Source organism: Prochlorococcus marinus str. MIT 9107 (assembly GCF_000759855.1).
Taxonomy (GTDB): domain Bacteria; phylum Cyanobacteriota; class Cyanobacteriia; order PCC-6307; family Cyanobiaceae; genus Prochlorococcus_A; species Prochlorococcus_A marinus_N.
Genome location: NZ_JNAI01000005.1, coordinates 1 through 57671, shown reverse-complemented (window position 1 = coordinate 57671; position 57671 = coordinate 1). Strand labels below are relative to the sequence as shown.

Below are 57671 nucleotides of genomic sequence, written 5' to 3'. Positions count from 1 at the left end.
CTGGCTGGATTTCATAAAGATTTCATAAAAAAAGGGATCATTGTGAATGATCCCTTAAATAATTAATTAACGAGTGTATAGTTAATAATCAAAGTCACCTCCCATACCTGGGGCTCCTGCAGGAGCAGATGAATCTTTTTTCTCAGGTAAATCTGCAACTATGCATTCAGTTGTCAGAACCATACCTGCTATTGAAGCTGCATTTTGTAATCCTGAACGAGTAACTTTTGCAGGATCCACTATACCAGCAGAGGACATATCAACATACTCTCCTGTAGCAGCGTTAAATCCATCATTAAATGGCTTGGATTTTACATTTTCTGCAATCACAGCACCGTTAGAACCTGCATTTTCTGCAATTCTCATAAGAGGAGCAGTCAATGAAGCTTCAACAATATTAGCTCCAATTAATTCCTCTCCCACTAAATTTTTATCAGCCCAATCTTTTAAGATAGGAGATAAATGAGCAAGAGTTGTTCCTCCTCCAGGTACAATCCCTTCTTCAACAGCCGCTTTCGTAGCGTTAATAGCATCCTCAAGACGAAGTTTTTTATCTTTCATTTCAGTTTCAGTTGCAGCTCCAACCTTAATCACTGCAACTCCTCCAGCTAATTTTGCTAGACGTTCTTGAAGCTTTTCTTTATCGTATGAGGAATCTGTTTCATCCATTTGCTTCTTAATTTGATCACATCTACCATTCACAGCTTGCTCATTACCTTCAGCTACTATAGTAGTAGTCTCTTTATTGATAGTTATTCTTCTACCAGTTCCAAGCATATCTAAGGTAGCATTCTCTAATTTCAAGCCTGCATCCTCTGTAATGAGTTGACCATTAGTTAAAACAGCCATATCTTCAAGCATAGCTTTTCTTCTATCACCAAATCCCGGCGCTTTTACTGCAGCAACATTTAAAACACCTCTTAGTCTATTAACAACGAGAGTGGCTAAAGCCTCTTTTTCTATATCTTCTGCGATAATGACTAGTGGCTTACCAGTTTTGGCTATTTGTTCTAGAACAGGAACTAAATCTTGTACTAAGGCAATTTTTTTATCAGTCAGAAGAATATATGGTTCGTCCAAAACAGCTTCCATTCTCTCTGTGTCTGTTGCGAAGTAAGGTGAAATGTAGCCTTTGTCAAAACGCATCCCCTCAGTAACTTCTAATTCAGTAGTCATTGATTTTCCTTCTTCTAAGGAAATGACACCTTCTTTACCAACTTTATCCATTGCATTAGCAATCATTTGACCTACCTCTTCGTCATTTCCAGCGGCAATAGTTCCACATTGCGCGATAGCATTGCTATCACTAATAGGTTTAGAATTCTCTTGAATTTTACCCACTAGAAATTCAGTGGCTTTATCAATTCCTTTTTTTAAGGTGATTGCATTAGCTCCTGCAGCAACGTTTCTCAAGCCTGCTTTGACCATTGCGTGAGCTAAAACAGTAGCAGTTGTAGTTCCATCTCCAGCGGCATCATTAGTTTTTGACGCGGCTTGTCTGATTAATGCAACCCCTGTGTTTTCAATGTGGTCCTCTAATTCAATCTCTTTAGCGATTGTGACACCGTCATTAATAATTTGTGGAGCACCAAATTTCTTCTCTAATACAACGTTTCTTCCTTTTGGTCCAAGCGTTACCGCAACAGACTCAGCAAGGATATCGATTCCTCTCTCGAGCGCTCTACGAGCTTGCTCATTGTAAATAATTCTTTTAGCCATGTTTAGGCAGCAATTTAATAATAAGTTTTAATAATTTTTGAAACAAATATTTTAGCTTACTACAGCTAAAATATCTTTTTCTGAGAGTAAGACATATTCATCTCCTCCCAATTTAATGTCTGTTCCAGCATATTTGCTGTACAAGACTTTATCGCCAATACTCACTTCTGGAGTTTGTCGAGAACCATCGTCATTAAGTTTCCCAGGACCTACCTGAGCAACTTCTCCTACCTGTGGTTTTTCTTTAGCTGTATCAGGCAAAAGTATGCCCCCAGCAGTTTTTTCCTCAGATGCGGAAACTTTAATAAATATTCTATCTCCCAGTGGTTTTACTGTAGAGACTGTAAGTGAAACAGCTGCCATAGATTAATGGAGGATCATGATTGAGACGCTTTGCGCCATAAATGTGGAAAGAGAAATTCTCATTCCGTATCTTCATCAAGATAATCCGCGAAGCAGCAATTCAACCATACTTTAACTGTGCGGGTGGCCGAACCCATTTAACGAATATACCCATGAGGTGGTATTATTTTCGGATTATGAGCTGTTTAAAATCAGCTAATCATCACCAAATTAATAAAAAATGGTAGCAACTCCATCAACTTCTTCACAAACAAAAGGCGTAGTACGTCAGGTAATTGGACCAGTTCTAGATGTAGAATTCCCAGCCGGAAAATTGCCTAAAATATTAAATGCTTTAAGAATTGAAGCAAAAAATCCTGCTGGACAAGAAATAGCGCTCACTGCAGAGGTTCAACAGCTGCTTGGTGATCATAGAGTAAGAGCAGTTGCAATGAGTGGCACAGACGGTCTTGTAAGAGGTATGGAGGCAGTCGATACAGGAGCTCCAATATCTGTGCCTGTGGGAGAAGCAACTTTAGGAAGAATATTTAATGTTTTAGGAGAACCAGTAGATGAACAAGGTCCAGTAAATACCAAAGATACTTCACCAATTCATAGATCTGCTCCAAAATTAACTGACCTAGAAACTAAGCCAAAAGTTTTTGAAACCGGAATAAAAGTTATCGACCTTTTAGCTCCCTACAGACAAGGTGGGAAAGTAGGATTATTTGGAGGAGCGGGTGTAGGAAAAACCGTTCTTATTCAAGAGTTAATTAATAACATTGCGAAAGAACATGGTGGCGTTTCTGTTTTCGGAGGTGTTGGAGAAAGGACAAGAGAAGGTAACGATTTATATGAAGAATTTAAAGAATCAGGCGTTATTAATGCAGATGATTTAACTCAATCAAAAGTCGCCCTATGCTTTGGACAGATGAATGAGCCACCAGGTGCAAGAATGAGAGTAGGCTTATCAGCACTTACAATGGCCGAACATTTTAGAGATGTAAATAAACAAGACGTACTACTTTTTGTTGATAACATTTTTAGATTTGTTCAAGCTGGCTCTGAAGTATCAGCTTTACTAGGAAGAATGCCTTCAGCCGTCGGATATCAACCAACGCTTGGAACTGATGTTGGTGAATTGCAAGAGAGAATCACATCTACTTTAGAAGGATCAATAACATCTATCCAGGCTGTTTATGTACCTGCTGATGACCTAACTGACCCTGCTCCAGCGACAACCTTTGCCCATTTAGACGCAACTACTGTGCTTGCAAGAGCTCTTGCGGCTAAGGGGATTTATCCAGCTGTTGATCCATTAGATTCAACAAGCACTATGCTTCAACCATCAGTTGTTGGAGATGAGCATTACAAAACCGCCAGAGCTGTTCAATCAACTTTGCAAAGATACAAAGAACTACAAGATATTATTGCAATTCTTGGTTTAGATGAGCTTTCTGAAGAGGATAGATTAACGGTAGACAGGGCTAGAAAAATTGAAAAGTTCCTTTCCCAACCTTTCTTTGTAGCAGAAATATTTACCGGAATGTCTGGTAAATACGTAAAATTAGAAGATACCATAGCTGGTTTCAACATGATTTTGTCTGGGGAATTGGATGATTTACCAGAACAGGCATTTTACTTAGTGGGTAATATTGATGAAGTCAAAGCAAAGGCTGAAAAAATAAAGTCAGAAAAATAAATATCTAAATATTTATATATTTAACCTTCAATAATTTTAAATTAATGTCAATTTCTCTTAAGGTTTTAGCTCCTAATAAAAATGTTTATCAAGGTGAAGCTGAAGAAGTAATCCTTCCTAGTACTACTGGTCAACTGGGCGTACTTCCTGGACATATTTCTTTAGTTACGGCTATAGATATAGGTGTTTTAAGGCTAAGAATGAATTCTCAATGGAAATCAATAGCTTTAATGGGAGGCTTCGCTGAAATTGAATCAGATGAAGTCATAGTTTTAGTAAATAATGCAGAAATTGGATCAGAAATTAATGTTCAAAATGCTGAACAAGATCTTAAACAAGCAAAATTAGCAATTAGTAAATTCTCTGACAATGAAAAAAATCCAGAGAAAATTAAAGCCTTGAAAGAGATTTCGAAGGCAGAAGCTAGGATTCAAGCTGCAAAGAACTAATTTTTAAGCAGTTCCACAAAAAGTTACTTCGGGAAATTTTAATTTGGCTTCTTCTAATTTTTTTGTTTTTCCTTCTTCTTGCCAATAATTTATTACTTCTGTAGCTTTATTCAATATTTCAACTCTTTCATTATCTGTAATCCATCCTTTATTTTCTAGTTCACTTTTTAATTTTTCCCAAGCATCATCTCTTGGCCAAAAATAATAAGCTGTGAGAGGACTTGGGCCTCCACCTACTATTTGATCAACTGCTAAAGCTACATTATCAGGTAACCACAACACTTTAATGATGAACCTCCCTTCGTCAGGTTTGGGGGTGTAACCAGTAGGTACTCCATCTTCATCGATTGTAGCTGCTGCTAATACAGCTGAAGCACCCATCATGCCTGAATTAGGAGAAGAATTTTTAGATTTTGGCAAATCAGTGTTTTTTTCTTTTTTTTCTTTTTTTTCTGTTGAATTTTGATTTAACTTATCAGATGAAGTCATTCACTGTATTTATGTTTAATAAATAATTTATCAGTTTATGGTCACATTTTGATTGATTTTTTCAAAATCTCTTGATTTTAGTTATTGATGATTACTTAAAAGGATTTTCATCTATCATTGGGAACTTTATAAAAATCATAAATAGTAGCTTCCAATGAATCCCAAAGATCTTTAGGAATATCATTTTCTTCAGCAAACATTCCAAGCTGACTAGCCAAACCTCTAGCCTGAGAGAGTTTCGAATCATATGAATCTGATTTATCCATTTTAAAACTTTAAACTTTATAAAAATAAATCTATTAACTAGATAAGTCAAATTTTAAAATTCCAAATCAGAAATTTCTTTAAGTGCAGCAATACTTAAAACTTCAGGTTTTTTATCATTGACCAAAACATCATCCTCAATTCTGATCCCAATTCCTTTCCATTTCTTATCAATGGTCGGTTGTCCCTCAGGGACTGGGATCCTGTCACTTATATAAATACCAGGTTCAACCGTAAGAATCATTCCATTCTGTAATGGGACTTCATAATCTCCCATTCTGTATGCTCCAACATCATGAACATCTAAACCGAGCCAATGTCCAGTTCTATGCATGTAAAGATGTTTATATGATTGATTCTCTATTATCTGCTCAGTACTGCCCGATAATAAACCAATTTCTTTTAATCCTTCTATTAAAATTGTTAAAGCGACATTGTGAACAGTACTAGAATTTGAACCGGTTATGGCACTTTTAATTGCAGTTTTCTGAGCACTCAATACAATTTTATAGATAGCTTTTTGCTCGCAAGAAAATTTTCCGCTTATTGGAATAGTTCTTGTTATGTCTCCGTTGTAATAGTCAGTTAATGAGCAGCCAGCATCTACCAACAATAAATCTCCCTTGTTCAAAGGTGAGTTATTTGAAGTGTAATGCAGAATACATGCATTATCTCCTGAAGCAACAATAGAATTATAAGCAGGACCTCTCGCCCCTTTTTCCAAAAAGAATCCCTCTAGAACGCCCTGAATTTGTCTTTCATTTTTCTTAGATGATATAGATTCTCTAACTAATTCATGAGCTTCTGCTGAAATTTGTATGGCCTTTCTCATTCTATTAATTTCAAATTCACTTTTTATTAATCTCATCTCATTTAAATAAATTTCTGGAGATTTGATACAATTTCCACCAATCCCCAATCTTGAGCGATTTTCAAGTTGTTGTGAAAATATCTCTAAAACCATTTTCTCAATTAAGGGATACTTACCAATTGAAAATACAAGTTCATCAGAACCATTTATATATCCTGGGAGTAAATCTCTTAGTTCATTTATTGAGTGAGCCTTGTCAGCCTTAAATTCTTTTTCAGCCCCTTCCAAACCCCATCTAAAGCCATGCCAAACTTCGCTAATAATTTCTTTAGGAGCAACAAACAAAATAAATCTCTCCCCCTTTGGCTTGTGAGATAAAAAAAGAGCGATTGCATCCGGCTCATCAAAACCAGTTAAATACCAAAAATTACTATCTTGTCTAAAAGGATATTCGCAATCTGCATGATGTTTTACAAGATTAGCCCCTGGGATAATAGCCGCTTTCCCATCAAGTTTATCTAAGAAAATTTCTCTTCTTTCCTCAAAAACTTTATTGTTAGGTTTAAACATGAATTGTGTATTGGCGTGTTTTTAAAAAAAATGGAAGAATAAATTAAAACAGATTTAGTATCTAATCTATCTTAATGGAACCAAGTATTTACGTTTTAATTTTACTTATACTTATTATTTTAATTGGGTCAGCATGTTGCTCGGGAGTAGAAGCTGCTTTTTTAGCTGTAAATTCAATAAGGATTTTAGAAATAGCATCAAGACAAAAGCCTAAAAGTTCTGCGAATCAACTTCTTAAACTTAGGAAACATCTAGGAAGGACATTAACTGTAATTACAATTACTAATAACGGATTTAACATAATTGGAAGCCTTATATTAGGAGTATACGGAGCATTGGTAATTAATAATAGTTATGGCTTAACCCTATTTTCAATTTCTTTTTATATACTGGTGGTTTTAGTCGGAGAAGTACTTCCCAAAGCTCTAGGTACAAGATTTTCGGTGCAAATCGCCTTAATATCCGTTCCAATCCTACGACTATTAAATACTTTAATGAGGCCATTTTTAATATTAATAGAGCAAATATTTCCAGTTATTACTGCAGAGAATGAAATTTCAACTGATGAAGAAGAAATTAGACAAATGGCAAAAATTGGAAGTCAGAAAGGTTTTATTGAAGCTGATGAGGCAGCAATGATATTTAAAGTTTTTCAATTAAATGATTTAAAAGCTAAAGATTTAATGATTCCCAGGGTATCAGCACCTTGTCTTGATGGATCTTCCAATCTTGAGGAAATTTCAAAACTTATAATTTCAGATAACTCTCCATGGTGGGTAATTTTGGGAGATAAAGTTGACAAAATACAAGGAGTGGTTAAACGAGAGAATATGTTAAGAGAATTAATTAACGGTGCAAATAAAAAATTACTATCAGAAATTTGCGAACCTGTAGATTACATTCCCGAAATGATTAAGGCGGATCAATTATTAACAAGATTTGACAATAATCATAAAGGAGTGAAAGTAGTAGTAGATGAATTTGGGGGATTCGTGGGAATTATTGGTGCAGAAGCTGTGTTATCTGTTTTAGCTGGTTGGTGGAAAAAATAAATTATGAAAGAATTAAAAATTAATAAAAATTATTTACTTTTAAAAAATTGGTGGGAGAGAATAGATCTTACTAACTATGAAAAAAGTTTTTTTAATAGTGAAATAATTTCCTTTAATCAACAACTTTTTAGACTTAAAGAAAAAAAAATAAGAATTGGCGTATATGGCAAATCAGGAGTAGGTAAATCATCTGTTTTAAATACGTTATTTAAAAAACACATATTTAAAACAGATATTATTAACGGATCTACAAAAAAAATACAAGCAGAAGAGTGGGCTCTTAAAAATCAAACGCTTAAAAGTATAGAGTTACTAGATTCGCCAGGCTTTGACTTCTGCAATATTAAATTCCCTGATAAAATCCATTCTCACATAAACCATTCGGATCTTATTTTATTTATTGTTGCAGGAGATATAAATAGAAATGAAGTAAGCGAAATTAGCTCCTTTATTAAAAATGGAAAAAAAATTATTATAGTTTTAAACAAAATCGATCTTTTTAAAAAAAATGAATTAAAAGAAATAACTGAAAATATAAAATTTAAGCTTCCAAAAGATTTAAATATTCCAATAATTATTAATCATGAAAACAATCTTAATGACTACTTAACAAAAATAATAAATCAATATGGAGAGATTTTATTAACATTAAACTCTCTTCAATTAGCCGATAAATTGTTTATACAGTTGAAAAAACAAAGATTAAAACGAAGGCAGAAATTAGCTCAATCAACTATTGGTAAGTTTTCGACAATAAAGGCATCGGCAGTGGCTCTTAATCCTTTTATTTTATTTGATATAACTGGTAGTTTTGCACTAGATACTGCATTAATTAGCGAATTAAGTAAAATTTATGGCTTAAATTTGAAGGGTGAATCTACAAGAAAAATATTCAAAAATATATCGATTAATAACTTATTTTTGGGAGTAACTCAAATTGGCATCAATACATCTTTTAACCTTATTAGGAAATTAATTTTATTAACAGCACCTTTCACTAATGGACTGTCATTATTACCATATGGACCTATTGCCATTATTCAAGCAGCAATCGCAGTTCATTCTACAAAAATCCTTGGGAAATTAGCTGCTAAAGAAATATTTATAAGAAGCAAAGTATCTTATATAGAGCCATTCACTATGATCAAAAATATAACTTTTCAAGAACCAGAGATTTTTAACCACATAAATTTTTACTTATCAAATAGGAATTTAAATAATAATTTTATGAGTTTTCTACCTTAAAATTTAAAATGAAAAAAACAGTTGCTTTATTTGGTACTAGTGCAGATCCACCTACCATTGGTCATAAAAAAATACTTGAAGAATTATCCAAAATTTATGCATTTACCATTAGTTATGTGAGCAACAACCCCAACAAAAAGCACAAAGAAGATATCTCAATACGCAGCCATTTGTTAAAAACTTTAATAGAAGATTTAGATAATCCCAAAATTTTATTTAATCAAAGTGTTAGTAGCCAATGGGCAATAGAGTCAATCAAAAATTGCAAAAAAATTTATGAATTTAATAATTTAGATTTTGTTATAGGGAGTGATTTAATTAATGATATTTTCTGTTGGAAGAATTTTGATAAAATTAATAAGGAGGTAAGTTTTTTTATACTAAAAAGAGAGGGATATCCTATTGAATCGAGTACTCTTAAAATGTTAGAGACTTGTAAAGTAAAATTTAAAATTTCAAATATAAAAATCCCAAACATTTCAAGTTCTAAGTTAAGGTTAAATTTTAATTATTCTAATTTACCCACTTCATTAATAGATATTGTAAAGAAGAATAATTTATATATTTCCTCTAAATTAGTTGAATGAAGTTTTTACTCGCTCAAATTAATCCTGTTGTTGGAGATTTAGGGGGCAATGCAAAAAAAATACTTGATATTGCTTCGAAAGCTAGCTCAGTTTCCGCTGATTTTGTTATTACGCCAGAATTGTCATTATGGGGATATCCAGCAAATGACTTATTACTTAAAAAAAATTTAATCAAAAATCAATATCAAATTCTTGACCAATTAGCCCTAGATATTAATAAAAAATATGGGAACTTGAGTATCGCAGTTGGGATAGCTGAGATAATAAATGATTCTTTTTTTCCAAATCTTTATAATTCTATTGCGTTGCTTGAGGGGGGTGAATGGAAAATAATTGCTCGTAAAATTATTCTTCCCACTTATGAAGTATTTGATGAGAAAAGATACTTTAGATCAGAAGAAAAAGTTTCCGTATTGATAAAAAAAATTAAAAATAAAACTTGGCGACTTGGTTTTTCTATATGTGAAGATTTATGGGTCAATGAAGATATAGAAGGTAGAGGGATTCATAAAAAAAATCCTATTATTGATTTAAAGAAAAAAAAAGTTGATATTTTAATTAATTTATCTGCATCCCCATATACCTTCAAAAAGTCAGAGCTAAGGTTCAAAGTTTCCAGTTTTGCTGCTCAATATCTTCAAGTACCACTGATATATGTAAACCAGATTGGTGCGAATGATAATTTAATTTTTGATGGAAATAGTTTTATTCTTGATAAGAATGGATCTAAAATTAAGCAATTAAAATCTTTTTCAGAAGATCTCTCCAGCTGGAAAATTGAGCAAACAAAACCTGAAAAAATTAAATCTGAAAACTCTGAGATGTCATCAATTTTTGATGCATTAGTACTTGGTGTAAAAGATTATGCAAAGAAATGTGGATTTAAAACAGCTTTAATTGGATTAAGTGGTGGCATTGATTCAGCACTAGTTTCAGCAATTGCAACAGCTGCACTTGGAAGTGATAATATTTATTGCATTTCAATGCCTTCTAAATGGAGCTCATCGCATTCAAAGAGTGATGCAAAAGATTTAGCAAGAAGATTAAAGATAAATTTCAACAGCATTCCAATTGAAAACTTGATGAATTCTTTTGAAGAATCTTTTATAAAATCAATAGATTTTGAAATGGCTGAAATAACAAACCAAAATATTCAATCAAGGATTAGAGGAACGCTTCTAATGGCTTTAGCAAATCAAGAAAAGCATTTATTACTTTCAACAGGTAATAAATCGGAACTAGCTGTAGGATATTGCACACTTTATGGTGATATGAATGGAGGATTATCTGTAATTGGTGATTTATATAAAAGTAATGTTTTTAAATTATGCAATTGGCTTGATAGTAAAGATTCAATTAATCATAGAAAATCATATATGTTAGATATTAATGTAAATATAATTGGTGAAAATATACGTACAAAAGCTCCAAGTGCAGAATTGGGGCCTGATCAATTAGATACTGATTCTCTCCCACCTTATTCCATTTTAGATAATATTCTTAGAGGAATTATTGAAGAGAAAAAAGATTTAAAACAACTTGAAGAAGATGGTTTTAAAAAAGAATTAATTTTAAAAATAATCTCACTCATAAAAAAAGCAGAATTCAAAAGAAAGCAGGCTCCACCTATCCTAAAACTAAGCAATCAATCATTAGGAAGTGACTGGAGAGTTCCCATAGCAATATCTTATTAATCGCTATAAGAACATTTTTGGATTTTTTTTAAAGGCCGTTTAATTGAATTAAGGTTAATACCTTTTTTGATAGCAAGAATTATACCTGCAGCTTCTAAATAATTATTAACTTCAAAAAGATTAGGATAATCATAAAATTCATTAGTCACTTTTAATGTATTTTTATTTTTTACAGAGATGATATTTAAACCTTTTTCAATGCCTGCTAGTACTGCTTCTCCGCCTAGCGCTCCATTAGGAACGACAATAGATTCAATTTGATTAGGATGTAATGAGATAATTTCATTTACATTAGGCAATTCAACAATGTCAGGTGCATTGCTTAAACCAATCAGTACTGATGGTAAAAAGGTGTATCCTATTTCTTCTGCAGCTGCACGAGGATCTAATTTTTCATTCAACTCAATGGGATTTAACGCTGGTGCGTGAGCACAGGGAACCTTTAAGAATTTGCTTATTAAATGACTTATAACTGCTTCGACTCCAGAGATAGGATCAACCCCTTTTCCTTCTCGATAAATATTTGTTTCTATAGAATCTGAATCATCAGGAAATTTTGCCACAATTGCTATTGCCGTAACTCCTTTTTCTATTAAATATTTTCCAGCGTCTATTAGAGTATCAGGATTTTCAATTGTGCCGCCACTCATTTTTGACGAATCAGAATCAATAACTATATTTAATTGCTTTTTGGTAACCACATAAGAATGAACATTAATCCCTAGAGTAGAGACACATGCATCAGCAACTTGTAAATGTCTTACTAATATTTCATTTTCAATTGCTGAATCAAAAATTATCCCAATTTTCTGTTGCTTTACCCTCTTTAAAGCAATTTCTCCTTTAGCAAGTCTGTCTAAACTATAACCCTCAACATAAAAAATATTTTTATCTTTTTCAGAAAGAGTACCACCATTCATAACATTTGGATGAGTAATTAAACATCCACTTGCCGATGCTAATAATTTAGCGGTAGGAAGTGCATCACCAGCAAAACCTCCTACCTCGCAACCAATACCAGTTGGAACAATGAATATTGTTGGTGAAATTTCCATTAATAAAAATATCTCAAGTTATATTCTTTAATTAGCTAAGACAACTTTAATTTTAAGTTTTTTTGTTCCAAAAGAGTCAATAGAATTTTGAATATCAACAATTGACCATCGAATTACATCACCTTTTTTTTCTAAATTTGCAATGATAAATTCCCTTAAATTTTTTAATTTTATTGAAACTGGCCAATCTAAATAATAATCAACTGAACTTAATTTCATTTTTGATATTTACCAAATTGATCATTATATAAATCATCTTCGACTTCTTTACCAATAACAATATTCAAATCTGAATTAGGATATGCCACACAAAAAAGTGCAAAGCCCTTTTCCCTCAAATCATCATTTAATCCCATAGCATCTTCTTGATCTACAGATCCTTCCAATATCATGGATGCACAATCTGTACAAACCCCTGAACAACAACTACTTGGTAAATCTATTCCATTCATTGTTGCCGCTGAAATAATATCTTGCTCTTCAGAACATAAAAAACTCAAAGTTTTTTGCTCAAATTGAACTTTTATATTGTATTCAGGCATATCCTAAATCTTATTGCTAAGCTGCTGAACCTCCTACAACTTCTAATATTTCTTGAGTAATAGCTGCTTGTCTGGCTTTGTTATAGGTTAGATTCAAGCTACTTGCTAATTCTTTAGCATTATCACTCGCATTATTCATAGCAGTCATCCTGCAAGCAAGTTCTGAAGCTGCCGACTCTTGAAGAGCTCTTAATACTTGATTCTGTAAATACAATGGTAATAACGAATCTAGTAGTTGATCAGGACTTTGTTCAAAAACAATATCTGACGGTAACTTGTCTGAATCACTTTTTTCAATATTTGATTTTTCAACGAGCAATTTACTATCTTTTGTAGTTAACCTAAAAATTTCATCATTTTCATCTGCGATACCTTGAGGGTCTAGTGGCAACAATGTTTGAACTACAGGAGCACAATTGACTAAAGTAATGAATTTCGTATATATAATTTCTACCCTATCAGAATTTTCCGAAAGAAATTCAGCTAAGACTTCACTAGTTATCCCCTCAGAATCTGTTGCAGTTGGTACCTGTTCCAGCTCTTTAAATGTGCTTTTAATTGTGTATCTATCTTTCCTATTTTGGAAATAACCTATTGCCTTTTTACCAACTAAAATCAAATTTGGTTCATAACCTTGTTTAATCAGCTCTGCATACCTAATTTCCACCTTCTTGATTATATTTGTATTGTATCCTCCACATAATCCTCTATCAGCAGTTATGCATACCAAAGAAATTGTTTTTACATCTCTTTTTGATAGAAGAGGAGAATCTACAGCTTCAAACTGAACTCTAGATTGAATATTTTCTAAAACCCGAGCAAGTTTATCTGCAAAAGGCCTACTCTTAAGAACTTGATCTTGTGCCCTCCTAACTTTTGCAGCTGCGACTAATCTCATAGCTTCTGTTATTTTTCGTGTATTTTTAACAGAAACTATTCGATCTCTAATTTCTTTAAGATTTGCCATTATATTCCCTTAAATAAATTTAAACTGTGGAAAGTATTGAAGATTTAACTTCATTAATCACCTCTTTGAGTGTCGCTTCTAAGCCATCATTCAATTTCTTTTCTTTAAGAATCTCCTCAATAAATTCTGCTTTGTTTAACTTAAGATATTCTCTTAGTTCAGCAGCAAATTTAGTTACATCTTCCACTGGAACTTCATCAATAAGACCCTTAACACCTGCATAAACTACAGCAACTTGTTCTGCAAGATTTAATGGGGAGAATTGTGCTTGTTTTAGTAACTCTCTTAATCTTTTCCCTCTTTCAAGTTGTTGTTGAGTAGCCTCATCAAGATCAGAAGCGAATTGAGAGAATGCTGCTAATTCATCAAATTGAGCTAATTCTAATTTAAGAGTTCCAGCAATTTTCTTAATGGCCTTTGTTTGAGCAGCTCCTCCTACGCGGCTAACAGAAATACCAACATTAATAGCTGGTCTTAATCCTGAGTTAAATAAATCTGCACTCAAGAATATTTGTCCATCTGTAATTGAAATAACATTAGTTGGAATGTAAGCCGAAACATCCCCAGCCTGAGTTTCAATAATTGGTAGAGCTGTCATTGAACCACCGCCCATATCATCAGATAATTTTGCTGCCCTTTCAAGTAATCTGCTATGACAATAAAAAACATCTCCAGGATAAGCTTCTCTTCCTGGTGGTCTTCTCAAAAGGAGAGACATCTGTCTATAAGCCTGAGCTTGTTTTGTTAAATCATCATAAATAACTAGTGTTGCTTTGCCTTGGTACATAAAGTGCTCAGCAATTGCGGCACCAGTATATGGTGCTAAGTATTGTAGAGCTGCGGCTTCAGAGGCTCCTGCACTAACAACAATCGTGTAATCAAGAGCTCCTTTTTCTCTTAAAACCTCAACCACATTTGCTACGGATGCTGACTTCTGACCAATAGCTACGTAAACACAAACTACGTCTTGACCTTTTTGGTTGATTATCGTATCAATAGCAATTGCAGATTTTCCAGTTTGTCTATCACCAATAATTAATTCTCTTTGGCCTCTTCCTACAGGAATCATTGCATCAATAGATGTGATTCCTGTTTGCATTGGTTCGTACACTGATCTTCTCTTAATTATTCCAGGAGCCATTTCTTCGATCAATCTAGTATCACTTGTTGGAATTTCCCCTTTCCCATCTATTGGTTGTCCGAGAGGGTTAACAACTCTCCCCTGCATTGCTTCTCCAACAGGAACAGATGCAATTTTACCTGTAGACTTAACGTTACTTCCCTCTTGGACACCAAGTGCCTCGCCCATTAAAACGGCTCCAACATTATCATCTTCAAGATTTAAAGCTATACCTTCGGTACCATCCTCAAATTCCAATAACTCACCAGCCATGACCTGATCTAAGCCATATATTCTTGCAATGCCATCACCGATTTGCAGAACAGTTCCTACATTGCTAACACTTACAGATTGGTCATAATCAGTTATTTGTTGTTTTAAGATTGAACTGATTTCATCAGGGCGTATAGATACCATGGATTTAAGAATTTAAGGTTGATTTAAAAGTTACTTGGAAAGTGACAAACCAAGTTTTCGAATTTGTGAGGCAAGGGAAGCATCAATTACTTTTGATCCTACACTGGCGACGAAACCACCAATAAGAGATGGGTCAATTTTAGTTACAAGTTCTAATTTTTCAGTTCCTGCTATATTGATGATCTTTTGGGTAATTAAACCTTTCTGTTCATCAGTAAGCTCGACTGCTGAAGTAACAGTTGCCAAAGCAATATTACTATTTTCTCGATAAATCTCTAAAAACCTTTCAAGAATAGAAGTAAGAATTCCAATTCTTTGCCTATCGGCCAATAATTTTAAGAAATTCAGTAAAGAAGAATTTACCTTATTTGAAAAAATTTCAATAATGATTTTCTTCTTAGCATCTATCTCTAAAACAGGAGAGGAAAGTGCCTTCTCCAATTCAGGGGAATCATTTAATAATTCTAAAAGTTGTTTAACCTCAGAAACAATCTCTTCAGTTTGCGAATTTTCATTCACAACTTGAAGTAATGCCTCTGCATATGGTGTAGTAACTGAATTTAAAAGTGGCATTAGTTCACCTCAATATTGTTAATTGATTGAGTGACCAAATTTTCTTGTGTTGTTTTATCAAGCCTATTTGGGAGAGAATCTAAAGCTTTCTTAATTGCTAATTCAACAGCTTCTTTTCTAAGTTGAGAAATTGCTCTGGATGCTTCAGAGCTCTCATCGGAGATTGCACTTTGTTTAATTCGTGCCATCTCTTCTATTGCTTTTTTCTCACTTTCCATTCTGATTGATTCAGATCTTTTGAGTGAATCTGCTTTTATTTGAGAAGCTTTTTCTTCTGCTGAAGATAAGTCTTTCTTTGCCTTCTCTAAAGCTTGAGTAGCTTTAAGCAGTCGATCTTCAGCATCTTTTAATTCAAGAAGGATTCCTTCTCTCCTTTTTTGAAGCATTTTACCTAGAAAACTAGGCAAAAATTTATAAAGGCCAAAAATCACTACGGCCCAATTAAAGATATTAGTTTCGAATAAATTGAGATTTAATCCAAAACCTTCTGTAGCTAAAAGAAGTAAATTCATTTTTCTAGAATCAATCTATTAACAATAAGTTTGCTTAAATCATCAGCCTGTTTAGAAAGTTTATCGCGGGCTGCAGATGTCTGACTTTCAATTTCTAGCCTTGCTTTTTCTTTTGAAGTATTTGCTTCATTATTAGCAAGTTCTAGTGCTTCTTTATAAAGCTTGTCAGATTCATTTTCGGCTTCGCTCACAATTCTTTGGGCTTCAGAACGAGCACTTTGAAGCTGACTTAATAAATCAGCTTCTAATTTTTCAACTTCTGAAAGTTTCTTTTTGGCCTCAATAATATTATTACTGACATATTTCTCTCTTTTTTCAACAACATTGCCTATAGGCTTAAAAAAGATTGAATTCAATATATAAGTAAGAGCAACTACTTGGATTGCCATTAGCGGCAAAGTGGCATTTATATCAAATAATCCACCTTCAGTAGTACCAAAAAAATTAAAGGCCAACATTATGATTCAGTTGAAATTAAAAAATTAAATTATATATTGCTAATAAGAGTTAAAAGCAATATTAACTTTTAGGAAAAAGGATTCGCAAAAAGTAATACTAAAGCCACAACTAATCCATAGATTGTTAATGACTCCATGAAAGCGAATGATAAAAGTAGAGTTCCTCTAATTTTACCTTCAGCTTCAGGCTGACGAGCTATACCCTCAACAGCCCCTTGAGCTGCGCTACCTTGTCCAACGCCAGGGCCAATAGCACCTAGTCCAACTGCTAATCCAGCAGCCACAACAGATGCAGCGGAAGTAATGGAATCCATAATTTTGAAATAAAGAGCTTAATGCTTGTGATAAATCTTTTGTCATAAACGCTTGGACATCCTTTCTTAAAGAATGGGCCTGATTTTTCAGACCTACGCGATTAGTTAGATATTTTGCCAGATTATAGGCCCTTTGTAAAAGAGTCTGAATGTATTAAAAATAAGCTAATGATGTTCCTCAACCGCTTCTCCGATATAATAAGCAGCCAATGTGGCAAATATTAGTGCTTGAATTGCGCTGGTGAACAACCCTAAGAACATTACAGGTATTGGTAAAACCAGAGGAACTAGAAAAACTAATACAGCAACTACAAGTTCATCAGCCAAAATATTTCCAAACAGCCTAAAAGATAAAGATAAAGGTTTAGTAAAATCTTCTAAAATTTTGAAAGGTAGCATTATTGGAGTCGGGTGAACATAATATTCAAAATACCTCCATCCTTTATTGCTTAAACCAGCATAAAAATAGGATAATGAAACTAACAATGCTAATGCAATAGTTGTATTTAGATCGGCTGTTGGAGCTCCCAATTCTCCACTTGGCAACTTGATTAACTTCCAAGGAATTAATGCACCTCCCCAATTACTGATAAAGATAAATAAGAATAAAGTCCCAATAAAAGGCATCCAATCTCTATATACTTTTTCTCCAATTTGCGTTCTTGCAAGATCTCTTATGTAGTCCCAAAGGAACTCAAGTAAGTTTTGTAATCCTTTCGGATCATTTTCCATCTTTTTAGTTCCTAAGGAAATAAAAACTAATAATGCGCCCAACAGAATCCAAGATGTCAAAAATACCTGCCCATGAAGTCTGATATTTCCGATTTGCCAATAAAGATGTTGACCAACTTCTAATGCTGCAAAATTTGTTAGCAAGGAATTAAAGAACATTTGATTTGAATAAAAAATTTACTTAAGAACGTGAAAAATAGAGAATGAGTGAAGGCTTATAAATAAAAAAACCTATCATTGCAGGAAAAACATCCAAAGATCCTAGCTTGCTTGCGAAAATAAATAGGCAAACTGGAACCAATAGTTGCAATTTTGATACACCTGATGATTCTTTACCTAGTTTTCCCACACTTTTAGCAAGCAAACGTAAGTAAAAAATACCCGCAATTGCACCTATAAAAATACTAAAACCAAAAGTAAATCCGAGAAAAATTCCAGTTATTGCTGCTATGAAAATAGAGACAATAAAAGTAATTCCAAAAATTGTTAATTGCAATTTTGTATATTCATCATTTTTAAAAAGCAAATTATCCAATTGACTAGCAAAGTCTGATTTACTCTCTTTGATGATCGAATTATCGAGGGATTGTGGAATTTGAACATTCTCATTAGAAGGATGTTCAATTTTTTTTCTATTTGAGTCCACTGATGTGAACATAGTTTAGAAACCCCCTCTGAATGGTTTGAAGTAAGTATATAAACTCAGGGAATCTATCATGAAGAGGGGCCATTTAGCTAGGGTTTTTTTTATAAAAGGTTAATTCTTAAGATTTGTTATGAATCTATAAACCATTTTTTTTGTTTTAATCTTTATAAATAAATTTTATGAATAGTAATATTTGTAATTAATTTACACTTTCAAAACTTAATAAAAGACTTGGCAAATTATCAATTTAACGGCTCAATGGTACATATAGAGCTAAAAAATTGGAGATAATTCAAGAAAGAAAATATAAAAGAAAACAAGTCGCCAGTATTTATCGTAAAAAGAATCAAAGCAATTTAAAAGAATCTATATTGCCCTTACCCTGGATGATATGGCCTTATGAAGCAAAAATCCTCATAATCCTTATTGGAATTTGGTCAATATTAGGAATATTTATTTTAGGATCATCGAGTTGGTGGTTTGCTAGCAGAGAAATGGGAAATTGGGCTTACTTTTTAAACAAACAAATTATTTGGACATTTCCAGGCATTGGTTTATTTTATTTCGTTCTTAATACAAACATCAGAAATCTTTTGAAATTTTCAAGGATTATTTTTTATGTTTTATTCTTCTTAATTTTCCTAACAAATATTACTGGAATTACGGTAAACGGATCTTCAAGATGGCTAGTAATAGGCAATTTACTGTTACAACCATCTGAATTAATTAAACCTTTTCTAATTCTTGAGTCTTCTAGCCTCTTCGCTCATTGGAATCTGATTAAGAATGATAAAAAATTATTTTCAATAATCTCCTTTGGTTTATTAATTTTATTAATACTTCAACAGCCTAATTTAAGTACTGCATCATTAACAGGAATTCTTATTTGGGTTATGGGTTTATGTGGAGGTGTCAAACTTATTTCTCTTAGCTCATTTGCCTCATTAGGATTCATTACTGGATGTATTAGTATCATCAGAAACGAATATCAAAGACTTAGAGTTACTTCATTTATTAATCCTTGGAAAGATCAGCAGGAGAGTGGATTTCAATTGATTCAGAGTTTATTAGCCATAGGTTCAGGTGGTCTATTCGGACAAGGGTTTGGGCTCTCTATACAAAAATTACAATACTTGCCATTTATGTACACAGATTTCATTTTTGCCATTTTTGCGGAAGAATTTGGTTTATTAGGATGTACTTTATTCTTGGGATTTTTAGCAGTTTTCTCTTATATAACTCTAAGAATTGCTATTAAATGCAGAAATAACTATACGAAATTGGTTGCAATTGGATGTGGCGTACTATTGATAGGCCAATCAATTATGCATATTGCTGTAGCTACAGGTTCAATGCCTACTACAGGCTTACCATTACCTTTTATTAGTTACGGTGGTAATTCATTAATTGCATCTTTTTTTATTGCAGGAATGTTATTGAGATGTTCATTAGAATCAACTGGATTCATAGGTATGATTAGTACACGAAAGGCGCTTAATTAGTTAGAATTTAAAAGATTTAATATAAGCTATCGAATCATTTAATTTAATCATTTCAGAATTATCTCAAAAGGGTAATTTACTCATGCAGAGTGGTCTTAATAATCCTGGCCCATTTACTATATTTTTGGTCTTCAGCGCAGGATTCTTAACCAGTCTTGGACCATGCTCTCTATCACTACTTCCAGTCACAATTGCTTATATAGGAGGAACAGAGAAAAAAAAGTTTAAACTTATTAGTTTTTCAGGAGGGATTGTTTTTTCTCTGGTTACATTAGGAGCTGCTAGTGGATTCCTAGGGAAAATATACGGGCAAATACCTTCTTATTACACCACGGTGGTTGCCTTGATAGCAATAATTATGGGTTTAAATTTACTTGGGATTCTAAAGTTTCAGTTCCCGAATGGACCTGATTTAAAAAAATTTGAAGATAAAATACCACCCTTTCTAGCACCTTTTGCAATAGGAACTACTTTTGGAATAGCCTCTTCACCTTGCATTACTCCAGTTTTAGCAACTCTTTTGGCTTGGGTATCGCAAGCTGAAAACCCGACAATTTCTATAATTTTTTTATTCTTCTTTGGAATAGGCCAAGTCACTCCATTAATCTTTGCAGGAGCTACAGCCGAAAACTTAAAAAAATTTTTAGAGCTTAGAAAATTTAGTCAACTAATTCCTACTTTAAGTGGAATATTTTTAGTTTCCCTAGGATTATTAAATTTATTCTCAAATTGGATTTAAATGATTATTTTTAAGAATCTAATTTTAAAAATATCAAGTTTGAGATTCGCCATATCATTGATAATCTTCATAGCCATTTCAAGTGGTATAGGAACTTTCATACCTCAAGGTAACAATAATAAATTCTATATTGATATCTTCGATGATGCTCCAATTTTTGGATTTTTAAATGGAGAAAAAGTCTTAAGACTTCAATTGGATCATATATATACAAGCTTTTGGTTTTTATTTGCATTAATTCTTCTTTGCATTTCTCTCGCAGCTTGTAGTTTCAGGAGGCAGATTCCTTCCTTAAAAGCTTCATTAAAATGGATTGAATACAAGACCGAAAAAAAAATTAGCAAACTACAATTAATTTCGAGTCACCAAATCAATGAAGAGAAAGACCACATATCAAAAGCTGATTTATTACTTAAAAAAAAAGGATGGAAAACATACAAATTTAAAAGTCATATATCTGCAAGGAGAGGTTTAATTGGAAAAATTGGTCCTTTAATTGTACATATTGGATTAATAGTCTTACTTGTAGGTTCAGCATATGGGAGTTTTACAAGTCACTCAAAAGAACAATATTTATTGCCTGGAGAAAGCTTGAATCTTATTAATGAGGGGACAAACTCAAAAGCCAATCTCAGATTAATAGATTTTTCAATACAAAGAGAAAGTGATGGAATTCCAAAGCAGTTTATTTCAAAGTTAGATTTTTTTTCTAAAGATTTAAACTTAAATGAAATAAAAATTGCCAAAGTCAATCATCCAATAAGATTTAAAGGATTAACTATTTATCAAGCTGATTGGGCTTTATCGAATGTAGTTTTAGAAATAGATAATATCCTTTATCAATTACAATTAAAAGAGATTCCTGAGATAGGCAGTCAAGTTTGGGGGGTTTTAATTGAATTAGGTTCGGAGACTAAAAAAAAGTACCTTTTAACCATAAATAATGAAAATGGTCCACTTAAAATTTCCAATATTGAAAATTTTGCCGAGAATTTTCTCTATTTGAATGAAGATCCCTTGGAAGTTAATTCATCAAAATTATCTCTAAAAAAAATAATACCCAGCAGTGGATTAATTATTAAAAATGATCCTTCGATACCATTTATTTACTTTTCTTTCATCTTAATAATTTTTGGAACAATAGTAAGTCTTATCCCAACTAATCAATTATGGATACTGGTAAATAAAGAATCAAAAATATTATCAATGGGAGGTCTAAGCAATAAAAATCTATCGGGTTTTAAAAAAGAATTTTTTAAGTTATCTGAAGAAATAAAAAATTTTTAATTTTTTTTCTGGCCACTAAAAATATCTAACTGCATAGAAACATTTCCTCTAGGGTTAAATGCAGCATTCAAATGTATCCAGTGCGGTGAGGCTGCATTTACTAAATCATCCATAATTCTGTTAACAACTTCCTCGTGTGATATTTTCATATCTCTAAAATTATTAATATACAGTTTTAAAGACTTCAACTCATAGACTCTCAAATTAGGTTGATAAATAATATTTAGTTTTGCAAAATCTGGATACCCAGAAAAGGGGCACTTGCATGTGAATTCAGGTAACTGAATTGAAATTTCATAGATTCTTTTATTATTTGGATTATCGAAACAAATTATTTTTGATTCTTCAATAATTCTTTCACCATATAGTGGTCTTTGTGTCGAATCATCTAATTTATCTGAACTCATTTTTAGAAGAACTTATTTACTTAAAATATATAAAAAGAAAAAAATTCGCAAAAATCCCAACAAGTTTAAGAATTACAATTTACTAAGTCAAAAGTCATTAAATATTGTTTTTGTATCAACAGTAACATTCATAATGTAATTTTAAAGGTTTATATGTGTTTAGTTCTAAAATAAAATTGATGGACATTTGTTTGATAAATATCGATAACAAGTTCAATAAATCTCTTCAACCAAAGAGTGCTAATGGAATGTTATGGCTGCAAACACACTTCGAGAATGATAAGTGGGAAGCATTATCAAATAGTAAAGTAATTATTTCTGAGGAAAGCTCCAAATTATTAATTGAAGACGCATCGAGTGCAGGCCTAAATATTCAATGTTTTTCTCATATTTCAATGCTGGATGTTTTCCCAAAAAACAATTAATATAAAAATGATCAATATCTAATCATGAAGAAAATTGAGGCAATCATTCGTCCTTTTAAACTTGAGGATGTAAAAATTGCATTAGTAAACTCTGGTATTGTTGGAATGACAGTTAGTGAAGTCAGAGGTTTTGGGAGGCAAAAAGGACAGGTTGAAAGATATAGAGGTTCCGAATTTACGGTAGAGTTCCTTCAGAAACTCAAAGTAGAAGTTGTAGTAGAGGATGAAAAAGTGAATTCAGTCATAGATGCAATTGCTGAAGCTGCAAAAACTGGAGAAATAGGTGATGGGAAAATATTTATTACATCAATCGACTCTGTTGTGAGAATTAGAACTGGCGACAAAGACGAAGAAGCTCTTTAATTCAAAGAGTTTTATTCACTAAATTTTGTATAAATTCACCATTAATCATTGGATTTGATTCTCTTCCGAAGCACATCCAAGCCAGATATTCATGATTTCCAGCAGGACCTACTAAAGGAGAGGCTATCAAATTTTTTATATTCCATTGAAAATTCTTCGCGGAATTTATAACTGACTCTATAGCCTCAATGTGGAATTTAGGATTGCGAACAACTCCACCTTTGCTGACTTTATCTTTACCTACTTCAAATTGGGGTTTTATTAAAAATATTCCCTCGATACAATCTCCTACTAATAAATTACTAATAGATTTAAAAACTAATTTTAATGAAATAAAAGACAAATCAGCAACTACAAAATTTGGTAATTCATCACTTCTAGATAAAAGATCATTAGGCTTTAAATTTCGAATATTAGTTCTTTCAAAAAGTATGACTTTTGGGTTATTTCTAATCTTCCAAGCAGTTTGTCCATAACCAACATCTATCCCATAAACTAATTTTACGCCTTGTTGCAATAAGCAATCAGTAAATCCCCCAGTAGAGATTCCTGCGTCAATACATATTTTATCTTTTACTTTAATTTCAAGTCTTTTAAATGCCTCCAATAATTTTTCACCACCCCTTGATACAAACATAGGTTCGGATTCAATAAAAAATTCAGATCCAATTAATACTTGCTGTCCAGGTTTATCTAATACTTTTCCATTAACATCTTTAACCTTGCCAGCAAGAATTAAGCCTTGGGCTTTTTGACGAGTTTCACATAAACCTTTGTTAAGAAGATAAAGGTCTAATCTACTTTTTTTAATCATCAATTAATAAAAAAAAAACTGAATAATCAACTTCTACAAGATTAAGATACAAATTCTTTAATACCTTCTTATTTTAAATTAGAACTTAAAAATTACCCATTATTAACGAATGCAATAAATGCAAACATTTTAAAATTTTAACTTTATTTAATCGGCATAAAAATGTTACATAAGAAAATAATAATCAGGCAAATATGTTCAATGGCTAGTACATCTTTAAGGTATAGGGCAATAATTCGATTTTGGTTATAAAGTTTAAATTGATGATTAATAAAAATTGTGATCGAGCGTTACACATTACCCGAAATGGGAAAAATCTGGACTGAAAGCGCAAAATTCCAAAGTTGGCTTAAGGTTGAAATAGCTGCATGTGAAGCAAATTTTTCCCTAGGGAAAATTCCTGAGGATGCCATTAAAGAGATACGTTCAAATGCAAAGTTTGATGAATCTAGAATTACAGAAATAGAGAAAGAAGTGAAACATGATGTCATAGCATTTCTTACAAGCGTTAATGAATTTGTAGGAGACTCCGGAAGATACATACATATTGGTATGACCAGTAGTGATGTCCTTGATACTGGTTTATCTCTTCAGTTAAAAGATTCTTGCAAATTGTTATTAGAAGAAATTGAGAACCTAGAAAATGAAATCAGATTATTAGCAAGGAAGCATAAAAATACATTAATGATTGGCAGATCTCATGCAATTCATGGGGAGCCAATTTCCTTCGGTTTTAAACTTGCCGGATGGTTAGCAGAAATAATAAGGAACAAAAAAAGATTGTTAACCCTGAAAGAATCTGTAGCAATTGGACAAATAAGTGGTGCGATGGGAACTTACGCCAATACGAATCCCAAGGTAGAACAAATTACTTGTGATTTACTTGGGTTAAAACCAGATACAGCAAGTACGCAGGTTATATCAAGAGACAGACATGCAGAATATGTGCAAACCATTGCACTAGTTGGTGCTTCTTTAGATAGATTCGCAACTGAAATAAGAAATTTACAAAGAACTGACGTTTTAGAAGTTGAGGAGGGCTTTACAAAAGGGCAAAAAGGAAGTTCTGCCATGCCTCATAAAAGAAATCCTATTCGAAGTGAAAGAGTAAGTGGTTTAGCAAGAATTTTGAGGAGTTACGTCTTAACAGCACTGGAAAATGTTCCACTTTGGCACGAAAGAGATATCAGCCATAGTTCAAATGAACGTATCATGTTACCTGACGTATCAATCTGTTTGCATTTTATGCTCAGGGAAATGAAAGATATAGTTAGCAATTTAGAAGTTTATCCAGAAAATATGCTCAAAAATTTAAATATATATGGTGGTGTAATCTTTAGTCAGAAAGTTTTACTTTTGCTTGTAGATAAGGGCTTATCTAGAGAAAAGGCTTATAGCTTAGTACAAAAAAATGCTCATCAGGCCTGGAATACTCAGAATGGGAATTTCAAACAAAATATAGAGAGAGATAATGAAATAATGGATTTTATTGATCAAAGTGACTTAGAAGAATGTTTTAATCCTTCAATTCATCTCAAGAATTTAAGTGTAATATGGGAGAAGTTAGGTATATAGGATTACTGAAAACCTTATCTAAGTTAAACCAGTGTTTTCAGAGGAATTAATGACAAAAAACTTTAGGATTGAAAAAGATAGTATGGGAACAATAGAGGTTCCTATAGAAGCTTTGTGGGGTGCTCAAACGCAAAGATCGATAATAAATTTTTCTATTGGAGAAGAATTAATTCCAATTGAGTTAATTTATTCACTCACCATCATAAAAAAAGCTGCTTCAATTGCGAATTTCAATTTAGGTTTAATAGATAAGAGAAAAAAAGATTTGATTGTAGAGGCATGTAAAGAAATACTTGATGGACTTCATGATTCACAGTTTCCCTTAAAGGTTTGGCAAACAGGTAGTGGCACGCAAACAAATATGAATGTTAATGAGGTAATTTCAAATATTGCAGCATTAAAAACTAATTCAAAGCTTGGTAGTAATCAACCAATTCATCCGAATGATGATGTAAATAAATCTCAGTCAACTAATGACACTTTTCCTGCTGCTATTCAAATCTCTGTTGTTAATGAAATAATCAAAAATTTAGTTCCAACGATCAGAGAACTTACTAAGATCCTTGATAAAAAAAGTGAAAAATGGAAAGAACTTATAAAGATAGGAAGAACCCATTTTCAAGATGCAGTTCCCCTTACTTTTGGGCAAGAAATATCAGGATGGTCAGAGCAACTTAAAGATGCTGAGAATGCAATTATTATGAGTCTAAATGAATTGTATTTCTTACCTCTGGGAGGAACTGCCGTTGGTACAGGGATTAATTGTCCTAAAGGATTTTGTGAAGAGTCTATAAAATCAATTTCCGATGATACTAATCTAATATTCTATAAATCAAAAAATAATTTTTCTATCATGGCCTCTCATGATCGTCTAGCTCAAGTAATGAGTCAGATAAAAATATTAGCAGGTGCATTATTTAAAATTTCAAATGATATAAAAATTCTATCTTCTGGGCCAAGATCAGGAATATATGAAATAATTATTCCTCAAAATGAACCTGGAAGTTCTATCATGCCAGGTAAAGTTAATCCAACTCAATGCGAAGCCTTATCAATGGTTTGCACTCAGATAATGGGTCTTGAATATGCAGTTTCAATGGCAAATTCTAGCGGCACTTTACAGATGAATGAATATAAGCCTCTTATTGGATTTAATATTCTCACAAGTTTAAAATTACTTAAAAATGTAATAGAAAACTTCAGAATAAAATTAATTGATGGGATGGAACCTAATCAAAAGAAAATGAAGTTAAATTTAGAAAATTCACTAATGTTGGTTACAGCCATAGTGCCAAAAGTTGGTTATGAAAAAGCAGCTGAAATTGCAAACCTTGCCTTCAAAGAATCATTAAATTTAAAAGAGGCAACACTTAAATTAGGTTATTTAAAAGAAGATGAATTTAATGAAGCAATGAATATCAATTCAATGATTTGATTAAAAAATTTTAAGAATTATTGTCAATTCTTTTTGTTGCAGGATTAATATCTTCAGAGACTTTTATAAGATCATTAGATTCAGAAACAGGAAAACGATTAATAGCTTTTAATGCTAGCTTTGCTTTGCTTTTTAATTTATTACTAACACCAATACAGTATTGCACTTGAGAAAGGACATCAATTGATCTTCTAATAATCCTAACTACATCACCTTCATCTAATGAAGTATTAAAAACCAAATCTTTCCATTTTTTTCCTCTTGCCCATTCAGAAATAATTCCAGTCAAATCTGTTTCTAAATAGATAGGAATTTCAATATGAAACTTATTTTGTTGAAAAGAGACTAATTTTCTTAAACCATCTAATTCATTAAAAACATCTATTACCTTTAAAGAAGGCTTGAAATTACACCAAAGATTAGGCCTCCTTACATCAACACATATAGCTTGAATAATTGCAGCTAATTCAGGAGGATCTAAATCGTCTAAATAACCACTAACTAAAACAAGACCAATCCATAATTCATTTTCACTTCTTATTGCACCAACTGTTTGTCCAACTTCTGTCAATTCCAAATCATTTAAACAACCAAAATGATTCAAAATTTTAATCAAATCGGTAAAAGTTCTCCAGTTATGATTTTCTTTATCCGCAAGAAGTTTTTTTCTAATATTTATTTCTTTTTCAACATCAATAATTCTTTTTCTATATTTCTTTAATTTCTTGGAGTCTCCAAATCTATGTGCGGGATGATTATTAACTGTTTCTTCTAAATTATTAATTTGTTGCTGTTGTGCCACAACTTCCTTTGTCAAATCATATTGTGGTGTTTGTAAATCATTTTTTTTAGAAACTTCTAAAATTCGATCCGCATAACACTGCGACAAATCATCTCCCCTAAATACCTCTCCAGAAAAATACATCTTTGGCACTTCAATTCCTAAGACATCAATTGCATCCAAATCATTAAAAATACTTACTATGTATGAGGGTTTTATAAGAATAAATAAATTATCAATTGTCAAACACAATAAACTCTTAATTTTTTGGGACTCATATATTTTCTTACAAATTAATCCTGGAACAATTTTTCTTTTAATTTGAGGAGCTTTGATTGAAATTAAGCTTCCATCTTTAATATATGGGAGTGCATTAGTTATCTCTTCTGATAATTTTTCTGCTGCTTGTTTTTCTAAAATTTTCAAGAGTCTTCTCTCTTCTTTAAGACGATTTTTTAACTTTTCGTATCCATCAAAATCTTTCCATGAAACATTAGATGTAATTTTTTTTAATTCAATTAAATCCTTATCTAAATTTTCAAGAATTATATTCTCACCTGATGATTCACCTAAATATAAAAAACTGCCAAAACTTCTTTGAACTAATTCTTTAGACTTCTCTAAAGTATAACTTTGTAAAAGATTAAGTACCATTCCATAGCTAGGAGTGAATTGACTTTCTAAAGAATTTGGTTTACTAATAGCCAGTGCACTTGCTTCTTTAGCACCTTCGAATCTTGTTTGTAATGTAACAACATATCCCTGGGTATCTTTCCCTCTTCTTCCAGCTCTTCCTGACATTTGCAAAAATTCACTGCTAAATAATAATCTATGGCCATCTTCTGTCCTTTTTGATAAAGAAGAAATAACAGTTGTTCTTGCGGGCATATTTATTCCTGCAGCAAGAGTTTCAGTTGCAAAAACAACTTTTATTAAACCTTGCTGAAATAATTCCTCAACCAATTCTTTCCATGCAGGCAATAATCCAGCATGATGAGATGCAATCCCGCGTTTTAATGCCTCGCATTGAGATTTATCTTTAATTACTTCCTGATTATTTTTAAGATAAACATCTAATTTTTGGGATATCATACTTGCTTCTGAATAACTTACTAAAGTTAAATCTTTTATATTCTCAATAGCATTGTCACATCCTCTTCTACTAAAAATAAAATAAATAACTGGCAGCATATTTCGTTCAGCTAGTTTCGAGATCACAAAGCCTATTGAGGGAGACTTTGGTTGCATTATCCTTCCCACTTTTCCTCTTATTTTCTGCCCTTTAGGAGCTCTCCAAATCTTACAGTTTGGATGAATTCCATTACCCTTATTATTTAAAAGTGGATGGAGGCCTTTAACACTACAAAAAATAAAATCAAGTGGAACTGGTCTCTTATAACTATTAATAAGTACTGTGGGGCCATGAACTTTTTCTATCCAATTTTGTAGTTGATCCGCATTGGCTATTGTTGCTGATAAAGCTATTATTTGAGTTCTAGTAGGGCAATGGATTATAGTTTCTTCCCAAACTGTGCCTCTTTGGGGGTCATTCATATAATGACATTCATCAAGAATCACAGATTCTAAATTTTCTAAGGGATCATCAAATTCATCAAATTCGCCATAAAGCATGTTCCTAAAAATCTCAGTCGTCATGACTAAGATTGGTGCTTCTCTATTTATACTTATATCTCCAGTTAAAAGACCAACTTTATTCTCACCATATTGATTAGCAAAATCTCTAAACTTTTGGTTTGATAGGGCTTTTAAAGGTGTTGTATAAAAAACTCTGCTGTCATGAGATAAGCCTCTATATATAGCAAATTCACCTATCAATGTTTTACCCGAACCTGTTGGTGCCGTTAAAACAACAGAATTTCCGCTATTAATAGCTCGTATTGCTTCTAATTGGAAATCATCTAGCGGAAAGGGGAAATATTCCTCTAAATTAAGCAATAATTGTGATTGAAGAGAGGATGAGTTAACTTCTTAATATATGATCTATATAGATATTAATAAACAAAAAATACCTTGCAAACTTTAATATTAAATCTAAATCTTTTTAATTAAATTCACTATATTTTATTTTGCCAAAATGAAAAAAGTAAAAATTCCAAAAAATAGAATCCGTAAATTAAAAACATTTTCTTTAGGTAAAAAATCATTTGAACTTGTAAGTTCGAATTCGCAAAATAAAAAACTTATAGACCTATGCAGTAATGATTATTTTGGATTAAGTAGGGACAAGGATTTAATAAAAGCTGCTTACGAAATAAGTTTGTTAGAAGGTATTGGTTCAGGAAGCTCTAGATTTATTACAGGTTCAAGACCAATACATAAATTATTAGAAACAGAACTTGCCAAGTGGCTTGATCAAGAGAAAGTATTACTTTTCCCAAGCGGATTTCAAGCAAATATAGCCGCTATACAGACTTTAGCTAACAGAAATAGTATCGTAATAGCAGATAAATTGATTCATAACTCTTTATTGGTTGGAGTCAAAGCTGCTCAAGCAAAACTGGTTCGATTTTCACACAATAATTTAAAAGATTTAGAAGATAAAATTATTAAATCTAATCCCACAAAAAATTCCATTTTAGTTGTTGTTGAATCTCTTTATAGTATGGAGGGATCAATTGCTCCGCTCAGAGAAATAACGGAAATTTGCAAAAAAAATAGTGTTCAATTATTAGTTGACGAAGCTCATGCAATTGGGATCTTGGGCCCTGAAGGCAGGGGTTTAAGTTTTAATTGTCGTTCAGATATAACTATGATTACTGGAACTTTTGGAAAAGCATTTGGAAGCGGTGGAGCTTTCATAGCTTCCAATTCAGAAATTGGAGAATATCTTATCCAAACAAGTGGTGCATTTAGGTATACAACAGCACTTGCGCCATCTTTAGCTGCTGGGGCGCTAGAAGGTTTAAAAAAAATTTTAGAAAATAAAGAATGGGGTAATGATTTGTTATCTTCTGCGAATTTATGGAAAGATGTAATTATTAAAAATTTTAGTTTTCCAGTTCAGGGAGATTCTCACATTTTATCAATTATTGTTGGCCAAGAAGAGAAGGCAATTTATCTACAAAAATATCTCGAAGAAAATGGGTTTTTAGCAATTGCGATAAGACCTCCAACTGTTCCAGCGGGGCAATCAAGAATCAGAATAACAATACGAAGAAACTTAGATTTTAATCTGCTAAAGAATTTCATTGCAGTATTAAAAGATTTTAAATGAAACAAATTATTACTCAACATGGGTGGGGACTAAATAAATATTTCTGGGATGATTATAAAGTGGATTTTTTAAATAATAATTGGCATTGGCAAGATAATGAAAGGGGCTATTTTTCGACAAATAATTATCAAGCAAAATGGATTAAAAGCGAATCTAAAAAAGAAATCAGAATGACTTTATGCCATTCATTTGGCTTTCATTTAATTCAAAAAAACATTTTAAAAGAAGCAACTCATATTGTTCTTATAAATTCTTTTAATAATTTTCTTCCTTTAAGTAATAAGAAAAACTTTATTTTAAGGTCTCTAAAAAGAATGGAAACAAAAATCATAAAAGATGAAACTAAGGATATGTTGAAAGAATTTATACATAGATCATTTATGCCAAATCATATGAATAATAGTTTTAAAAATATCTTTTATAAAAGTCTAGAGAGTTTAAATAAAACTCTTCTTTTAAGTGATTTAAAACAACTTTACATCAATAAAGATTTTCCAGTATTTTTAAGAAAAGATTGCAAAGTTATTTTTATAAAATCAGAAAATGATTTGATTCTTGACAACGAATCAAATAATAACTTTTTAGATTTCTTTAATAGAACACTTGATAGGAAGCCAATTTTAATTAAATTAGCTCAACAAGGTCATTGCTTAAAAAATTTAAATTTATACGAGATCTTACTTAATAAACTTAATGATTGAAATGGATAGTAAAAAGTGGAATGAGAAAATAAAAAATAATTTCAATGATGCTGCATATCGGTATTTAGAGCATTCAAATATTCAGAAATTTTTTGCAAAAAAGATTGTTCAATGTATCAAAGAAATAAATCCCCAAAAAAAAGGTGAATGGATAGATCTAGGATCAGGACCAGGACTATTAGCAGATGAAATAGAAAAAAATTTTTCTTCCCAAAAAGTATCCAGAATTGATTTCAGCAAAAAAATGCTTCTTGAGAATAAATTATCTAGAAAAAAAATTTTATGGGATTTGAATAATGATTTACCTCCTGAAATAAATAACTGTTCTCTATTAACATCTAACTTTTGCATCCATTGGTTAAACAATCCAGAAAAGATAATAAAAAATTGGTTTAGCAAATTAATACCTGGAGGGTTTTTAATCATTTCATATCCAACAAAAGATTGTTTTCATGAATGGAAAGATACTTGCAGAAAAATTGATATTGAATATAGTGGTCTTAATTTCCTTTGCTCTAAAGAATTATTAAAAGATTTCAAATCAACTGAAATACATTATTCTGAAAAGTTTAATTATCTTGAAAATTTTGAAGATGTATATAAGCTTTTTAGAAGCATTAAAAATGTAGGGGCACAATCAACAAACTGTAAACGCAAAACAGTGAAAGAGTTAAAAGAAGTTCAAAAGTTTTGGCCAAAGAATTACAATAATACAGTTAACCTTTCATGGCAAATTGAAATTCAAATCATAAAAAAATTATGAGTAGTCAAGATAGTATTTTCAAATTTATAATTTGTGGAACAGATACTGATATTGGGAAAACTGTAATAAGCTCTTTTTTTGTTAGAGGATTAAATTCCTTTTATTGGAAACCTATTCAAAGTGGTATTGAATCGCAAACTGATAGTCAAACTGTTGAAAAACTTGCACAAGTAAATAAAGAGAAAATGATTAAAGAAGCTTATATCTTTACAAAACCTCTATCTCCTCATTGGGCTGCTGAAATAGATCAAAAAACTATTAACTTTGACATGTTGAGATTACCAAAAGTTAAAGGCTCATTAATTTTAGAAACAGCAGGTGGATTAATGGTTCCAATAACACGCAAATTTTTACAAATAGATCAAATAAAACGATGGAATCTTCCGGTAATACTTGTATGTAAAAGCTCACTTGGGACTCTCAACCATACCCTGCTTAGTATTGAGGCCTTAAAACGAAGAAACATTGATATTTTAGGTTTGATAGTCAATGGCGAAAAACATTTTGATAATCCAAAAACTCTAGTTGATTTTAGTGGTATTCCGTTAATTACTGAATTTCCTTACATGAAAAAAATTGACTCAAATAATATAGATATACTATGGAAAGAACTAGACATCAAAAATAAGTTGATCTCACTTTTAAACTCAAAAATCAGTTAAATGAAATCTTTGGATTCAAAAACTCCAAATCAAGATTGGCACCCAAATATTTGGCCACCTTTTACACAAATCAATAACAGCAAACCGCAAATAGAAGTAACTCATGGTAAAGATGCGCTCCTATTTACTAAAGATCCTAAAAAAGAGCTAATAGACGCAATTAGTAGTTGGTGGGTAACTCTTCATGGCCATAGTAACGAATATATTGCAGATGCCATTTTCGATCAATCAAAAAAACTTGAACAAGTTATATTTGCTGATTTCTTACATCCACAGGCAAAAAAATTGTCAGAAAGACTTAGTGAATTAACAAAACTAGAAAGATTGTTCTTTTCTGATAACGGTTCTACTGCAGTGGAGGTCGCTTTAAAAATTGCCTTTCAATCATGGCAAAATAGAGGAGAGACAAGATCTCAAATAGTAGCTTTTGATGGTGCTTATCATGGCGATACATTTGGAGCAATGGCTTTAGGTGAAAGAAATATTTTTAATGAGAATTTCAATAATCTTATGTTCCCAGTTAAGAGAGTCCCATGGCCCTCAACTTGGATGAATGATGAAGAAGTAAAAAACAAAGAAAATGAGGCAATCCAAAAATTAGAAAGACTTCTTAAAACTCCTACAGTAGCAGTTATCCTTGAGCCACTTATTCAAGGAGCAGGAGGAATGAATATGGTTAGGCCTCAGTTTATTAAAAAAGTTTCAGAAACTATTAAAAATAATAATTCTTTGTTAATTGCCGATGAAGTATTGACTGGTTTTGGAAGATGTGGAAGCCTTTTTGCGTTTCAAAAAGCAAAAATCATTCCTGATTTAATAAGTATTTCAAAAGGCTTAACTGGTGGATTTTTACCGATGGGAATTACTTTATGTAAAGAAAACATTTTTCAATCCTTTATTGATGATTCCCCAAGAAAAACTTTTTGGCATGGACATAGTTTTACTGCTAATCCTTTAGGTTGTGCTGCAGCAAATGCTAGCCTTGATTTATTAGAAAAAGAACCTCACAAATATCTTTCACTTGAAGAGAAACATTTATCTAATTTAATTAAATTTAAAAAATTAGACTATATAAAAAAAATAAGAGTATCGGGGACCATTGCTGCCTTCGATTTGGAAATTGGGAACAAAAAAGGTTATTTTAATAATATTGGGAAAGAAATAAAGAGTCGAGCTATGGAGCAAGGTTTATTTATTAGACCCCTCGGGAACGTTATTTACCTCTTGCCACCTCTCTGTATAACCGATGATCAATTAGAAAAAAGTTATTGGATAATAAGGCAAATCTTAGACAATCTGTAGAGACAAATTTAAGGTCCCTGTAATATTGAGTTTTCCACGTCTTCTCTATTAAGACAATATGAAAATAGTCTTTTAGTTTCTTGTCCTTCACTTTCCCAGATAACACTTAAATCTTCTTGCTCAAAAATAATAGTTGCATTCCAATCTGAAACTAACATATACCATTTAGATGGATTATTAATATCCTTCACAGCACCTAAATCAGTTAGCCATAATTCCAATGATTGAAGTGAATGTTGGTTGATAGGTTTTTTAGAGAGATTCACAGACTTTTTTTTTAAATAATCATTTAATTAACCAGAGAGGTATTGTATCTAATTCTTTACCAGTAAAAGAGGCAATAAAAATTGAACAAATCAAACTAATAGAAATAATGATAATCAAAAGAAATAACGAAAACAATTCTCCATTTGAAAAAGGTCTTCTATTTCCAACTAAATTTTGATTATTAGAATCGATTATTAAATTATTTAAAACGTTAGTATTATTTTTACTTCTATATTGTTCCTTTAGTTTGTCATCATATATTTTCCTCAAATTACTATTATTTAAATTTTCATAAGCTTCTAAAACTTCTTGGAATTTACTTTTAGCATCGTCTATTTCTAAAGAAGTCGTATCAGGATGCAACTCAATGGAAAGTTTACAAAATGCCTTTCTTAATTCATGATTTGAGGCATTTTGATTTACGCCTAAAATTTTGTAGTAGGAAATTTCCCCTTTCAAAATGATCTTTTATTAATATTGTAATTCTAATAAATTTTTACTAAATAGAATGTATTTAATGAAAGGTAAAAAATTATATTAATAAAGAAATGAAAAAACAAAACATTCCGGAAGAGATTTCTGCCTTAATAACTGAAGAAGAAATAAATATATTTCAAGAATTGCAAATTAAAATTGAAGAATTAAATAATAAAACTAATCTAACGAGATTAATTAATGGGGATGAATATTGGGTATCTCAAGTTTTTGATAGCATTTGGCCATTTAAAAATTTCCCGAATATTAATTTTGATAATAAAAAATTTTTAGATATTGGATCTGGCTGTGGCTTCCCTGGCTTAGCTTATGCTATAACTCATCCATCTTCAGAAATATACCTTGTTGATTCTTCCAAAAAGAAAACTAATGCATTAAGAACCCTAATTAAAGAGATCAATTTCCAAAACAATATTCATGTAATTAATGATCGGATTGAAAACTTAGCCCATCAATCGTCAATGAGAAATAGCTTTGATATAGCTACCACTAGAGCGGTGAGTAATCCTTCAACAGTTTCAGAATATATACTGCCAATATTAAAACAAGAAGGTTTAGGAGTCTTATATTGTGGCCAATGGAATTATGAAGAAAGTAAAAATCTGGATAAAACTTTAGAAATATTAGAAGGCAAAGTTAAAGAAAAAAAAATGATCTCTTTACCAAGAAGTAAAGGTACACGAAATATTATACTTATTAAACCAAAAAGATTTTGCCCTGAAATATACCCAAGAAAAGTTGGGAAACCAGAGAAAAATCCACTATGAGGTTAATTCTTTGACAATCTTTGGATTACAGTTTCTCCAAACTTTTCTTTTAAAATTCTCATTTTTTTTATAACTTTTTGTGGATTTATATGGTTTTCTAAAACTTTCAATAATTGCCCTTCAGAAACTTCAACATCTAGTAAATTAGCATTACATCCCGGGAACCAATGACTTCCATTACCGAGCAATTGATATCTCGATCTTGCGAATCCCTCCATATCTAACCAATCAATTAAATTTGAAAGCCAAAGCAAAACGGGAATATTAATATTGCCAGGAGTATATTCCCAAGTCGGTAAATTTCTATTCCAATTTTGATGCCACTCTAAACCTAAAGTATTTATTGATTCCTGCCTTAATCTGTTTATTATCTTTGGAATATAGTGCTCAGATTCTGATAATAAAGAAACCGCTTCTAAATGTAGATCAAAATCTGCCTCTTTTGAAATACCCACACTAAGAGTATGGACATTTTTATTCCTTAAACAAAAAAGATCATTAAAAACTATGGGATGAAGTGGACTAGAAAGTTCCAACATTTTTATTGAGGGAGTATGAAGATGTCCCCCTTTATCAGTAGGGCTTATTATAAAAACGCCAACATCATGCTTATTGGCTAAATTGATAACCCTTGTATTTTCTTGATTGATGAAATACCAGTGCAAATTCACATAATCAAATAAGTTTGTTGATATAGCCTTCTCTATGAGCAAAGATGTTCCATGGGTCGAAAATCCAATAGATCCAATTAAATTTACTTTTTGCAAACTCCTCAAAATATCAATACAACCTCCATCTCTAATAGCCTGATGCAAATGTTCATCTGTATTAATGCCATGTATTGCTAACAAATCAATTTTTTTAACTTTCAATTTTTCAATGCTTGTCATAACATCTCTTTCAAATATCTTTGGATCGCTATTTGGAGGAATCTTTGTTTGTATAATATTTGGGATTTTCTTAGTATTCTCAAAACACATCCCTAATTGGAACTCAGAAGTTCCATAGTACTTAGCAGTTTCTACATGATTTATGCCATATTTGCTTGCCAGATTTAATATATTTTCTACTTTATTTTGTTCTTCATTTGAAATATCAGCAAAATCTAATTGATCCCAACTTTTTTGGAATCTCATCCCACCTAAAGATAAAACAGGAATTTTCAGATTGGTTCTACCAAATCTACGATATTCCATCATTTCGATATTAATGCTTATTCGTTCTTGGTGGTTTTCCAAATGACTGAAACATTTCCCTATCAAGATTATTCTCTAAATCATCCAATTCATCAAAATCAACCCAATGAATGCAATCAACTGGGCATGTATCTATTGCTTCTTGAATAACATCAACACTATCTCCATCTTGTCTAATAGCTCTACTTCTACCATGAAAATCATCAACTATGAAGGTGTTTGAAGCAACGTGTACGCAATATTGACACCCAATACACTTAGCTTCATCAACCCATACAGCTTTTTCAGCTAATTGACCACCTAAGACAGGCTCCCAACCTGTAATATCAATGTTTTCTTCAACATTATTGAATGGATCGGTAAAATCCATACTCTAATATTAATAATCCCATTTAGTTAAAACCAATTCAATAGAGCCATCATTTTTGTTTTTTTGCTCGACAATTTGGTATCCATCCTCTTTTGTTTTGGAAATAATTGTTTGGTATGCATACATTTGAGTAACTTTAGAGATAAATCTTTCTACAGGAAGCTCAAATTTCCATAAATCAAGATCCGTAACTAGTTCATATGCATTTGAATTATTGTCCCATTTAAATCCAACTTTAGTATCACCAGGTAAATTCATGCTTATATCAACAGCTGTAAACTTACCCCTATAGCCTTTAACAAACTTTTCTTCTTGATTAATAATATAACCTAGTTGATTTAAAGCCTTAATTAGTGGCTCTGCTTCTTTAAGCTGTGTTTTAATCGTACTAAAATGTGACATTAGATTCGCTGTTAAATTGTTTTAAATTTTCATTTTGGTTAGAGATGAAAGCATCAGATGTTTTATTCTTAACTGTTACTTCACCTAGAGCATCTTCAAGATTACTTGTAGCTTCATTGCATGAATTGCCAGTGAATCCTTCAACAGTTTCTTCAACTCTTCCGTCTTGATGAATTTTGAATCTCAATGTTCTTTGAGGCATTAAATTCAAGTACTAAGTACTTATACTTTATACAGAATAACGAAAATTTTTTGTTTCAGTTGGAACAAGTTAATTAATTTTAATTTTTATATTGAATATCTGATAAATTAATTCTTTTCAGCAAAATTCTGGTAAAAACAAAAAATTTAATTATAAAAACCTTGCATCCCCATTGAATCCAAAGCAGTTTTTGCTTCTTCCATAACTGAGGGTTCCTTATCGAAAAGGGCTATCTTAGTGCATTCATCAATGAAACTTTCTTGAAATGAATTGTTTAATTTTTGGTACAGTCTACATAATGACCAAATACAATTACTTCTAACGCCCGATTCATTATCTATCTTTAAACTTACTAAAAGTTGTTCTGCTGCTAATTGAGCGTTTTTCAAAGAAACATTTCCAATTTCAGCTAAAGAACTAGATGACCATAACCTTACTGCAGCCACATCATTCTTCAAAGCATTTATTAATGGCTCTAAAACAATTTGGTTATCATAATTGGCTAAACTCCATGCAGTCGCTCTTCTGACATAAGCATTATCATCAGTCTCCAAAAGATTTACAAGTTTCTGGACTGCAGTAGGACATGGATTGCGACCTAAAGCATATACCGCACTCATTCTTTCAACAGGACAAGGTTGATCAAGTAATGGTAACAAAAGGGGGAATGATCTTTGATCTCTATATTCACAAAATATTCTTAATCCTTGTATTCGCTCTTCTCTGTTACCTTTAAGCATTTTTAAGGCTTCATTACATTCTTGCGTTACATTTAGACCTTTTGAAAAGACATCCTCATCAATTTGTTCTAAAGGGTCTATTTCAAGCTCTAAAGCTAATTCTCTAGCTAAAACATCAGGATCAACAGCTATTTCAGCTAAGCTTTCTCTATTAGGATCCTTATTTACTGTCATTTCAAAAAATAAAAAAAATTAATTAATTGGAGCAGGTGACATCATATCTCCCGGCAACCAAATCCTTGCGCTAACTGCGAAGAAAGCAAACCCAAAAAGTGCAACGATAGCGAAAGGTAAAATTTTTGTTTTAATAAAACCCAAAGATTAAATATGAATTAAGTCAATAATAACGTGTTTAAGATACTTTTAAAAAATTATTTCTAGATAAAATTATTAATTTCTTGCATTTTGTCTTAACTGACCACATGCTGCATTTTTATCCATTCCTCTACTTTTTCGGAAGCTAACAGCGATACCGTTATTAAAAAGTCTTGATTGAAATAATTGAAGATTTTTTAAAGAGGTTCGTTTAAATTCAACCTCATCAATTTGGTTGTACTGTATTAAATTTACGTGGCATTGAAAACCTTTTAGCAAATGACTCAATTCATTGGCGTGATCTAATTTATCATTAATCCCACTTAGCATTAAGTATTCAAAACTTACTCTGCGCCCAGTATCTCTTACAAATCCCTTACAGTCTTCAATTATATTTTTAATATCATAGTTTTTTGCACTTGGTATTATCATTTCTCTTATTTTTTGATTTGAAGCATGAAGGCTTATTGCTAATGTAAATTGACACTTGCCCAAAAGTTGGAAAGACTTTGCTGATAATTTATTTATCATTTTTGGGACAGCAACAGTACTTACAGTTATCTTTCTCTGACTAATCTGAAAATCCTGATTTATAGATCTAATTGACAAAAGCAAGTCATCAATGTTCAATAAGGGCTCGCCCATACCCATGAAAACAATATTAGTGACTTTTCTATTCATTTCATTTTCAATAAATAAAATTTGATCTAATATTTCACTTGCTTTTAAAGATCTCTTCAACCCCTCCTTCCCAGTAGCACAGAATTTACAGTCCATAGGACATCCAACTTGACTAGAAAGACATGCAGTAAGTCTTTTTTCAGTTGGTATGCCGACGCACTCAATACTTTCATTGTCGCCTGTCGACAGTAACAACTTCAAAGTACCATCATTAGCCAAGTTTTTTTCTTGAACACTAAGTTCGCTTACTTTAAAGCCATCATTCTTTAACTTTCGCCTAAAATCTAGAGGTAAAACTTCTATTTGTTCAATATTTTTCTTCTTATTTCTATAGTTATAAATCCAATTATAAATTTGGCGTCCTCTAAAAGCAGCCTGACCGTAATCTAAAGCTACATTCTCTAACTCTTTAATACTACTTCCAAGAAGGCTCTTCAAATTATTTAGTCTTTATTTCAAAACTATTCTCACCATAACAGCAAACCATGATTCAAAAAGAATTCTATAAGAATAAGCGCAATAAAGCCTATCATAGCAATTCTTCCATTAAGTCTTTCATTATACAAATGGAATCCATAACGAGGCAATTTTCTTTTGGGGACAATCTCTGGTTTAATCATGACTTACAAACTAAAGAAATCATTCTAGTGACTAAAAAAGATAATGGATAATATTTATTCATCAGACAGAAGTCCCTCTTCTTGTAATCCCTCTAATGCCGCAGGATCTGGAAGTTGATCTTCAGAAAATTGATTTTCAGCACTAGGTCTTGCAAAGGCAGCAAAATTACTGGAAGAGGGATCGATTCCATGTCGATTTCGAGTAGTCTCCAAATCTTCATCACTAGGATCATCAAGTATTGCAGTAGAGCTTAGGGCAGGTGATTGTGGCATATCAACTGTATAATCTGGTCTTAAGTTCTGAGCTCTTCTATATCCACCAGATTCTTCAGCAAGGATATCAGGATGTGGGCCAGCCTCAGAGGCTAATTCCTCTACAAATCCGCTAAACCCGGTACCTGCAGGTATTAGTCTTCCGATAATAACATTTTCTTTTAAACCTCTTAACCAATCTGATTTACCTTCGATTGCGGCTTCTGTTAGAACCCTAGTAGTTTCTTGGAATGAAGCTGCTGAAATAAAGCTATCAGTATTAAGGGAGGCTTTTGTTATACCCAACAAAACTGGAGTAAATTCAGCAGGAGCTCCTCCTGTAATTGCCATTGCTTGATTTGTATCTTCTACTTGCCTCAATTCTATAAGTTCCCCAGGTAATAAAGTGGTATCTCCTGCATCTTCTACACGGACTTTGCTCGTCATTTGTCTAACAATCACCTCAATATGCTTATCATCGATTGCGACACCCTGAGACTTATAGACATTTTGAACTTCATTTACCAAACTTCTTTGTAGTTTGGATATAGATTCTCTAGCTGCATCTATTAGAGGTTTTTGATCTTTTAAATCCCCAAAGTAGCAATCTAATAATTCATGAGGGTTAATAGGACCATCAGTTAAAGTTTCGCCACCTTTAACTTGTTGTCCATCACTAACCATTATATTTTTTCCAATTAATAGTTGATATTCGTTAACTAAATCATCTTTTTCAATAACCGATAAAGAAACTGATTCTTCATCATTACCTTGTTTAATCTGCACAATTCCAGATTTTTTACATAAAATTGCAGAATCTCTGGGTCTCCTAGCTTCTAACAACTCTTCAATACGAGGCAATCCCTGAACAATATCCCCAGTTTTCTGCCTCTCAAAAACTAGTAAAGCTAGACCGTCTCCTCTTAGAACTAAATCTCCATCTTTAACGTGTAAAACCGAATCAGGAGAAACCATATAGGGCCTGCCAATTCTTAAGGTTACTGAACTATTAGAAATTTTCTCAATTTCTCCACAAGAAGTAGATTTCTCAGATTCACTAATAGGATCACCATCAACTATACGATCACCAATCTTAACGGTTGCTTTACTACTAATCTTAAGTTTAATTTTATCTTCTTCTCTTTCAACGATTAACCTTCTTATAGGCTCATCGTCAATAACATTTGGCAATTGAACCAACCCCTCTTCTTTGCAAAGAATTTGAGTCGTAGCTATTACATCTCCTGCTTTAACTACTTGATTATTTTTGACTTGCAATTCGGTATGTGTAGAACCATGACTGGAGTCCGAAATAGTATCTCTTCTTACAAGAATAGATTCTAAAATTACTAAGCTTAATCTTTTTATTGATTCATCATTTTCATCCTTAATAGACTCGACATCAATTGTCATTTGAGGAGTGGCATCAAAGCTTTCAATACTTAAATGTGTTCTAAGCAATTCAACTCCTTCAACTGATTTTATCAATTCACCATCTTTATAAGTTAGCCTTTGGATAGCTTTTAATCCTAAGTGTGGTCCTTTTTCCTGCTTAACATGAGATAATTCCGGTAACTCTGCCTGATCAGGTATGGTAAATTCTTCTACAGTTCTCAATAATAAGCCTCTACATTTGGGAGTTTCTAATTTCTGTACAAATAGAATTTCTTTATTATCAATACCATCCATAATCTTTTCGCCTGGATTTATTAAATTGCCTTCTTCTGTGAATCTATTCAAAACTTCTTCATCGTCACACTCATGAAAAGTTCCATTTCTCACAGTTATTTCACGAAGAATATCATTTTTCTGAGTAACGGTAACAATTCCAGATGTTTGACTAAATATATCTTTTACGACTTCTGTGCCTGCTTCAATCCATTTCATATCTTCAGTCATTAGAAGAGATATATCTTTATTTATTTCATGAGTTTCTTGGGGGATCCAAAGCAATGTTCCACCTTGGCTAACTTCAAAACCATTTTTGGATGATCTTGCTTTTTTAACACTTAATTCCGGTGAGTATTTAACTAAACCGCCAGTTTTTGTGCGAAACCTTTCATCTGTTAAATCTGCTATGACCTCGCCATTACTAATTTTACTCCCTGGAGAGGTATTTAAACGATAAGAAGTTCCATCACTTGATTCCAAATTATATATTTGGCCTGAGTGAGTAGATTCTTCAATGAATTTAAAATTACTTAAAGACATTGAAGTAGTAACGATCTGAACTTCCCTTGAATCTCCTATTGATTCTCTTAATCGAACTTGGCCGCCAAACTCACTTGATTGACTTGCTTCTGCTAAAACAGTGCCTTCATCTACAGACTTTCCAGATGAGACAACCGGCCTAGCATTAGGTGGCAAGTTATAAACATCTCCAGCTAAAACCCATAATCTTCCTAATCTTTGAGCTTTTAAAGTAATATTACCCTGCCTATCGGTGACCTCCTTAGGTTGAATAACCTTGTCGTACGTGACTTGACCCGCTAAATCACAGATAACATCCTTTGTTGCTTTTTCAACGCTCTTTTTCACGGTTCCAGCAATGATCTGAGCTACTGTTATGTCAGAATTGATTTCTTCACCATCATCAACAAATAAAAGTGATCCACTCGAGACTTCAATTTTTTGAGCTTTATTAGAACTATTTCCTTTAGGAACTATTTTTAATATGAAATCAACCTCTGCTTGTTTTGCTTCTACGCCATGTGGAGTTCTATAACCTCTAACCTTAGCTTTTGAACTGAATTCAACTTTCCCAGAAATCTTTGATCTTACAACTCCACTTTCAGCAGTTGATACACCTCCAGTATGAAAAGTTCTCATTGTTAATTGAGTACCTGGTTCTCCAATAGATTGAGCAGCAATGATTCCTACTGCTTCACCCAAGTCAACCAGATGATTATGAGCCAATGCCCATCCGTAACATCTTCTACAAACCGATCTATTAGCTTCACATGTTAATGGAGATCTTATTTTTATCTTTTTAATAGATGCTCTTTCAATTTTTTCTGACAATGAAGGATCAATTGCAGTATTTTGATTAATAATTAGATTGTTCTCAAGATCTAAAATATCCTCCGCGGCAAGTCTTCCAAGAAGCCTTGCTCCGAATTTACCATCTTCAGCTTCAACAACAATTGAGCGTTCTGTCCCACAATCTTCCTCCCTCACAATTACATCTTGAGCTACATCAACTAATCTTCGAGTCAAATAGCCAGAATCAGCAGTTCTTAGGGCAGTATCCACCAGCCCCTTCCTTGCTCCATAAGAAGAAATCACATATTCAGTAACAGTAAGACCTTCTCTAAAGTTTGTTCTTATTGGTAGATCAATTATTTCTCCTTGAGGATTAGCCATCAATCCTCTCATACCAACAAGTTGTCTTACCTGAGACATATTACCCCTTGCTCCTGAATTAGCCATCATCCAAACAGAATTCAGAGGATCATTTTCATTGAAATTATTTTTCACAGCGTCTACCAATCTCTCATTAGTTTCAGTCCAGGTATCAATAACTTTTGTGTGTCTCTCAACTTCTGTAATTTCACCAAGTCTATAACATTCTTCTGTAGCAGAAATTTGCTCTTCAGCTTGTCCTATCAAACCTTGTTTAGCTTCAGGAACTTTTAAGTCATCTACTGAAATAGAAACAGCAGCTTGGGTAGCATATTTAAATCCTAAGTCCTTTAAATTATCTGCCATGGCTGCAGTTATAGCAGTGCCATGCGTTTTATAAGCCCAAGAAACTAAATTTTTTAAAGCTTTCTTATCAACTACTTTATTCTTAAATGATGGGGGTGTTTTGGCTAAAGCGGGCATTACCACTGAATTATTTTTTTTTGAGTTTTTAGTAGTTTTACGTACTCTAGAAGTTTTTTTAGGTTTAGATGATGACATGATTTTTAAATGAATGAAAAATAGTTTTTAAAGATTACGTTGCAGATACAGAATCAATGATAGTAAAGTTCATCACTACTCTCCCTACAGTGGTCAAAACAAATCTACTTATTAAATTATTCTGAGAGTCAAATCTGTCTCTTCTGAAATTCCACATTTCTAATTTTGAGCCATCTTCTAGCTCCTCAGTCTTTTGTGGGCTACTCATTTCATCTTCATCTTCAACTTCGCCATTAAATCTAACCCAAACCCATTCATGTAAACTGAGTCTTTTATCTTCAAAAGCAAAAATGACATCTTCTAGTGAAGCAAAAGTAGTATTGTTATCCCCAAAATCAGGTTTTTGATAATTGGGTTGCAAAGCAGTCAAATAATAAGATCCCAAAACCATGTCTTGTGATGGGGTAACAATTGGTTCCCCAGTTGCAGGAGAAAGAATATTATTACTCGCCAACATAAGCATGCGTGCTTCAGTTTGTGCCTCTAATGCTAGAGGAACATGAACTGCCATTTGATCTCCATCAAAATCAGCATTAAATGCAGGACAAACTAAAGGATGAAGTTGTATTGCTCTACCTCCAACTAATTTTGGTTCGAAAGCTTGAATGCCTAAACGATGCAGTGTAGGAGCTCTATTCAAAAGGATTGGGTGGCCTTCAATAACCTCCTGAAGTACCTGCATCACTTCATCATCAGCTTTTTGTATTAATTTTTTTGCAGCTTTAATATTATTCACAATATTTTGGCGTATTAATCTATGAATTACAAAAGGTTGGAAGAGCTCAATGGCCATTTCTTTTGGGAGGCCACACTGATGCATCTTTAATTTTGGGCCAACAACAATTACAGATCTTCCTGAATAGTCAACACGCTTACCGAGAAGATTCTGTCTAAATCTTCCTTGTTTTCCTTCAATAATGTCACTGAGGGATTTAAGAGCTCTATTATTAGCTCCAACGACTGTCCTCCCCCTTCTACCATTATCTATAAGAGCATCAACTGCCTCCTGAAGCATTCTTTTTTCATTTCTTACGATTATTTCTGGAGCTAAAATTTCTTGAAGTCTGGCTAATCTATTATTTCTATTTATAACTCTTCTATATAGATCGTTTAAATCAGAAGTTGCGAATCTTCCCCCATCAAGCTGAACCATAGGTCTAAGATCTGGGGGTATAACGGGAATTGCATCTAAGACCATCCACTCTGGTTTTGCATTAGTTGCAATGAAATTATCAATGACTCTTATCCTTTTTATCAGTTTTGCCCTTTTCTGCCCCTTACTATTTGTAATTTCTTCTCTGAGCTCCTCAGCAACCTGATTTAAGTCAAGGTCCTCAAGTAATTGCTTCAAGGCCTCAGCACCAATACCTACAAAAGGTTCATTTTCAATTGTTGAATCTTCAGCATAGATTTCATCTTCAATTTCCAGCCATTCATCCTCAGTAAGTAATTGCTTATATTTGAGCTCTTTATGATCACCTGGATCTAAAACAACATAACAATTAAAGTAAACTATTTGTTCTACATCTCTAAGAGGAATATCCAAAAGAATTGCAACGTAACTAGGAATTCCTTTCAAATACCAAACATGGGAAACTGGCGCAGCTAGTTTTATATAGCCCATTCTATGTCTTCTAACTCTACTCTCAGTTACTTCAACACCACATCTCTCACAAACAATACCTCGATGCCTAACTCTTTTATACTTACCACAATGGCATTCCCAATCTTTGGAGGGCCCAAAAATTTTTTCACAAAACAATCCATCCATTTCTGGCTTAAGTGTCCTGTAATTAATAGTTTCAGGTTTTGTAACTTCACCCACCACTTGTCCATTGGGTAATGTCCTCTGTCCCCAATCCATTATTCTTTGTGGAGAAGCTATTGAAATTTTGACGTAATCAAAGTGATTTTCAGTTCTTAAGTTGCTGTTTGTCATTTTTGGGAAATTGAAATTAAAAAATTTTTAATTGAGTATTTAATCTTCCTCATATTCAGAGGTTCCTAATGACTCGTAAGTGGGCCTCGATGGAGTATTCCTTCTCGGATTTACATCTTGCATTAAATCCACCTCTTTTCCTTCATCTGTATAAACTCCAATATCTAGACCCAGTGATTGTAATTCTCTCATAAGAACTTTAAAAGACTCAGGAGTACCTGGCCTAGGGATTGGTTTGCCTTTTACAATTGCATTTAGAGCTTCATTTCTTCCTTGCATATCATCAGATTTAACTGTTAATAGTTCTTGAAGAGTATAGGCTGCTCCATAAGCCTCAAGAGCCCATACTTCCATCTCTCCAAGCCTTTGTCCACCCTGCTGAGCTTTACCCCCCAATGGTTGTTGGGTAACCAAAGAGTATGGCCCCGTAGACCTAGCATGAATTTTGTCATCCACCAAATGAACTAACTTAAGGAAGTGAGAATATCCAACTGCAACTGGTTGATCGAAGGGTTCCCCTGTTCTGCCATCTTTTAGTAATAACTTTCCTGGATCTTTAGGGTTGTAAACCCATGATTTACCTGGCTGTTTTGAAGCCTCCTCTAAAAAAGCTTGAACAGTCTGATGTGATTTTTCAGCTCCATACATTTCATCAAATGGGACAACTTTAACCCTGCAATTCAAGTTGGAGGCAGCCCAGCCCATCAACAATTCAAAAACTTGACCTACGTTCATCCTACTTGGGACCCCAAGAGGATTAAGCACTATATCTACAGGGGTTCCATCTGGCAAATATGGCATATCTTCTCTAGGTAAAATTCTGCTAATAATTCCTTTATTACCATGCCTTCCAGCCATTTTATCACCTACTTGGATTTTTCTTCTCTGGGCCACATAAACTCTAACAACCATATTTGCCCCAGGAGGCAACTCATCACCTTGTTCTCTAGTGTAAATGCGAACATCTAAGACTCTTCCCTTTTCAGTTTTAGGAACCCGCAGTGAGTTGTCTCTTACATCTCGTGCCTTTTCGCCGAAAATAGCTCTCAAAAGTTTTTCTTCAGGAGGTTGGTCTGATTCCCCTTTAGGAGTAACTTTTCCTACAAGAATATCTCCACTTCCGACAAAAGCTCCAATCCTAATTATTCCCATTTCATCAAGATTATTTAAACTTTCTTCGGAGATATTTGGGATCTCTCTAGTAATTTCTTCAGGTCCTAACTTAGTTTGTCTTGCCTCAATTTCATATTTTTCAATATGCACTGATGTATATAAGTCATCAGTTACCATTCTCTCGCTTACAAGAATTGCATCTTCGTAGTTGTAGCCCTCCCATGGCATATATGCAATTAAGACATTCTGTCCAAGTGCTATTTCCCCTCCCTCACAAGCTGAACCATCTGCTAAAACTTGCCCGGATATGACTTGATCTCCAATTTTTACTATGGGTCTTTGGTTCAAGCAGGTATCTTGATTTGATCTTTGATATTTTTGAAGATAATGAAAATGTTCATTACCATCTTCATCTTTAACAACAATCTCATTAGCATCTACATAAGATACAGTTCCATTTACTTTCGTTATGGGAACCATCCCCGAGTCTCTGGCGACTTGAGATTCTAACCCTGTCCCAACTAAAGGACGTTCTGGCCTGAGCAATGGAACTGCTTGACGTTGCATATTCGATCCCATCAGAGCTCTATTTGCATCATCGTGTTCCAAAAAAGGAATTAGTGAAGTAGCAACCGAAATTACTTGAACGGGGGAAAGCTGAACGTAATCAACTTGATGAGGAGGAACTTTTTCGAAATCTTGTCTGTATCTTACTGGTATAAGATCTGCTAGTATATTTCCGTCCTTATCAGTTGCGACATCTCCTGGAGCCACCCTACACTCATCCTCTAAATCAGCAGAAAGGTAAACCGGATTACCTTCTTTATTAACTTTGCCATTACTTACTTCCCAAAAAGGAGTTTCAATAAAACCATACTCATTTACTCTTGCATGGGTAGCTAAAGAGTTTATAAGTCCTGCATTGGGACCTTCAGGAGTCTCAATAGGACATAACCTTCCATAATGTGAAGGATGAATATCTCTTACTGCAAAGCCTGCTCTCTCTCGTGTTAATCCACCTGGACCTAAAGCGGAAATTCTTCTCTTATGAGTTAATTCAGCCAGAGGATTAGTTTGATCCATAAATTGACTTAGTTGACTTGAGCCAAAGAATTCCTTAATAGCAGCAACCAGAGGTTTAGGATTAACTAGTTGGGCTGGGGTAAGAGAATCAGTTTCTCCAACAGTCATTCTTTCCTTAATAATCCTCTCTAAACGGTTAAGTCCAACCCTGACTTGATTTTGAAGAAGTTCACCTACAGACCTAACTCTTCGGTTACCAAGATGGTCAATATCGTCCAAACTTGCACCACCAATATCTAATTCTAAGTTAATAAGATAATCAATAGTAGAAAGAACATCTTCATGGGTAAGTGTTCTCACATCATCTGGTACAGTAAGCCTTAATTTTTTATTTATTTTATACCTACCAACCCGTCCTAAATCATATCTTTTGGCATCAAAAAATCTACTGTGTAATAACTGTTGTCCTCCAGAAACAGAAGGTGGTTCACCCGGACGTAATTTCTTGTATAGCTCAAGTAAAGCCTGATCTTCTGAATTTATACCTTCATCATTTGCTGACTCAATTGAGCTTTGATAAAATTCAGGATGCCTTAGTTTATCGATAACATCATTATCAGAGAGGCCCATCGCTCTCATCAGGACATGAGCATTTATTTTTCTTGTTTTATCAACTCTTACATAAAGTAAATTATTTTTGTCAGTCTCGAATTTTAACCATGCTCCTCTATTAGGAATAACGCTCGCATTGTAAGTTCTGCGACCATTTTTATCTTGTTCATCCTTGAAATATACTCCGGGACTTCGAACTATTTGATTAACAATTACTCTTTCAGCACCATTAATAATGAAAGTTCCTCTTTCGGTCATTAATGGCAACTCACCAATAAATACCTCTTGTTCTTTAATTTCGCCTGTCTCTTTATTAATTAATCTGCAAGTTACGTACATTTGAGAGGCGAACGTTGCATCTCTTCTTTTTGCTTCCTCAACATCATGCCTAGGTCTTTTTAACCTATACTCTTCGCCAATAAAATGTAATTCTAATTTACCGGTGTAATCAGAAATGGGTGAAAAGTTTTGTAATTCCTCTATTAGACCCTTCTCTAAAAACCATTTAAAGCTTGCTCTTTGTACTTCAACCAAATCTGGTAGATAAGTAGATGTTTTTGCTACCTGTAAAGCGCTACTGCTCATCCAAGAAAACCTGCGATTATGTTTGATTTACTATTTACCTTAAATCTACTCAATATTTTATTGTTTAACTTTTCTGTTTAATTGAAATCGATAATTAAATCTCGATTTCAACAAATTAATCAATTTAATAATTTTTAAAAATTGAAATCAAGGTTACAAAACCATTGACTGAGAAAGTTAAAACTAAAAATTAAGAAAATTTCCAGTAATTCCTTATATTAGCAGCTGCCGTGTCAAAACTACAAGTCAAATTTAAACAAATCTTCAGCATTCTTTGATGACTCTTTAGCAATTGTTGTTAATTCAGTAGATCTTAAATCCGCCATAAAATTGGCAACATTTTCAACAAATGCAGGTTCGTTTCTTTTACCCCTATAGGGAACAGGAGCTAAAAAAGGTGAGTCAGTTTCAATTAAGTATTTATCATTAGGGACTATCTTGGCGCACTCATGAATTTCATGTGCTTTTGGAAAGGTCACTATTCCACTAAAACTAATATAAAAACCAAGATCTAAGAATTGGTTCATTTCTTTTGGAGTTCCCGTCCAACAATGAAGTACCCCTTTAGGGCATTTCCCTTTTCTAAAAAGGTCATTACATATCTCGAGCATTTCTTTTGCTGCATCTCTGCAATGGATAATTACGGGCAATTCGAGTTCAAAAGCTAACTCCATTTGAGGAATAAGAGCTTCAATTTGCTGAGTTTTATTTTCACTTTTAAACAAATCTAGACCTAATTCCCCAATAGCGACAACTCTTCTATCTTCTTGAGCTGAACTTCTTAAAAGAGATTTAGAATCAATTTCCCATTTTTTTGCTTCTAAAGGATGCAAACCTACCGAATAATAAATTTCATTAAATTCATGGGATATCTTTTTTAACTTAGGTATTTCTGTTAATTCACAACAAGCATGAACTAATTTTTTGACACCTCTTGAACGCAATCTTAAAACGACATCTTCAAGATCTTTTTCAAAATTTTCAAATATTAAATGACAGTGGGAGTCTATGAGTTCAATATCGCTCATAATTATAATTTGGCTTTTTACTTTATACTGAGAGTATTTTTTACAAATTTGTTGATATTTGATTTTTTATTCGCACCATTATTCTTATGAAGAACATTTTTTTTAACTGCTTTATCAATTAAACTAAAAGCTTTATTAAGACTTGTTTTCACTAAATTTTTATTATCTTCATTAGGTTCTTGTTTATATTTTTCACAATTTTCCAAGGTTTTTTTCGTTAAAGTTCTAACTGTAGATTTATATGATTTATTAATTAAACGATTTCTTTCGGCAATTTGTATTCTCTTTTTTGCTGATTTGTTATTGGCCACTGAGGGTATATAAATAGAAGATTATTATCATAACAAATAAATCGACAACTAATCAATCATATATAATTTTGATAGGTTAATAACTTGGGTCCTGAACCCTTACTATTTGAAAAATTAAGAAAATGAATATCATAGATAATAAAAAAGACGCTATCCAAGAATTAAAAAGGATTTCTGCTCGAACTAATTCAGACAACAACAACAAGATAAATGCAACTGTCGAAAAAATTCTTCAAGAGGTAAAAAATTATGGAGATATAGCAGTGAAGAAATATACCAAAAAGTTTGATGGTTTCAGCCCTGAACCTATGCAAGTTAGTTCAGATGAATTAAAAGATGCCTGGGATGGAATAGATGAAAATTTAAAGCAGTCACTTAAGGTGGCCCATAAAAGAATTAAAAAATTCCATGAAAAAGAAATTCCATCATCTTTTACTTTAAAAGGTAAACATGGTGATACAGTCCAAAGAAGATGGAGACCGGTTAAAAATGCAGGTATTTATATCCCTGGAGGTAGAGCTGCTTATCCAAGCACTGTTTTAATGAATGCAATACCTGCAACAGTAGCAGGAGTAGAAGAAATTATAATGGTATCTCCTGGAAATAAAGAAGGAGAAATAAATAAAACTGTTTTAGCTGCAGCTCACTTATCAGGTGTCAATCAAGTTTTTAGAATTGGAGGAGCTCAAGCAATTGGTGCTTTAGCATTTGGCACAAATCAAATCAATAAAGTTGATGTTATTACAGGTCCAGGGAATATCTATGTAACTACAGCTAAAAAACTAATTTATGGCTCTACAGGAATTGATTCTTTAGCTGGTCCAAGTGAAATATTAATTATTGCAGATGAAACAGCTAAAAGCACCCATATAGCATCTGATCTTCTGGCACAAGCGGAACATGATCCTTTGGCATCTTCAATACTTCTCACTACATCAGAGAAACAGGCAAAAGAAGTTTTAGGTGAAATTTATAAAAAATTAGATGATCATCCAAGAAAAGAAATTTGCATGCAATCAATAAAAAATTGGGGATTAATTGTTATTTGCGAGAATTATGAATCATGTATCGAATTAAGCAATAACTTTGCTCCAGAACACTTAGAAATTTTAGCCTTAAATTCAAAAAAGATTCTTGAAGGTATAGAAAATGCTGGAGCAATATTTTTAGGGAAATGGACCCCTGAAGCTGTGGGAGATTATCTTGCGGGACCAAATCATACTTTACCTACATCAGGAAATTCTAGATTTAGCGGTTCATTAGGAGTTGAAACTTTTATGAAAAACACTTCAATAATAGAATTTAATGAAGAAAGTCTCAAAGTCAACAGTCTAGATATTATTAATCTTGCTAAAAGTGAGGGCTTACATAGTCACGCTAACTCAGTACAAATAAGATTCGAAGATTAGCCAACTTTTGAAAGGGAGTAAACAACTGGGATACCTTTTTCAATTTTACCAACCAATACTTTAGCTGTAAGGTCAACGAATAATCCGTTTTCTAATACTCCTGGAATATTATTAATACTCATTTCAACGTCTTTTGGATTCTTAATACCATCATCAAACAATACATCTAGAATTAGGTTGCCCTGATCAGTAACAACTGGGCCAGCTTTTTTAGTAGCCATTCTTAAAATAGAACTGCCGTTCATTTCTGAAATAACTTCCTGCACTTGCTTCCAAGCATTTGGAAGGACTTCTACAGGTAAAGGAAAAGATTGATTTAAGTTTTGCACGAGTTTAGTTTCGTCAACAACAATCAATAATTGATTAGCCTTAGATGCCACTAACTTTTCTCTAACATGGCAAGCTCCTCCTCCTTTTATTAATTGGAACCCCGGATCAACCTCATCTGCTCCATCAATAGCTAAATCAATTTGAGAAACAGAAGCTAAATCGATAAGGGGGATGCCGAGTTCAAGCGCTAAAACTTCTGATTGAAAGGATGTTGCAACACCTCTTATATTTTGAAGTTCTCCAGAGCGAATTTCATCAGCAAGGCTTTTTATCATAAGCGCGGCTGTAGATCCAGATCCTAATCCGAGAATCATGTCACTCTTTACTTCCTTAATTGCTGAATCAGCAACTATTTGTTTCATTTGACTTTGTGAATCCAAAATTTTTTTTTGATTTATAGAATATTAAATTTCAATGGGTGATTTATGTCAAACCTGGGAGAGGTTCTGGTTTGATATTTATCTGTATCTCTTTATTATCTCTTAAAACATTTAAAAGAAATACTTTGCCTATCTGAGCTTTTTCTACTTCATCTAGCAAAGCTTTAGGTTCTTCTATAGAAATATTTTCAGCTGCTATTACTAAATCACCTCTTCTTAAACCAGCTTTTTCTGCAGGACTATTAGGTATAACTGATTGAATTAATGCTCCATTTCTTTCAGGTAATTGAACTAGTGAATTGGGGTCTTTATTATGTTCTTTAGCAATTCTAGGATTCAAAGAAATCAATTGGACCCCCAAATATGGATGAATAACTTCGCCGTTTTGAAGAAGCTGATCAGAAACACTTTTAGCTAGATTGATAGGTATTGCAAAACCCAGACCTGCTCCAGGGCCACTTCTTACTAATGTATTTATTCCTATTACTTCACCATTTGAATTAATAAGTGGTCCTCCAGAATTTCCTGGATTTATTGCCGCATCAGTCTGAATAAGATCAAGTCTTTTATCTGAAAAACCTAGACTATTTATATCCCTATGTAGGCTACTTACAATCCCTAAAGTAACTGTTTTTTCTAGACCATAGGGAGTCCCAAGCGCTATTGCCCAATCTCCAACTTCAAGATCTTCAGAATTCCCAAGTGGAGCAAAACCAGAATAATTAGAGTCCTCAATTTTTATTAAAGCTAGGTCAGTTACTACATCTGTTCCCAAAACTTGACCATCACAAACAGTTCCATTTGCCAAAGTTACTGAAACATCATCGACTTTTTCTACTACATGAGCATTGGTAAGAACCAAACCATTCTCATTAATAATTACTCCAGAACCTTGACCTCTCTCTCTTTCAGGTGTATTTCCTTGCTCCCCAAGCAAATCCCTCAATAAAGGATCTAGTAAAGTGGGATCAAATTGTTGCCTCTCTACCAATCTTTCAGTATCAATTTTCACAACTGCAGGGCCAACATTTTTCACTGCAGATGATACAAAATTGTGGCTTTCTTGAGAAGTCAAAGCTAAAATTTCAGCTTTTTGGGAGAAATTAACTAAACAAAAACAAACAATAATAAATATTTGGATTAAATTAGTAAATTTAATCTTTAGAAATTTCATTAATATTTAATAGTTTTTGATTTATTCAATAAATCTAATTGAAGAAAAATATTATTGTTGTTTTTTTGTTTACATCCATAAAATACAAATTTTTGAATATTTAATAGAAAAAACTTTTTTATATGTGAAAATTATTTTAAATAAATATAAATAAATTTGAATAAAAAAAACAAAATTAAACTAGAAATTCTATTAAAAAAAGTTGCCAATATATGGGATTTCCAAATCTGCAGTTTAATTATAAAAACTAATCAAAAGCCAATTGTGATAGAGATCATTATAAAAAAAACTAATGGTGATGATATTTCACTTGATGATTGTGCTCTATTTAATGCCCCAGCTTCTGAAGAAATAGAGAATTCAAATCTTTTAAATTGTTCATATGTGTTAGAAATTAGTAGTCAAGGGGTCAGTGATGAATTAACCTCAGAAAGAGACTTCAAAACTTTTAAGGGTTTTCCAGTTAATGTTGAGTTAAACCAGAAGAATTCAAAAATAAAATTTCTGAATGGTTTACTTTATGAAAAGTCTAAAGATTATTTAGCCATTAACATAAAAGGTAAAATTAAAAAAATCCCTTTTGATGAAGTATTAAAGATTAGTCTTTGTACATTAAAAGATTAATTATTTTCAACCATTATTCAATTTTCCCATCATAGATGGCATTAGTTATTCTCCCAGGTTTAAACAATCTTATTGAAGACATTAGTGAGGAAAAAAAGTTGCCTCCTAATATCGTCGAAGCAGCCTTACGCGAAGCTTTATTGAAAGGATACGAAAAATATAGGAAAACTTTTTACATTGGAGTTAAAGAAGATCCATTTGATGAAGAATATTTTAGTAATTTTGATGTTGGACTAGACTTAGATGACGAGGGTTACAGGATATTATCAAGTAAAATAATAGTTGAAGAAGTTGAAAGCGAAGACCATCAAATATCCCTAGCAGAAGTTAAACAAGTCGCTGATGATGCTCAAATAGGTGACACAGTTGTATTAGATGTTACTCCAGAAAAAGAGGATTTTGGGCGAATGGCTGCTTCAACAACAAAGCAAGTTTTAGCCCAAAAATTAAGAGATCAACAAAGAAAAATGATCCAGGAAGAATTTGCAGATTTGGAAGATCCTGTTTTAACTGCAAGAGTTATAAGATTTGAAAGACAATCAGTAATTATGGGAGTTAGTTCGGGTATTGGTAGACCTGAAGTAGAAGCAGAACTTCCTAAGAGAGATCAACTACCAAATGATAATTACAGAGCAAATGCAACTTTCAAAGTATTTCTGAAAGAAGTTAGCGAAATAGCCAGAAAAGGACCACAACTTTTTGTAAGTAGAGCAAATGCTGGTTTAGTAGTTTATTTATTTGAAAATGAAGTACCAGAGATTCAAGAAGGGACAGTAAAAATAGTTGCTGTATCAAGAGAAGCAAACCCTCCTTCAAGAGCCGTTGGGCCAAGGACAAAAGTAGCTGTTGATAGTGTCGAACAAGAAGTGGACCCTGTAGGTGCCTGTATTGGAGCTAGAGGAGCAAGAATTCAACAAGTAGTAAATGAATTAAGAGGAGAAAAAATTGATGTTATTAAATGGTCATCTGATCCAATACAGTACATTTTAAACTCTTTAAGTCCTGCGAAAGTCGATCTAGTAAGACTAGTTGACCCAGAAGGGCAACATGCACATGTACTAGTTCCTCCCGATCAATTGAGTCTCGCAATTGGTAGAGAAGGTCAAAATGTAAGACTTGCGGCAAGATTAACAGGTTGGAAGATTGATGTTAAAAACTCACACGAATACGATCAGGAAGCAGAAGATGCTGCAGTCTCTGAATTAATCATTCAAAGGGAAGATGAAGAGAATCTCCAGAGAGAAGCTGAGATAAGATTAGAAGCAGAACAAGCTGAGCGTGCTGCAGAAGATGCACGATTAAGAGAGCTTTATCCCCTCCCTGAAGATGATCAAGAATATGGAGAAGAACAATACGAAGGAGAAGCCTTCTCAGATAATGATCAACTAGAGACAGTCCAAGATAATGAAATATCTGCAAAAGAGGAGAAGAAACGGTGATACAACAAACCCCTGTTATGCGTATATGCATTTCATGTAGGAAAACGTATGACAGGGAAAATCTTTTAAAGATTACCAAAGATCATAAGCAAGGCATAATGTTTCAAAAGGGAATGGGGCGATCAGCTTACATTTGCAAGTCAAAAAAATGTTACTCAGATTCCAAGATTAAAAAAAAGCTTCAAAAAGCTTTAAACACATTTTTAGAACCTGAGATTATTGATATTCTTGAAAAAGAAATTACAAGCTACAATGGCTATCCCAATAAGGGAATATAATTAAATTAAAATCTCTTTAATTTTTAAAAGAGTACAAATCAGATTAAATGACTATCAGCGATAAAATCAGAATTTACGAACTTTCCAGAGACTTAAATCTGGAAAATAAAGATATATTGGATGCTGCACAAAAACTTTCAATTTCAGTAAAAAGCCATAGCAGCTCTATTAGTGCAGAGGATGCAAAGAAAATAAAAAATCTCATTAATAAGAAGAATCCAGATAAAAAAATACTGTCCATTAATAAACCTTCAATTAAAAAAGATAGTTTCAAACAAAACAGAGAAGATAAATCTCCTGTCGTCTCTTCTTTGAAAGGCGAACCTCTCAAAGACAATTCAAACAAAAAGCCATTGTTGATAAAACCTCTTAATAAGCCAGACAATACAAAAATAATTCAAAATCAACCTAAAAATCCAAAGAAACCCAATATTAATAGTATTTCACAATCTCAAGCAAATCTTACAAATCAAAATTTAAAAAGTATATCTTCCAAAAATTTAAACCAAGATAAAAAAACTTTCCGAAACAACATAAACCCACCTATCAAAAGCCCAGCAAAACCCCCTATTCAACTGATTGCAAAGCCAAAAAATATTAATAATAATGTTAAGTCTAATGAATCTCCCAAGCATATCTACAATCCAGGGGACAAAAGACAACTATCAAACAAACCTGATCAAAATACGAACAAGCCTAAAACAAAAAATTTCAATAATAGATCAAATACCCCTGAGCTCGTAGGAGCTCCGATAAGAAGAGAAGATCCTAGAAAGCAAAGTAATAATAAGCAAAATATTTCTTATAAACAAACTTCCCCCAACAGACCTGGTGCTCCTAATAGACCTGGCATACCTAATAGGCCGGGATTAAGAAATATGCCATCAGATCAAGGCAGACCTGGCTCATTTAATAGGCAAGTTAATCCCAATAGAGCTGGTGCTTCCAGCAGGCCTGGCATCCCC

The 57671-nt window shown here is 32.8% G+C and carries 61 protein-coding genes (1 of these 61 running past the window's edge); 25 read left to right on the top strand and 36 right to left on the bottom strand.

The features are described 5' to 3' along the window. Nucleotides 1-17: the final stretch of a preprotein translocase subunit SecG gene (gene secG / locus EU92_RS05855; protein WP_032513304.1), read on the top strand. 211 nt of this gene lie to the left of the window's left edge; only the last 17 of its 228 coding nucleotides appear in the window; its start codon lies beyond the left edge, outside the window; the stop codon is at nt 15-17. Between the two features lie 64 nt (nt 18-81). On the opposite strand, the gene groL is transcribed toward secG, so the two are convergent. Both groL and groES read right to left on the bottom strand, forming a co-directional pair. After that, a complete protein-coding gene (groL, locus tag EU92_RS05860) occupies nt 82-1719 on the bottom strand; it encodes a chaperonin GroEL (RefSeq protein WP_032513303.1) in 1638 nt (545 codons plus the stop codon). A 51-nt stretch (nt 1720-1770) separates the two neighbouring features. After that, on the bottom strand, nt 1771-2082 hold the full coding sequence (gene groES / locus EU92_RS05865) for a co-chaperone GroES (RefSeq protein ID WP_032513302.1): 312 nt from the start codon (nt 2080-2082) through the stop codon (nt 1771-1773). A gap of 220 nt (nt 2083-2302) precedes the next feature. Here groES and atpD point away from each other — a divergent pair, with 220 nt between their 5' ends. Beyond that, the gene (gene atpD, locus EU92_RS05870; RefSeq protein WP_032513301.1) at nt 2303-3763 is read left to right on the top strand and encodes a F0F1 ATP synthase subunit beta; all 1461 of its coding nucleotides are present in this window, start codon (nt 2303-2305) and stop codon (nt 3761-3763) included. 44 nt (nt 3764-3807) lie between these two features. After that, entirely contained in the window at nt 3808-4212 is a 405-nt protein-coding gene (atpC, locus tag EU92_RS05875; protein WP_032513300.1) for an ATP synthase F1 subunit epsilon, read from the top strand. Between the two features lie 3 nt (nt 4213-4215). Here atpC and EU92_RS05880 read toward each other — a convergent pair whose 3' ends face one another. The 3 genes from EU92_RS05880 to EU92_RS05885 all read right to left on the bottom strand — a co-directional run bounded on the left by EU92_RS05880 (nt 4216) and on the right by EU92_RS05885 (nt 6346). After that, entirely contained in the window at nt 4216-4701 is a 486-nt protein-coding gene (locus EU92_RS05880) for a 30S ribosomal protein PSRP-3 (protein ID WP_032513299.1), read from the bottom strand. A gap of 107 nt (nt 4702-4808) precedes the next feature. Next, a complete protein-coding gene (locus EU92_RS09845) occupies nt 4809-4967 on the bottom strand; it encodes a hypothetical protein (protein WP_193741723.1) in 159 nt (52 codons plus the stop codon). A gap of 53 nt (nt 4968-5020) precedes the next feature. Next, nucleotides 5021-6346, bottom strand: a complete 1326-nt coding sequence (locus EU92_RS05885; RefSeq protein WP_032523533.1) for an aminopeptidase P N-terminal domain-containing protein — start codon at nt 6344-6346, stop codon at nt 5021-5023. Between the two features lie 74 nt (nt 6347-6420). Here EU92_RS05885 and EU92_RS05890 point away from each other — a divergent pair, with 74 nt between their 5' ends. Genes EU92_RS05890 through EU92_RS05905 form a run of 4 tightly spaced genes read left to right on the top strand, consistent with a single transcriptional unit; the run spans nt 6421 to nt 10924 of the window. Continuing rightward, nucleotides 6421-7398 carry a CNNM domain-containing protein gene (locus EU92_RS05890; RefSeq protein WP_032523420.1) on the top strand — a complete coding sequence of 326 codons (978 nt, stop codon included), beginning with the start codon at nt 6421-6423 and terminating at the stop codon, nt 7396-7398. 3 nt (nt 7399-7401) lie between these two features. After that, complete coding sequence (locus EU92_RS05895; RefSeq protein ID WP_032513295.1) at nt 7402-8643, top strand: GTP-binding protein; 1242 nt, start codon at nt 7402-7404, stop codon at nt 8641-8643. An 8-nt stretch (nt 8644-8651) separates the two neighbouring features. After that, complete coding sequence (locus tag EU92_RS05900; RefSeq protein WP_032513294.1) at nt 8652-9230, top strand: nicotinate-nucleotide adenylyltransferase; 579 nt, start codon at nt 8652-8654, stop codon at nt 9228-9230. Beyond that, nucleotides 9227-10924 carry an NAD+ synthase gene (locus EU92_RS05905; RefSeq protein WP_032513293.1) on the top strand — a complete coding sequence of 566 codons (1698 nt, stop codon included), beginning with the start codon at nt 9227-9229 and terminating at the stop codon, nt 10922-10924. The genes EU92_RS05900 and EU92_RS05905 overlap by 4 nt, the downstream gene beginning before the upstream one ends. Here the strand turns inward: EU92_RS05905 and EU92_RS05910 are convergent. From EU92_RS05910 to EU92_RS05960, 11 genes are all read right to left on the bottom strand, one after another. Then, nucleotides 10921-11979 carry a DUF3326 domain-containing protein gene (locus tag EU92_RS05910; RefSeq protein WP_032513292.1) on the bottom strand — a complete coding sequence of 353 codons (1059 nt, stop codon included), beginning with the start codon at nt 11977-11979 and terminating at the stop codon, nt 10921-10923. The genes EU92_RS05905 and EU92_RS05910 overlap by 4 nt on opposite strands. Before the next feature lie 27 nt (nt 11980-12006). Continuing rightward, nucleotides 12007-12198: a hypothetical protein gene (locus tag EU92_RS05915; RefSeq protein ID WP_032513291.1), complete on the bottom strand. Its 192-nt coding sequence runs from the start codon at nt 12196-12198 to the stop codon at nt 12007-12009. Then, nucleotides 12195-12521, bottom strand: coding sequence for a 2Fe-2S iron-sulfur cluster-binding protein (locus tag EU92_RS05920; protein WP_032513290.1), 327 nt, complete (start codon nt 12519-12521; stop codon nt 12195-12197). The genes EU92_RS05915 and EU92_RS05920 overlap by 4 nt, the downstream gene beginning before the upstream one ends. Nucleotides 12522-12537: 16 nt before the next feature. Next, a complete protein-coding gene (locus EU92_RS05925) occupies nt 12538-13488 on the bottom strand; it encodes a F0F1 ATP synthase subunit gamma (protein WP_032513288.1) in 951 nt (316 codons plus the stop codon). Nucleotides 13489-13507: 19 nt separating this feature from the next. Further along, complete coding sequence (gene atpA, locus EU92_RS05930; RefSeq protein WP_032513286.1) at nt 13508-15025, bottom strand: F0F1 ATP synthase subunit alpha; 1518 nt, start codon at nt 15023-15025, stop codon at nt 13508-13510. Between the two features lie 30 nt (nt 15026-15055). After that, a complete protein-coding gene (atpH, locus tag EU92_RS05935) occupies nt 15056-15598 on the bottom strand; it encodes an ATP synthase F1 subunit delta (protein ID WP_032513285.1) in 543 nt (180 codons plus the stop codon). After that, a complete protein-coding gene (locus EU92_RS05940; protein ID WP_032513284.1) occupies nt 15598-16110 on the bottom strand; it encodes a F0F1 ATP synthase subunit B in 513 nt (170 codons plus the stop codon). The genes atpH and EU92_RS05940 overlap by 1 nt, the downstream gene beginning before the upstream one ends. Then, complete coding sequence (locus tag EU92_RS05945; RefSeq protein WP_032513283.1) at nt 16107-16568, bottom strand: F0F1 ATP synthase subunit B'; 462 nt, start codon at nt 16566-16568, stop codon at nt 16107-16109. Before EU92_RS05945 ends, EU92_RS05940 begins: the two co-directional genes overlap by 4 nt. 68 nt (nt 16569-16636) lie before the next feature. After that, complete coding sequence (gene atpE, locus EU92_RS05950) at nt 16637-16882, bottom strand: ATP synthase F0 subunit C (protein WP_032513282.1); 246 nt, start codon at nt 16880-16882, stop codon at nt 16637-16639. 165 nt (nt 16883-17047) lie between these two features. Next, entirely contained in the window at nt 17048-17773 is a 726-nt protein-coding gene (gene atpB, locus EU92_RS05955; protein WP_032513281.1) for a F0F1 ATP synthase subunit A, read from the bottom strand. A gap of 22 nt (nt 17774-17795) precedes the next feature. Then, nucleotides 17796-18272 (bottom strand): ATP synthase subunit I, encoded by a 477-nt coding sequence (locus EU92_RS05960; protein ID WP_032513280.1) that lies wholly within the window; start codon nt 18270-18272, stop codon nt 17796-17798. 269 nt (nt 18273-18541) lie between these two features. Between EU92_RS05960 and EU92_RS05965 the strand changes: the two genes are divergently transcribed. From EU92_RS05965 to EU92_RS05975, 3 genes are all read left to right on the top strand, one after another. Further along, nucleotides 18542-19762, top strand: coding sequence for an FtsW/RodA/SpoVE family cell cycle protein (locus tag EU92_RS05965; protein ID WP_032513279.1), 1221 nt, complete (start codon nt 18542-18544; stop codon nt 19760-19762). An 82-nt stretch (nt 19763-19844) separates the two neighbouring features. Further along, on the top strand, nt 19845-20501 hold the full coding sequence (locus EU92_RS05970; protein ID WP_032513278.1) for a cytochrome c biogenesis protein CcdA: 657 nt from the start codon (nt 19845-19847) through the stop codon (nt 20499-20501). Then, entirely contained in the window at nt 20502-21788 is a 1287-nt protein-coding gene (locus EU92_RS05975) for a cytochrome c biogenesis protein ResB (RefSeq protein ID WP_032513277.1), read from the top strand. Here EU92_RS05975 and queF read toward each other — a convergent pair. Further along, nucleotides 21785-22195: a preQ(1) synthase gene (gene queF / locus EU92_RS05980; protein WP_032513276.1), complete on the bottom strand. Its 411-nt coding sequence runs from the start codon at nt 22193-22195 to the stop codon at nt 21785-21787. The two genes, EU92_RS05975 and queF, sit on opposite strands and share 4 nt — an antisense overlap. A 179-nt stretch (nt 22196-22374) precedes the next feature. Between queF and EU92_RS05985 the strand changes: the two genes are divergently transcribed. Then, on the top strand, nt 22375-22620 hold the full coding sequence (locus EU92_RS05985; protein ID WP_032513309.1) for a hypothetical protein: 246 nt from the start codon (nt 22375-22377) through the stop codon (nt 22618-22620). 24 nt (nt 22621-22644) lie between these two features. After that, nucleotides 22645-22983 carry a P-II family nitrogen regulator gene (locus EU92_RS05990; protein ID WP_011377098.1) on the top strand — a complete coding sequence of 113 codons (339 nt, stop codon included), beginning with the start codon at nt 22645-22647 and terminating at the stop codon, nt 22981-22983. Nucleotide 22984: 1 nt separating this feature from the next. On the opposite strand, the gene EU92_RS05995 is transcribed toward EU92_RS05990, so the two are convergent. Further along, on the bottom strand, nt 22985-23797 hold the full coding sequence (locus tag EU92_RS05995) for a TlyA family RNA methyltransferase (RefSeq protein WP_032513275.1): 813 nt from the start codon (nt 23795-23797) through the stop codon (nt 22985-22987). A 279-nt stretch (nt 23798-24076) separates the two neighbouring features. Between EU92_RS05995 and purB the strand changes: the two genes are divergently transcribed. Both purB and EU92_RS06005 read left to right on the top strand, forming a co-directional pair. Beyond that, complete coding sequence (gene purB / locus EU92_RS06000) at nt 24077-25372, top strand: adenylosuccinate lyase (protein WP_032513274.1); 1296 nt, start codon at nt 24077-24079, stop codon at nt 25370-25372. 49 nt (nt 25373-25421) lie between these two features. Then, nucleotides 25422-26807, top strand: a complete 1386-nt coding sequence (locus tag EU92_RS06005; RefSeq protein WP_032513308.1) for a class II fumarate hydratase — start codon at nt 25422-25424, stop codon at nt 26805-26807. Nucleotides 26808-26817: 10 nt separating this feature from the next. Here the strand turns inward: EU92_RS06005 and EU92_RS06010 are convergent, their stop codons facing one another. Then, nucleotides 26818-29544, bottom strand: coding sequence for a DEAD/DEAH box helicase (locus EU92_RS06010; RefSeq protein ID WP_032513273.1), 2727 nt, complete (start codon nt 29542-29544; stop codon nt 26818-26820). 139 nt (nt 29545-29683) lie between these two features. Here EU92_RS06010 and EU92_RS06015 point away from each other — a divergent pair, with 139 nt between their 5' ends. From EU92_RS06015 to bioA, 5 genes are read left to right on the top strand one after another with little or no spacing between them, the layout of a single operon-like run. Beyond that, a complete protein-coding gene (locus EU92_RS06015; protein WP_032513272.1) occupies nt 29684-30823 on the top strand; it encodes an aminotransferase class I/II-fold pyridoxal phosphate-dependent enzyme in 1140 nt (379 codons plus the stop codon). Then, the gene (locus EU92_RS06020; protein ID WP_032513271.1) at nt 30820-31524 is read left to right on the top strand and encodes a hypothetical protein; all 705 of its coding nucleotides are present in this window, start codon (nt 30820-30822) and stop codon (nt 31522-31524) included. The genes EU92_RS06015 and EU92_RS06020 overlap by 4 nt, the downstream gene beginning before the upstream one ends. Then, the gene (locus EU92_RS06025) at nt 31517-32287 is read left to right on the top strand and encodes a methyltransferase domain-containing protein (RefSeq protein ID WP_032513270.1); all 771 of its coding nucleotides are present in this window, start codon (nt 31517-31519) and stop codon (nt 32285-32287) included. The genes EU92_RS06020 and EU92_RS06025 overlap by 8 nt, the downstream gene beginning before the upstream one ends. After that, on the top strand, nt 32284-32949 hold the full coding sequence (bioD, locus tag EU92_RS06030) for a dethiobiotin synthase (RefSeq protein WP_032513269.1): 666 nt from the start codon (nt 32284-32286) through the stop codon (nt 32947-32949). The genes EU92_RS06025 and bioD overlap by 4 nt, the downstream gene beginning before the upstream one ends. Next, nucleotides 32950-34251: an adenosylmethionine--8-amino-7-oxononanoate transaminase gene (gene bioA, locus EU92_RS06035; RefSeq protein WP_032513268.1), complete on the top strand. Its 1302-nt coding sequence runs from the start codon at nt 32950-32952 to the stop codon at nt 34249-34251. An 8-nt stretch (nt 34252-34259) separates the two neighbouring features. Here the strand turns inward: bioA and EU92_RS06040 are convergent, their stop codons facing one another. Both EU92_RS06040 and EU92_RS06045 read right to left on the bottom strand, forming a co-directional pair. Continuing rightward, nucleotides 34260-34517 carry a DUF3143 domain-containing protein gene (locus EU92_RS06040; protein WP_032513267.1) on the bottom strand — a complete coding sequence of 86 codons (258 nt, stop codon included), beginning with the start codon at nt 34515-34517 and terminating at the stop codon, nt 34260-34262. Between the two features lie 19 nt (nt 34518-34536). Beyond that, a complete protein-coding gene (locus EU92_RS06045; protein WP_032513266.1) occupies nt 34537-34977 on the bottom strand; it encodes a J domain-containing protein in 441 nt (146 codons plus the stop codon). An 89-nt stretch (nt 34978-35066) separates the two neighbouring features. On the opposite strand from EU92_RS06045, the gene rsmG reads away from it, so the two are divergent. Next, the gene (rsmG, locus tag EU92_RS06050; RefSeq protein ID WP_032513265.1) at nt 35067-35780 is read left to right on the top strand and encodes a 16S rRNA (guanine(527)-N(7))-methyltransferase RsmG; all 714 of its coding nucleotides are present in this window, start codon (nt 35067-35069) and stop codon (nt 35778-35780) included. 2 nt (nt 35781-35782) lie between these two features. Here rsmG and EU92_RS06055 read toward each other — a convergent pair whose 3' ends face one another. The 13 genes from EU92_RS06055 to rpsT form a co-directional block, all read right to left on the bottom strand. Then, complete coding sequence (locus tag EU92_RS06055; RefSeq protein ID WP_032513264.1) at nt 35783-36976, bottom strand: aldo/keto reductase; 1194 nt, start codon at nt 36974-36976, stop codon at nt 35783-35785. A gap of 10 nt (nt 36977-36986) precedes the next feature. Further along, nucleotides 36987-37346: a ferredoxin gene (locus tag EU92_RS06060; protein ID WP_032513263.1), complete on the bottom strand. Its 360-nt coding sequence runs from the start codon at nt 37344-37346 to the stop codon at nt 36987-36989. 9 nt (nt 37347-37355) lie between these two features. Next, entirely contained in the window at nt 37356-37748 is a 393-nt protein-coding gene (locus tag EU92_RS06065; protein ID WP_032513262.1) for a DUF1257 domain-containing protein, read from the bottom strand. After that, nucleotides 37735-37950, bottom strand: coding sequence for a DUF2997 domain-containing protein (locus tag EU92_RS06070; protein WP_032513261.1), 216 nt, complete (start codon nt 37948-37950; stop codon nt 37735-37737). The genes EU92_RS06065 and EU92_RS06070 overlap by 14 nt, the downstream gene beginning before the upstream one ends. 146 nt (nt 37951-38096) lie before the next feature. Beyond that, complete coding sequence (locus EU92_RS06075) at nt 38097-38864, bottom strand: HEAT repeat domain-containing protein (protein WP_032513260.1); 768 nt, start codon at nt 38862-38864, stop codon at nt 38097-38099. 18 nt (nt 38865-38882) lie between these two features. Next, complete coding sequence (locus EU92_RS10260; RefSeq protein WP_275040516.1) at nt 38883-39008, bottom strand: hypothetical protein; 126 nt, start codon at nt 39006-39008, stop codon at nt 38883-38885. A gap of 72 nt (nt 39009-39080) precedes the next feature. Further along, entirely contained in the window at nt 39081-40124 is a 1044-nt protein-coding gene (gene rlmN, locus EU92_RS06080; RefSeq protein ID WP_032513259.1) for a 23S rRNA (adenine(2503)-C(2))-methyltransferase RlmN, read from the bottom strand. A gap of 29 nt (nt 40125-40153) precedes the next feature. Beyond that, nucleotides 40154-40306: a high light inducible protein gene (locus EU92_RS10175; RefSeq protein WP_032513258.1), complete on the bottom strand. Its 153-nt coding sequence runs from the start codon at nt 40304-40306 to the stop codon at nt 40154-40156. A 54-nt stretch (nt 40307-40360) separates the two neighbouring features. Continuing rightward, complete coding sequence (locus EU92_RS06090; RefSeq protein WP_032513257.1) at nt 40361-44461, bottom strand: DNA-directed RNA polymerase subunit beta'; 4101 nt, start codon at nt 44459-44461, stop codon at nt 40361-40363. A 34-nt stretch (nt 44462-44495) separates the two neighbouring features. Beyond that, nucleotides 44496-46400, bottom strand: a complete 1905-nt coding sequence (locus EU92_RS06095; RefSeq protein WP_032523366.1) for a DNA-directed RNA polymerase subunit gamma — start codon at nt 46398-46400, stop codon at nt 44496-44498. A 39-nt stretch (nt 46401-46439) separates the two neighbouring features. After that, nucleotides 46440-49733, bottom strand: a complete 3294-nt coding sequence (gene rpoB / locus EU92_RS06100; protein WP_032513255.1) for a DNA-directed RNA polymerase subunit beta — start codon at nt 49731-49733, stop codon at nt 46440-46442. 239 nt (nt 49734-49972) lie between these two features. Continuing rightward, on the bottom strand, nt 49973-50761 hold the full coding sequence (locus EU92_RS06105; RefSeq protein WP_032513254.1) for a TatD family hydrolase: 789 nt from the start codon (nt 50759-50761) through the stop codon (nt 49973-49975). Nucleotides 50762-50778: 17 nt separating this feature from the next. Continuing rightward, entirely contained in the window at nt 50779-51072 is a 294-nt protein-coding gene (gene rpsT, locus EU92_RS06110; RefSeq protein WP_032513253.1) for a 30S ribosomal protein S20, read from the bottom strand. A 122-nt stretch (nt 51073-51194) separates the two neighbouring features. On the opposite strand from rpsT, the gene hisD reads away from it, so the two are divergent. Beyond that, nucleotides 51195-52481, top strand: a complete 1287-nt coding sequence (hisD, locus tag EU92_RS06115) for a histidinol dehydrogenase (protein WP_032513252.1) — start codon at nt 51195-51197, stop codon at nt 52479-52481. Here hisD and rpiA read toward each other — a convergent pair. Both rpiA and EU92_RS06125 read right to left on the bottom strand, forming a co-directional pair. Beyond that, nucleotides 52478-53191, bottom strand: coding sequence for a ribose-5-phosphate isomerase RpiA (gene rpiA / locus EU92_RS06120; RefSeq protein WP_342665546.1), 714 nt, complete (start codon nt 53189-53191; stop codon nt 52478-52480). The two genes, hisD and rpiA, sit on opposite strands and share 4 nt — an antisense overlap. A 43-nt stretch (nt 53192-53234) precedes the next feature. Next, nucleotides 53235-54365, bottom strand: coding sequence for a trypsin-like peptidase domain-containing protein (locus tag EU92_RS06125; RefSeq protein WP_032513251.1), 1131 nt, complete (start codon nt 54363-54365; stop codon nt 53235-53237). A gap of 156 nt (nt 54366-54521) precedes the next feature. Between EU92_RS06125 and rimP the strand changes: the two genes are divergently transcribed. The 4 genes from rimP to EU92_RS0108865 all read left to right on the top strand — a co-directional run. Then, entirely contained in the window at nt 54522-54989 is a 468-nt protein-coding gene (rimP, locus tag EU92_RS0108875) for a ribosome maturation factor RimP (protein WP_032513250.1), read from the top strand. A gap of 35 nt (nt 54990-55024) precedes the next feature. Beyond that, the gene (gene nusA / locus EU92_RS06130; protein ID WP_032513248.1) at nt 55025-56428 is read left to right on the top strand and encodes a transcription termination factor NusA; all 1404 of its coding nucleotides are present in this window, start codon (nt 55025-55027) and stop codon (nt 56426-56428) included. After that, on the top strand, nt 56425-56706 hold the full coding sequence (locus EU92_RS0108870) for a YlxR family protein (protein WP_193741722.1): 282 nt from the start codon (nt 56425-56427) through the stop codon (nt 56704-56706). Before nusA ends, EU92_RS0108870 begins: the two co-directional genes overlap by 4 nt. Nucleotides 56707-56753: 47 nt before the next feature. Then, a partial coding sequence (locus tag EU92_RS0108865) for a translation initiation factor IF-2 N-terminal domain-containing protein (RefSeq protein ID WP_032523532.1) occupies nt 56754-57671 on the top strand: 918 nt, incomplete at its 3' end.

Bases quoted from the DNA above. Each gene is read 5' to 3' on its own strand.
- atpD (WP_032513301.1), top strand. From the start codon at position 2,303: ATGGTAGCAACTCCATCAACTTCTTCACAAACAAAAGGCGTAGTACGT.
- EU92_RS06015 (WP_032513272.1), top strand. From the start codon at position 29,684: ATGAAAAAAGTAAAAATTCCAAAAAATAGAATCCGTAAATTAAAAACA.
- groES (WP_032513302.1), bottom strand. From the start codon at position 2,082: ATGGCAGCTGTTTCACTTACAGTCTCTACAGTAAAACCACTGGGAGAT.
- EU92_RS05885 (WP_032523533.1), bottom strand. From the start codon at position 6,346: ATGTTTAAACCTAACAATAAAGTTTTTGAGGAAAGAAGAGAAATTTTC.
- EU92_RS06090 (WP_032513257.1), bottom strand. From the start codon at position 44,461: ATGTCATCATCTAAACCTAAAAAAACTTCTAGAGTACGTAAAACTACT.
- EU92_RS05880 (WP_032513299.1), bottom strand. From the start codon at position 4,701: ATGACTTCATCTGATAAGTTAAATCAAAATTCAACAGAAAAAAAAGAA.
- EU92_RS05925 (WP_032513288.1), bottom strand. From the start codon at position 13,488: ATGGCAAATCTTAAAGAAATTAGAGATCGAATAGTTTCTGTTAAAAAT.
- EU92_RS06025 (WP_032513270.1), top strand. From the start codon at position 31,517: ATGATTGAAATGGATAGTAAAAAGTGGAATGAGAAAATAAAAAATAAT.
- atpB (WP_032513281.1), bottom strand. From the start codon at position 17,773: ATGTTCTTTAATTCCTTGCTAACAAATTTTGCAGCATTAGAAGTTGGT.
- EU92_RS05895 (WP_032513295.1), top strand. From the start codon at position 7,402: ATGAAAGAATTAAAAATTAATAAAAATTATTTACTTTTAAAAAATTGG.
- EU92_RS05975 (WP_032513277.1), top strand. From the start codon at position 20,502: ATGATTATTTTTAAGAATCTAATTTTAAAAATATCAAGTTTGAGATTC.
- rpoB (WP_032513255.1), bottom strand. From the start codon at position 49,733: ATGAGCAGTAGCGCTTTACAGGTAGCAAAAACATCTACTTATCTACCA.
- EU92_RS05985 (WP_032513309.1), top strand. From the start codon at position 22,375: ATGGACATTTGTTTGATAAATATCGATAACAAGTTCAATAAATCTCTT.
- bioD (WP_032513269.1), top strand. From the start codon at position 32,284: ATGAGTAGTCAAGATAGTATTTTCAAATTTATAATTTGTGGAACAGAT.
- EU92_RS05945 (WP_032513283.1), bottom strand. From the start codon at position 16,568: ATGTTGGCCTTTAATTTTTTTGGTACTACTGAAGGTGGATTATTTGAT.
- EU92_RS05995 (WP_032513275.1), bottom strand. From the start codon at position 23,797: ATGATTAAAAAAAGTAGATTAGACCTTTATCTTCTTAACAAAGGTTTA.
- queF (WP_032513276.1), bottom strand. From the start codon at position 22,195: ATGAGTTCAGATAAATTAGATGATTCGACACAAAGACCACTATATGGT.
- EU92_RS06065 (WP_032513262.1), bottom strand. From the start codon at position 37,748: ATGTCACATTTTAGTACGATTAAAACACAGCTTAAAGAAGCAGAGCCA.
- EU92_RS06125 (WP_032513251.1), bottom strand. From the start codon at position 54,365: ATGAAATTTCTAAAGATTAAATTTACTAATTTAATCCAAATATTTATT.
- rsmG (WP_032513265.1), top strand. From the start codon at position 35,067: ATGAAAAAACAAAACATTCCGGAAGAGATTTCTGCCTTAATAACTGAA.
- EU92_RS05960 (WP_032513280.1), bottom strand. From the start codon at position 18,272: ATGTTCACATCAGTGGACTCAAATAGAAAAAAAATTGAACATCCTTCT.
- hisD (WP_032513252.1), top strand. From the start codon at position 51,195: ATGAATATCATAGATAATAAAAAAGACGCTATCCAAGAATTAAAAAGG.
- EU92_RS05910 (WP_032513292.1), bottom strand. From the start codon at position 11,979: ATGGAAATTTCACCAACAATATTCATTGTTCCAACTGGTATTGGTTGC.
- nusA (WP_032513248.1), top strand. From the start codon at position 55,025: ATGGCATTAGTTATTCTCCCAGGTTTAAACAATCTTATTGAAGACATT.
- groL (WP_032513303.1), bottom strand. From the start codon at position 1,719: ATGGCTAAAAGAATTATTTACAATGAGCAAGCTCGTAGAGCGCTCGAG.
- EU92_RS05905 (WP_032513293.1), top strand. From the start codon at position 9,227: ATGAAGTTTTTACTCGCTCAAATTAATCCTGTTGTTGGAGATTTAGGG.
- EU92_RS06005 (WP_032513308.1), top strand. From the start codon at position 25,422: ATGACAAAAAACTTTAGGATTGAAAAAGATAGTATGGGAACAATAGAG.
- EU92_RS06075 (WP_032513260.1), bottom strand. From the start codon at position 38,864: ATGACAGTAAATAAGGATCCTAATAGAGAAAGCTTAGCTGAAATAGCT.
- EU92_RS05920 (WP_032513290.1), bottom strand. From the start codon at position 12,521: ATGCCTGAATACAATATAAAAGTTCAATTTGAGCAAAAAACTTTGAGT.
- atpE (WP_032513282.1), bottom strand. From the start codon at position 16,882: ATGGATTCCATTACTTCCGCTGCATCTGTTGTGGCTGCTGGATTAGCA.
- EU92_RS06105 (WP_032513254.1), bottom strand. From the start codon at position 50,761: ATGAGCGATATTGAACTCATAGACTCCCACTGTCATTTAATATTTGAA.
- EU92_RS06020 (WP_032513271.1), top strand. From the start codon at position 30,820: ATGAAACAAATTATTACTCAACATGGGTGGGGACTAAATAAATATTTC.
- EU92_RS09845 (WP_193741723.1), bottom strand. From the start codon at position 4,967: ATGGATAAATCAGATTCATATGATTCGAAACTCTCTCAGGCTAGAGGT.
- EU92_RS10175 (WP_032513258.1), bottom strand. From the start codon at position 40,306: ATGATTAAACCAGAGATTGTCCCCAAAAGAAAATTGCCTCGTTATGGA.
- EU92_RS06060 (WP_032513263.1), bottom strand. From the start codon at position 37,346: ATGGATTTTACCGATCCATTCAATAATGTTGAAGAAAACATTGATATT.
- EU92_RS05990 (WP_011377098.1), top strand. From the start codon at position 22,645: ATGAAGAAAATTGAGGCAATCATTCGTCCTTTTAAACTTGAGGATGTA.
- atpH (WP_032513285.1), bottom strand. From the start codon at position 15,598: ATGCCACTTTTAAATTCAGTTACTACACCATATGCAGAGGCATTACTT.
- EU92_RS05970 (WP_032513278.1), top strand. From the start codon at position 19,845: ATGCAGAGTGGTCTTAATAATCCTGGCCCATTTACTATATTTTTGGTC.
- EU92_RS05890 (WP_032523420.1), top strand. From the start codon at position 6,421: ATGGAACCAAGTATTTACGTTTTAATTTTACTTATACTTATTATTTTA.
- EU92_RS06055 (WP_032513264.1), bottom strand. From the start codon at position 36,976: ATGGAATATCGTAGATTTGGTAGAACCAATCTGAAAATTCCTGTTTTA.
- EU92_RS05940 (WP_032513284.1), bottom strand. From the start codon at position 16,110: ATGAATTTACTTCTTTTAGCTACAGAAGGTTTTGGATTAAATCTCAAT.
- EU92_RS05915 (WP_032513291.1), bottom strand. From the start codon at position 12,198: ATGAAATTAAGTTCAGTTGATTATTATTTAGATTGGCCAGTTTCAATA.
- EU92_RS05900 (WP_032513294.1), top strand. From the start codon at position 8,652: ATGAAAAAAACAGTTGCTTTATTTGGTACTAGTGCAGATCCACCTACC.
- EU92_RS06095 (WP_032523366.1), bottom strand. From the start codon at position 46,400: ATGACAAACAGCAACTTAAGAACTGAAAATCACTTTGATTACGTCAAA.
- atpC (WP_032513300.1), top strand. From the start codon at position 3,808: ATGTCAATTTCTCTTAAGGTTTTAGCTCCTAATAAAAATGTTTATCAA.
- atpA (WP_032513286.1), bottom strand. From the start codon at position 15,025: ATGGTATCTATACGCCCTGATGAAATCAGTTCAATCTTAAAACAACAA.
- EU92_RS06070 (WP_032513261.1), bottom strand. From the start codon at position 37,950: ATGCCTCAAAGAACATTGAGATTCAAAATTCATCAAGACGGAAGAGTT.
- bioA (WP_032513268.1), top strand. From the start codon at position 32,950: ATGAAATCTTTGGATTCAAAAACTCCAAATCAAGATTGGCACCCAAAT.